At 65.7% G+C, this 57464-nt stretch carries 49 protein-coding genes and 1 other RNA gene (1 of these 50 running past the window's edge); 25 read left to right on the plus strand and 25 right to left on the minus strand.

Annotated features, from left to right (window positions below):
• Positions 1 to 1468, minus strand: a 1468-nt coding sequence (locus ACK4JY_RS00005) for a DNA polymerase III subunit gamma/tau (protein WP_409601927.1), incomplete at its 3' end; no start/stop codon positions are given.
• A 228-nt stretch (positions 1469 to 1696) separates the two neighbouring features.
• Positions 1697 to 1792, minus strand: an RNA gene (gene ffs, locus ACK4JY_RS00010) — signal recognition particle sRNA small type.
• A gap of 54 nt (positions 1793 to 1846) precedes the next feature.
• Between ffs and nudC the strand changes: the two genes are divergently transcribed.
• Positions 1847 to 2776 (plus strand): NAD(+) diphosphatase, encoded by a 930-nt coding sequence (gene nudC, locus ACK4JY_RS00015; RefSeq protein WP_409601929.1) that lies wholly within the window; start codon positions 1847 to 1849, stop codon positions 2774 to 2776.
• Between the two features lie 85 nt (positions 2777 to 2861).
• Positions 2862 to 3248 (plus strand): four helix bundle protein, encoded by a 387-nt coding sequence (locus ACK4JY_RS00020; protein WP_409601931.1) that lies wholly within the window; start codon positions 2862 to 2864, stop codon positions 3246 to 3248.
• Between the two features lie 10 nt (positions 3249 to 3258).
• On the opposite strand, the gene ACK4JY_RS00025 is transcribed toward ACK4JY_RS00020, so the two are convergent.
• Positions 3259 to 3993 carry a 3-deoxy-manno-octulosonate cytidylyltransferase gene (locus ACK4JY_RS00025; RefSeq protein ID WP_409601933.1) on the minus strand — a complete coding sequence of 245 codons (735 nt, stop codon included), beginning with the start codon at positions 3991 to 3993 and terminating at the stop codon, positions 3259 to 3261.
• A 148-nt stretch (positions 3994 to 4141) separates the two neighbouring features.
• Here ACK4JY_RS00025 and ACK4JY_RS00030 point away from each other — a divergent pair, with 148 nt between their 5' ends.
• Positions 4142 to 4891 (plus strand): c-type cytochrome, encoded by a 750-nt coding sequence (locus ACK4JY_RS00030; RefSeq protein ID WP_409601935.1) that lies wholly within the window; start codon positions 4142 to 4144, stop codon positions 4889 to 4891.
• Positions 4892 to 4946: 55 nt separating this feature from the next.
• Here the strand turns inward: ACK4JY_RS00030 and ACK4JY_RS00035 are convergent, their stop codons facing one another.
• The 4 genes from ACK4JY_RS00035 to ACK4JY_RS00050 form a co-directional block, all read right to left on the minus strand.
• Positions 4947 to 6269, minus strand: a complete 1323-nt coding sequence (locus ACK4JY_RS00035; protein ID WP_409601937.1) for an ammonium transporter — start codon at positions 6267 to 6269, stop codon at positions 4947 to 4949.
• A gap of 196 nt (positions 6270 to 6465) precedes the next feature.
• Positions 6466 to 7485, minus strand: coding sequence for an NAD-dependent epimerase/dehydratase family protein (locus ACK4JY_RS00040; RefSeq protein WP_409601939.1), 1020 nt, complete (start codon positions 7483 to 7485; stop codon positions 6466 to 6468).
• Between the two features lie 31 nt (positions 7486 to 7516).
• Positions 7517 to 9616, minus strand: coding sequence for a glycoside hydrolase family 97 protein (locus tag ACK4JY_RS00045; RefSeq protein WP_409601941.1), 2100 nt, complete (start codon positions 9614 to 9616; stop codon positions 7517 to 7519).
• Positions 9617 to 9725: 109 nt separating this feature from the next.
• Positions 9726 to 11351, minus strand: coding sequence for an alpha-glucosidase (locus ACK4JY_RS00050; RefSeq protein ID WP_409601943.1), 1626 nt, complete (start codon positions 11349 to 11351; stop codon positions 9726 to 9728).
• Between the two features lie 165 nt (positions 11352 to 11516).
• On the opposite strand from ACK4JY_RS00050, the gene ACK4JY_RS00055 reads away from it, so the two are divergent.
• The 5 genes from ACK4JY_RS00055 to ACK4JY_RS00075 all read left to right on the plus strand — a co-directional run bounded on the left by ACK4JY_RS00055 (position 11517) and on the right by ACK4JY_RS00075 (position 19055).
• Complete coding sequence (locus ACK4JY_RS00055; RefSeq protein WP_409601945.1) at positions 11517 to 13049, plus strand: glucose/galactose MFS transporter; 1533 nt, start codon at positions 11517 to 11519, stop codon at positions 13047 to 13049.
• A gap of 108 nt (positions 13050 to 13157) precedes the next feature.
• Positions 13158 to 13730, plus strand: coding sequence for a hypothetical protein (locus ACK4JY_RS00060; RefSeq protein ID WP_409601947.1), 573 nt, complete (start codon positions 13158 to 13160; stop codon positions 13728 to 13730).
• A gap of 350 nt (positions 13731 to 14080) precedes the next feature.
• A complete protein-coding gene (locus tag ACK4JY_RS00065; RefSeq protein WP_409602361.1) occupies positions 14081 to 16123 on the plus strand; it encodes a S8 family peptidase in 2043 nt (680 codons plus the stop codon).
• 74 nt (positions 16124 to 16197) lie between these two features.
• Positions 16198 to 18369, plus strand: coding sequence for an AGE family epimerase/isomerase (locus ACK4JY_RS00070; protein WP_409601949.1), 2172 nt, complete (start codon positions 16198 to 16200; stop codon positions 18367 to 18369).
• A 14-nt stretch (positions 18370 to 18383) separates the two neighbouring features.
• Positions 18384 to 19055, plus strand: coding sequence for a cytidylyltransferase domain-containing protein (locus tag ACK4JY_RS00075; RefSeq protein ID WP_409601951.1), 672 nt, complete (start codon positions 18384 to 18386; stop codon positions 19053 to 19055).
• A gap of 4 nt (positions 19056 to 19059) precedes the next feature.
• On the opposite strand, the gene ACK4JY_RS00080 is transcribed toward ACK4JY_RS00075, so the two are convergent.
• Positions 19060 to 19983, minus strand: a complete 924-nt coding sequence (locus ACK4JY_RS00080; protein ID WP_409601953.1) for a M48 family metallopeptidase — start codon at positions 19981 to 19983, stop codon at positions 19060 to 19062.
• Between the two features lie 245 nt (positions 19984 to 20228).
• Positions 20229 to 20456 (minus strand): hypothetical protein, encoded by a 228-nt coding sequence (locus ACK4JY_RS00085; RefSeq protein ID WP_409601955.1) that lies wholly within the window; start codon positions 20454 to 20456, stop codon positions 20229 to 20231.
• 227 nt (positions 20457 to 20683) lie between these two features.
• On the opposite strand from ACK4JY_RS00085, the gene ACK4JY_RS00090 reads away from it, so the two are divergent.
• From ACK4JY_RS00090 to ACK4JY_RS00120, 7 genes are all read left to right on the plus strand, one after another.
• On the plus strand, positions 20684 to 21694 hold the full coding sequence (locus ACK4JY_RS00090; protein ID WP_409601957.1) for an NAD-dependent 4,6-dehydratase LegB: 1011 nt from the start codon (positions 20684 to 20686) through the stop codon (positions 21692 to 21694).
• Positions 21691 to 22857: a LegC family aminotransferase gene (locus ACK4JY_RS00095; RefSeq protein WP_409601959.1), complete on the plus strand. Its 1167-nt coding sequence runs from the start codon at positions 21691 to 21693 to the stop codon at positions 22855 to 22857. The genes ACK4JY_RS00090 and ACK4JY_RS00095 overlap by 4 nt, the downstream gene beginning before the upstream one ends.
• The gene (neuC, locus tag ACK4JY_RS00100) at positions 22854 to 24014 is read left to right on the plus strand and encodes a UDP-N-acetylglucosamine 2-epimerase (RefSeq protein ID WP_409601961.1); all 1161 of its coding nucleotides are present in this window, start codon (positions 22854 to 22856) and stop codon (positions 24012 to 24014) included. Before ACK4JY_RS00095 ends, neuC begins: the two co-directional genes overlap by 4 nt.
• Entirely contained in the window at positions 24011 to 25084 is a 1074-nt protein-coding gene (gene neuB / locus ACK4JY_RS00105) for an N-acetylneuraminate synthase (RefSeq protein WP_409601962.1), read from the plus strand. Before neuC ends, neuB begins: the two co-directional genes overlap by 4 nt.
• A complete protein-coding gene (locus tag ACK4JY_RS00110; RefSeq protein ID WP_409601963.1) occupies positions 25081 to 25725 on the plus strand; it encodes a NeuD/PglB/VioB family sugar acetyltransferase in 645 nt (214 codons plus the stop codon). The genes neuB and ACK4JY_RS00110 overlap by 4 nt, the downstream gene beginning before the upstream one ends.
• Positions 25722 to 26771 (plus strand): nucleotidyltransferase family protein, encoded by a 1050-nt coding sequence (locus ACK4JY_RS00115; RefSeq protein ID WP_409601965.1) that lies wholly within the window; start codon positions 25722 to 25724, stop codon positions 26769 to 26771. Before ACK4JY_RS00110 ends, ACK4JY_RS00115 begins: the two co-directional genes overlap by 4 nt.
• Positions 26772 to 26873: 102 nt before the next feature.
• Positions 26874 to 27722 (plus strand): metallophosphoesterase family protein, encoded by an 849-nt coding sequence (locus ACK4JY_RS00120; protein ID WP_409601967.1) that lies wholly within the window; start codon positions 26874 to 26876, stop codon positions 27720 to 27722.
• On the opposite strand, the gene ACK4JY_RS00125 is transcribed toward ACK4JY_RS00120, so the two are convergent.
• From ACK4JY_RS00125 to ACK4JY_RS00140, 4 genes are all read right to left on the minus strand, one after another.
• On the minus strand, positions 27708 to 29054 hold the full coding sequence (locus ACK4JY_RS00125) for an O-antigen ligase family protein (RefSeq protein ID WP_409601969.1): 1347 nt from the start codon (positions 29052 to 29054) through the stop codon (positions 27708 to 27710). The two genes, ACK4JY_RS00120 and ACK4JY_RS00125, sit on opposite strands and share 15 nt — an antisense overlap.
• 44 nt (positions 29055 to 29098) lie before the next feature.
• On the minus strand, positions 29099 to 30397 hold the full coding sequence (locus tag ACK4JY_RS00130; protein ID WP_409601971.1) for a hypothetical protein: 1299 nt from the start codon (positions 30395 to 30397) through the stop codon (positions 29099 to 29101).
• Positions 30394 to 32640, minus strand: coding sequence for a GumC family protein (locus ACK4JY_RS00135; protein WP_409601973.1), 2247 nt, complete (start codon positions 32638 to 32640; stop codon positions 30394 to 30396). Before ACK4JY_RS00135 ends, ACK4JY_RS00130 begins: the two co-directional genes overlap by 4 nt.
• Before the next feature lie 172 nt (positions 32641 to 32812).
• Positions 32813 to 33505, minus strand: a complete 693-nt coding sequence (locus ACK4JY_RS00140) for a polysaccharide biosynthesis/export family protein (protein WP_409601975.1) — start codon at positions 33503 to 33505, stop codon at positions 32813 to 32815.
• A gap of 414 nt (positions 33506 to 33919) precedes the next feature.
• Between ACK4JY_RS00140 and gmd the strand changes: the two genes are divergently transcribed.
• From gmd to ACK4JY_RS00165, 5 genes are all read left to right on the plus strand, one after another.
• On the plus strand, positions 33920 to 34996 hold the full coding sequence (gene gmd, locus ACK4JY_RS00145; protein ID WP_409601977.1) for a GDP-mannose 4,6-dehydratase: 1077 nt from the start codon (positions 33920 to 33922) through the stop codon (positions 34994 to 34996).
• Entirely contained in the window at positions 34986 to 35942 is a 957-nt protein-coding gene (locus ACK4JY_RS00150; protein WP_409601979.1) for a GDP-L-fucose synthase family protein, read from the plus strand. Before gmd ends, ACK4JY_RS00150 begins: the two co-directional genes overlap by 11 nt.
• Positions 35942 to 37204 carry a WcaI family glycosyltransferase gene (locus ACK4JY_RS00155; protein ID WP_409601981.1) on the plus strand — a complete coding sequence of 421 codons (1263 nt, stop codon included), beginning with the start codon at positions 35942 to 35944 and terminating at the stop codon, positions 37202 to 37204. Before ACK4JY_RS00150 ends, ACK4JY_RS00155 begins: the two co-directional genes overlap by 1 nt.
• Before the next feature lie 111 nt (positions 37205 to 37315).
• Positions 37316 to 37975 carry a class I SAM-dependent methyltransferase gene (locus tag ACK4JY_RS00160; protein WP_409601983.1) on the plus strand — a complete coding sequence of 220 codons (660 nt, stop codon included), beginning with the start codon at positions 37316 to 37318 and terminating at the stop codon, positions 37973 to 37975.
• Between the two features lie 38 nt (positions 37976 to 38013).
• Entirely contained in the window at positions 38014 to 39282 is a 1269-nt protein-coding gene (locus ACK4JY_RS00165) for a hypothetical protein (RefSeq protein WP_409601985.1), read from the plus strand.
• Positions 39283 to 39289: 7 nt separating this feature from the next.
• Here ACK4JY_RS00165 and ACK4JY_RS00170 read toward each other — a convergent pair whose 3' ends face one another.
• Positions 39290 to 40555 carry a glycosyltransferase gene (locus ACK4JY_RS00170; RefSeq protein WP_409601987.1) on the minus strand — a complete coding sequence of 422 codons (1266 nt, stop codon included), beginning with the start codon at positions 40553 to 40555 and terminating at the stop codon, positions 39290 to 39292.
• Positions 40556 to 40775: 220 nt separating this feature from the next.
• Positions 40776 to 42365, minus strand: coding sequence for a right-handed parallel beta-helix repeat-containing protein (locus ACK4JY_RS00175; protein ID WP_409601989.1), 1590 nt, complete (start codon positions 42363 to 42365; stop codon positions 40776 to 40778).
• Between the two features lie 255 nt (positions 42366 to 42620).
• On the opposite strand from ACK4JY_RS00175, the gene ACK4JY_RS00180 reads away from it, so the two are divergent.
• Positions 42621 to 43568 carry a hypothetical protein gene (locus ACK4JY_RS00180; protein WP_409601991.1) on the plus strand — a complete coding sequence of 316 codons (948 nt, stop codon included), beginning with the start codon at positions 42621 to 42623 and terminating at the stop codon, positions 43566 to 43568.
• On the opposite strand, the gene ACK4JY_RS00185 is transcribed toward ACK4JY_RS00180, so the two are convergent.
• The 9 genes from ACK4JY_RS00185 to ACK4JY_RS00225 form a co-directional block, all read right to left on the minus strand.
• The gene (locus tag ACK4JY_RS00185) at positions 43565 to 44284 is read right to left on the minus strand and encodes an FkbM family methyltransferase (protein WP_409601993.1); all 720 of its coding nucleotides are present in this window, start codon (positions 44282 to 44284) and stop codon (positions 43565 to 43567) included. The genes ACK4JY_RS00180 and ACK4JY_RS00185 overlap by 4 nt on opposite strands.
• A complete protein-coding gene (rfbA, locus tag ACK4JY_RS00190) occupies positions 44281 to 45177 on the minus strand; it encodes a glucose-1-phosphate thymidylyltransferase RfbA (protein WP_409601995.1) in 897 nt (298 codons plus the stop codon). Before rfbA ends, ACK4JY_RS00185 begins: the two co-directional genes overlap by 4 nt.
• Positions 45174 to 46244 (minus strand): dTDP-glucose 4,6-dehydratase, encoded by a 1071-nt coding sequence (gene rfbB / locus ACK4JY_RS00195; RefSeq protein ID WP_409601997.1) that lies wholly within the window; start codon positions 46242 to 46244, stop codon positions 45174 to 45176. Before rfbB ends, rfbA begins: the two co-directional genes overlap by 4 nt.
• Entirely contained in the window at positions 46241 to 47626 is a 1386-nt protein-coding gene (locus tag ACK4JY_RS00200; protein WP_409601999.1) for an oligosaccharide repeat unit polymerase, read from the minus strand. Before ACK4JY_RS00200 ends, rfbB begins: the two co-directional genes overlap by 4 nt.
• Positions 47627 to 47769: 143 nt before the next feature.
• A complete protein-coding gene (locus tag ACK4JY_RS00205) occupies positions 47770 to 48567 on the minus strand; it encodes a methyltransferase, TIGR04325 family (protein ID WP_409602001.1) in 798 nt (265 codons plus the stop codon).
• Positions 48568 to 48704: 137 nt separating this feature from the next.
• On the minus strand, positions 48705 to 49466 hold the full coding sequence (locus tag ACK4JY_RS00210; RefSeq protein WP_409602003.1) for a methyltransferase, TIGR04325 family: 762 nt from the start codon (positions 49464 to 49466) through the stop codon (positions 48705 to 48707).
• A 119-nt stretch (positions 49467 to 49585) separates the two neighbouring features.
• Positions 49586 to 50281, minus strand: a complete 696-nt coding sequence (locus tag ACK4JY_RS00215) for an NDP-hexose 2,3-dehydratase family protein (RefSeq protein WP_409602005.1) — start codon at positions 50279 to 50281, stop codon at positions 49586 to 49588.
• Positions 50281 to 51384: a DegT/DnrJ/EryC1/StrS family aminotransferase gene (locus ACK4JY_RS00220; RefSeq protein ID WP_409602006.1), complete on the minus strand. Its 1104-nt coding sequence runs from the start codon at positions 51382 to 51384 to the stop codon at positions 50281 to 50283. Before ACK4JY_RS00220 ends, ACK4JY_RS00215 begins: the two co-directional genes overlap by 1 nt.
• Positions 51377 to 52333 carry a Gfo/Idh/MocA family protein gene (locus ACK4JY_RS00225; protein ID WP_409602008.1) on the minus strand — a complete coding sequence of 319 codons (957 nt, stop codon included), beginning with the start codon at positions 52331 to 52333 and terminating at the stop codon, positions 51377 to 51379. The genes ACK4JY_RS00220 and ACK4JY_RS00225 overlap by 8 nt, the downstream gene beginning before the upstream one ends.
• A 362-nt stretch (positions 52334 to 52695) precedes the next feature.
• Here ACK4JY_RS00225 and ACK4JY_RS00230 point away from each other — a divergent pair, with 362 nt between their 5' ends.
• The 4 genes from ACK4JY_RS00230 to ACK4JY_RS00245 all read left to right on the plus strand — a co-directional run bounded on the left by ACK4JY_RS00230 (position 52696) and on the right by ACK4JY_RS00245 (position 57005).
• Entirely contained in the window at positions 52696 to 54132 is a 1437-nt protein-coding gene (locus ACK4JY_RS00230) for an exopolysaccharide biosynthesis polyprenyl glycosylphosphotransferase (RefSeq protein ID WP_409602010.1), read from the plus strand.
• A gap of 87 nt (positions 54133 to 54219) precedes the next feature.
• Positions 54220 to 55065 (plus strand): NAD-dependent epimerase/dehydratase family protein, encoded by an 846-nt coding sequence (locus tag ACK4JY_RS00235; protein WP_409602013.1) that lies wholly within the window; start codon positions 54220 to 54222, stop codon positions 55063 to 55065.
• Entirely contained in the window at positions 55058 to 56008 is a 951-nt protein-coding gene (locus tag ACK4JY_RS00240) for a dTDP-glucose 4,6-dehydratase (RefSeq protein ID WP_409602015.1), read from the plus strand. The genes ACK4JY_RS00235 and ACK4JY_RS00240 overlap by 8 nt, the downstream gene beginning before the upstream one ends.
• Positions 56001 to 57005 carry an NAD-dependent epimerase/dehydratase family protein gene (locus ACK4JY_RS00245; protein WP_409602017.1) on the plus strand — a complete coding sequence of 335 codons (1005 nt, stop codon included), beginning with the start codon at positions 56001 to 56003 and terminating at the stop codon, positions 57003 to 57005. The genes ACK4JY_RS00240 and ACK4JY_RS00245 overlap by 8 nt, the downstream gene beginning before the upstream one ends.
• Positions 57006 to 57053: 48 nt before the next feature.
• Here ACK4JY_RS00245 and ACK4JY_RS00250 read toward each other — a convergent pair whose 3' ends face one another.
• Positions 57054 to 57464, minus strand: the final stretch of a protein-coding gene (locus ACK4JY_RS00250; RefSeq protein ID WP_409602019.1) for a sugar kinase. The gene runs 699 nt beyond the window's last position; 411 of the gene's 1110 nt are visible here — the last part of the coding sequence; its start codon lies beyond the right edge, outside the window — the gene reads right to left on this strand; it ends in the stop codon at positions 57054 to 57056.

Here is a 57464-nt window from a genome sequence, read left to right on the forward strand (position 1 = left end):
GGGCGGCCAGCTGGGCGGACGCGCCGCCGCCGCCCCCGCCGCCGCCGGACGGGCCGCGCGGGGCGGAGCCGCCGGGCATGGGCTCGCCGTCGCGCAGGGCCTTGAGCGCCTCTTCCGGGCCGGGCAGGTCGGCGGCGTAGGCGAGGCGGACGATGGCCATCTCGACCGCGTCGGCCGGATTGGGGGCGCGGCGGACCTCGTCGAGCGCCTTGAGCAGCATCTGCCAGACGCGGGCGAGGGTGCCGGCCGAGATGACGGCGCCGAGGGCGGCGAGCTTCTGGGCCTGGTCGTTGGGCAGGCGGGTCGCCTGGGGGCCCAGCATCTTGGCCACCGAGGCGGCGTGGCAATGCTCAAGCAGGTCGTTGGTGATCTGCACCGGATCGGCGCCGTAGCCGTAGAGGGTGCGGAACAGCTCCAGCGCCTCGGGGGTGCGGCCGGCCATGACCGATTCGAACAGGGCGATGGTCTGGCTGCGGTCGGCGAGGCCGAGCATGTCGCGCACGACCTCGGTCTTGACCGTCTCGCTCTTGTCGCCCTGGACGAGGGCCTGATCCAGCAGGGACAGGCCGTCGCGGACCGAGCCCTCGGCGGCGCGGGCGATCAGGGCGAGGGCGTCCTGTTCGATCTTCATCCCCTCGCGGTCGGCGATGCGGGCGAGGTGGCCGACGAGGATGTCGGGCTCGACGCGGCGCAGGTCGAAACGCTGGCAGCGCGACAGGATGGTCACCGGCACCTTGCGGATCTCGGTGGTGGCGAAGATGAATTTGGCGTGCGGCGGCGGCTCTTCCAGCGTCTTCAGCAGGGCGTTGAAGGCCTGGTTCGACAGCATGTGGACTTCGTCGAGGACATAGACCTTGTAGCGCGCCTCGACGGGGGCGTAGCGGACGCTCTCGATGATGTCGCGGATGCCGTCGATGCCGGTGTGGGAGGCGGCGTCCATCTCGACCACGTCCATATGCTGGCCGGCCATGATGGCGGCGTCGTGCCGGCCGTGGGCGGTCAGCTCCAGCGACGGGCGGTCGATGACGTCGGTTTCGTTGTTGAGGGCGCGGGCCAGCAGGCGGGCGGTGGTGGTCTTGCCGACGCCGCGGACGCCGGTGAGCATGAAGGCGTGGGCGATGCGGCCGGTCGAGAAGGCGTTGGTCAGGGTGCGGACCATGGCCTCTTGGCCGATCAGGTCCTCGAAGGTGCGTGGGCGGTATTTGCGGGCCAGCACGGTGTAGGCGGCGCCGTCGGCGGCGTGGGCGGCCGGGCCGTCGTCGGCGGGCGGGGCGGGTTTGGCGGCGGGTTTGGGGACAGCCTTCGGCTCGGGGGGTGCGGCTTCCGGCGTCGAGGCGGCCTCGGCCTCGCGCATGCCGGAGGGTTCGGGCGCGCCGAACATGTCCTCGGTATTGGGGTCGCGCTCCTCGACGGCGGGCGCGTCCTCCTCCCATGGAGGGCCTTCGAGACTCGGATCGACGTCGCTCATGGGATCGTCTTAGCGCGGGGGGGCGCGCGGGCGAAGGGGTTGCGGGAAGGGAGTTGTGGGCGGTCGTCGGCCCCCTCCACCATCCTTCGGATGGTCCCCCTCCCCCAATGGGGGAGGAATGCGCTCAAGCAGCGAGGCTCCGCGAGCCGACCCTCCGGTCAAGCCGGAGGGTGACGAAACGCGCTCAAGCAGCGAGCCGCCGCGCGGCGAGCGATAGCGCACTAAAGGGGAAAGTGGAGACCGCGACCCGAAGGGGAATTCGTTGTGGCTGCTGCCTTCCGGCCCTGACCAGGTTGGCGAAGCCTTCGCCCGCGATCTCCACGCGGAGATATGACGGGTCGGGTCGCGTGAATCAAGCCTTGGGGGTAGAGGGAGGCCATGCCCCTTCCCGCCCTGAACACCTTCGCCGGCAATCCGCTCGATCGGGCGGGGGACCGGCGCAACGATCCGGACTGGCTGGCCGGGCAGGCGGCCGATCCGCAGGCGCTGGCGCTGGTGCTGTGGGAGGGGCGGCCGTTGCTGGAGGCGGCCGGCGAGCCGCGGCTGGTCTGGCTGCCGATGGCGCATGCGCGGGCGGTGGTTCCGGACCGCGAGCTGTTCCTCGGCCTGTGGAAGGGGGCGCCGGTGTTCGCGGTCGAGGTCGAGGGGTCGATCGATCCGACGGCCGGGCCGCTGCGGGGCGTGGGTGAGTTCCATGAGATGCGGGCGGCGGCGGCGCTGCTGTCGGGGGCGGACGCGGCCATGGCGGGGGCGGCGAAGTCGCTGTTCGACTGGCGCCGGCGGCATGGGTTCTGCGCCGCCTGCGGGACGATGAGCGAGGACGCCTGCGGCGGGTGGAAGCGGGTCTGCCCGGCCTGTTCGACCGAGCACTTCCCGCGCGTCGACCCGGTGACCATCATGCTGGCGGTGTATCGCGGCGGGGACGAGCCGCGCTGCCTGCTGGGGCGGCAGGCGAGCTGGCCCGAGGGGCGGATGTCGGCGCTGGCCGGGTTCCTCGAGCCGGGCGAGACCATCGAGGAGGGCTGCGCGCGCGAGGTCGAGGAGGAGGCCGGGCTGACGGTGACGGCGGTGCGCTATCACTCGAGCCAGCCGTGGCCGTTCCCGTCCCAGCTGATGATCGGCCTGGTCTGCGAGGTCGATTCCGGCGACGCCCGGCCGGACCAGACCGAGCTGGAGGCGGTGGCGTGGCTGACGCGGGCGGAGGCGGCCGAGGTGCTGGCGGGGACCCATGCAACGATCAAGGCGCCGCCGCCGGTGGCCATCGCGCGGACGCTGCTGCAGGCGTGGGTGGAGGGGTTCGAGGTCTGATGAGGGATTAGGGATTAGGGATGAGGGATTAGGGAGTGGGGATTGGGCTTACCCGCCTACCGTGCGGAACTGATTCGAGTTATGGTTGATCGTCTCGAAAGGGGAGGCGATGCCGCGGTCACATCAAGAGTTGGACGTCTGGCGCAAAGGGCTCGATCTTGCCTGTCGGGTCTACGTACTCACCCGAAAGATGCCAAAGGAAGAGATGTATCGGCTGTCCGGGCAGATCATCCGCTGCTCGGCGTCCATTCCGGCCAACCTCGCCGAGGGCAATGCTCGAGGCACGCGACGCGATTACGCGCATTTTGTCAGCATAGCTCGGGGATCAGCCGCCGAACTGGAGACATTTCTGCTGATCATCAGACACCTCCGCCTTGCCCCCGATGATGACGTTGATGATCTGTTGGCGCGGGCCGAAGAGGTCGGAAGAATGCTGACCGCACTCCGAACCAGGCTGGCGCCTAATCCCTAATCCCTGATCCCTAATCCCCAGCTCCTGCCAAGGCCCTCGCCGCCTCCAGATCCGCCGGGCTGTCCACTGACAGCGGCGCCGCGTCGATGACGGCGGCCCAGATCTGCAGGCCCATTTCGAGGGCGCGGAGCTGTTCCAACTTCTCGCGGCGCTCGAGCGGCGACGGGGGGGCGGCGCAGAAGCGTTCGAGGGCGGCGCGGCGGTAGCCGTACAGGCCGATATGCCGCCAGACGGGGCCGTCGCCGTACAGGGTCGAGCGGGTGAAATAGAGGGCGCGGCCGTGGCGCTCGCCCTCGGTCAGGGCGAGGACGGCCTTGACCACGTCGGGATTGGTCCGGTCGGCGGGGTCGGCCTCGGGCGCGACGAGGGTGGCGATGTCGCAGGCCGGCTCGCCATGCAGCAGGGCGGCGCAGGCGACGGCGAGGCCGGGGTCGGCGAACGGCATGTCGCCCTGCAGGTTGATGACGGCGTCGTAGCGGCCGTCGGGGTCGAGGGCGTCGAGGGCGGCGCGGATGCGGTCGGAGCCCGACGGCAGGTCTGGATCGGTCAGGACGGCTGCGCCGCCGGCGGCCTCGATGGCGGCGACGATCTCCAGATCGCCGGCGGCGACGGCGACGGGCAGGCCGGATTCGGTCGCCTGACGCCAGGCGCGGACGATCATCGGCTGGCCGCCGATGTCGGCGAGGGGCTTGCCGGGCAGGCGGGTGGCGGCCATCCGCGCCGGGATCAGGACGAGCGGGTTCATCGGGGCCTTCCTGCCTGCGACGCCCCGACATCCTTGCGGACGCCGCGCGCCAGTTGCGAAGGTCGCGCTAGCGTGTAAGAGACGCCCACGCAAGAATCCGCCCACCGCCCTCGCGGCCGGGCCTCAAGAACGGGATGCGACCACGCGCATGAGCGGCGACCTGAAGTGGAACAAGATCATGGGCGCCGTGCTGGCGACCGGCTTCGTCATAGTCGGGGTGCAGCAGGTCACGGCGGCCATTTATCACACTGAAGCCCCTGAAAAGATGGGCTATTTCGTCGACGCGCCGGAAGAGGCCGCCGGCGGCGCCGCCGAAGCCGAGCTGGCCCCCGACTGGGGCACCGTCCTGCCGACCGCCGATCTGGGCGCGGGCGAGGCCGCCTTCGCCCGCTGCCAGGCCTGCCACACGGTCACGGCCGGCGGCGCCAACGGCACCGGACCCAACCTTTACGCCGTGGTCGGCGGGCCGGTCATGCATGCGGCGGGCTTCGCCTATTCCGACGCCTTCACCGCGCACAAGGCCGAGGCCCCGACCTGGACCTATGACGAGCTGGACCAGTTCCTGACCGCGCCGGGTCGCCACATCCCGGGCACCAAGATGTCGTTCGCCGGCATCCGCGACACCCAGACGCGCGTCAATCTGATCGCCTGGCTGCGGGCGCAGGGTTCGACTGGCTACGCCATTCCGGCCCCGGACCCGACCCGTCAGCCGGGCGCGGCGGCCGCTCCCGCGGGTGAAGGCGCGGAAACGCCGGCTCCCGGCGCCGAGGAAGCGGCGGCCGACGCCGGCGGCGCCGCCGGCTCGGCTCCGGACACCGGAGCCGCCGCCCAGGCCACGACCCAGACGAGCCCGGCGGCCCCCTCGGCCGCGACCAGCACGCAGAACAGCCCGCGCTGAGCCAATCGATCGTTGAGACGACAGTGACGGGGGCCCGGGAACGGGCCCCCGTTTTCTATGGGTGGATGGTCTCGCCGTGCTGGGTGTAGTCGAGGCCCTCGATCTCGGCCTCCTTCTCGACCCGCAGGCCCGTGGTGAATTTGCACACCATCAGGATCAGCCAGGTGCCGACGCCGCTCCAGGCGATGACGGCGAGCAGGCCGATGGCCTGGTTGAACAGATTGGCGTTCTCGCCGGCCGGATTGATCGCGGCGGTGGCGAACACCCCGGTCAGGAGGGCCCCGACGATGCCGCCGACGCCGTGCACGCCGAAGGCGTCGAGGCTGTCGTCGTATTTGAGCGCCCGCTTCAGCCACACCGCGCCCGCATAGCAGGCGGGGCCGGCGATGATCCCGATCAGGAAGGCGCCCTTGGGATCGACGAGGCCGGCGGCGGGCGTAATGCCGACGAGGCCGGCGACAATGCCCGACAGCAGGCCCAGCAGGGTCGGACGCTTGTGGTCGATCCATTCGACGGCGGTCCAGCCGATGGCGGCGGCGGCGGCGGCGAGGATGGTGTTGAAGGCGGCCACGGCGGCGATGCCGTCGGCGGCCCAGGCCGAGCCGGCGTTGAAGCCCAGCCAGCCGACCAGCAGCAGGCCGGCGCCGATGGCCGTGAGGGTCAGGTTGTGCGGGGCCATGTTGTCGCGACCGAAGCCGTGGCGCGGGCCGAGCACGAGGGCGGCGACCAGGCCGGCGACCCCGGCGTTGACGTGGACCACGGCGCCGCCGGCGAAGTCGAGCACGCCCAGCGAGCCCATCCAGCCGCCGCCCCAGACCTGATGGCAGATCGGCACATAGACCAGCAGGTGCCAGAGGAAGAAGAACAGGACGGAGGCGGAGAATTTGATCCGTTCGGCGAAGGCGCCGGCGATCAGGGCCGGGGTGATGATGGCGAAGGTCAGCTGATAGGCGACCCACAGGAACTCGGGCAGGCCGGGGGCGAGGCTGTGCGCCGTGGACGGGGTCACGCCATTGAGGAAGGCCGCCTGCAGCCCGCCGATGAAGTCGTTGGTGGCCGGGCCGCTGGAGCCGAACGACAGGCTGTAACCGACGGCGAACCAGAGCACGGTGACGATGGCGAAGGCGGCGGTCGAATGGGCGATGGTGGCGATGACGTTCTTGCGCCGGACCATGCCGCCGTAGAACAGGGCCAGACCCGGCAGGGTCATCAGCAGGACCAGCGCCGTCGAGGTCAGGATCCAGGCCGAGGAGGCCTCGTTCAGCTCCAGCGGGGCCTGGTGGGCCAGCAGGGTCGCGGCCTCCGGCGCGGCGGCCAGAACCGGCGTCGCGGCGAGACAGGCGGCGAGGGTGAGAAGCAGGGAGAAAGGTCGAGTCATGCGCGCGCCCAAGCTCTGGAAATCAGAAGGTCCCGGCCCGAACCCGCGTTCGGCGCCGCGGATTGGGATAGGAGACTATTGCGGTGCGGCAGGCAATTCATTTCGTGTGCGGTGCAATACGATGCGGTGACGCTGCGCCATTCCGGGTGCGGGAGCTGCTCACGGCACGGCCTTGCCTCTGGTCTTCGCGCCTGCGTCAGACGCCGTAGAAGTCGCGGTACCAGTCGACGAAGCGTTTGACCCCGACCTCGATCGGCGTCGAGGGGGCGTAGCCGAGGGCAGCGCGGGTCTCGGTCACGTCGGCTTCGGTGCGGACGACGTCGCCGTCCTGCACCGGCATCAGGTTCAGCTCGGCCTTGCGGCCCAGCGCCTCTTCCAGCACGGCGATATAGCGCATCAGCTGTTCGCGGCGGCCGGCGCCGAGGTTGAGGATGCGCCACGGGGCGACGCCGCTGGTCGAGGGGTTGGGTTGCGTCGCGTCCCAGTCGGGATCGACGGCGGCGGGGCGGTCCAGCGCCCCGACCACGCCATCGACGATGTCGTCGACATAGGTGAAGTCGCGCTCCATCTCGCCGTGGCCATAGACGTCGATCGGACGGCCCTCGAGGATGGCCTTGGTGAATTTGAACAGCGCCATGTCGGGGCGGCCCCACGGTCCGTAGACGGTGAAGAAGCGCAGGCCGGTCGAGGGGAAGCTGAACAGGTGGGAATAGGAGTGCGCCATCGCCTCGTTGGCGATCTTGGTGGCGGCGTAGACGGTCAGCGGGTGGGCCACGCCCTGACGCACCGAGAAGGGCAGGGCGCCGTTGGCCCCGAAGGCCGAGCTGGTCGATGCGAAGACCAGATGTTCGGCCCGCACCGCGCGGGCGCCCTCCAGCACCGTCAGGAAGCCGACGACGTTGGAATCGACGTAGCTCTCGGGGTGTTCGAGGCTGTAGCGGACCCCGGCCTGGGCCCCGAGATGGACGATGCGGCGCGGCGCATGGTCGGCGAACAGGGCCGTCATGCCGGGTCGGTCGGCGAGGTCGAGGGTGTGGTGGACGTAGTTGGGATCGGCCTGCAGCCGCGCCAGCCGGGCGTGTTTCAGCGCCGGGTCATAATAGCTGTTCAGATTGTCGACGCCGATCACCGTCTCGCCGCGGGCGAGCAGCCGCTGCGCCGTGTGGAAGCCGATGAAGCCGGCCGAGCCGGTGACGAGGACGGGGCCGTTGCTCATGCGCTCTGGTTAGCGCCCGGCGGCGCGTCCGTCATCCGCCTTCTCCGGCGACGGGCCAGCGGCGCGCCGGTCCCAGCGGGACGAAGCGGATGGCCTGGCCGCCGCCGGGGGCGAGGCGCAGGGTCAGGACGTCGGCCGAGGTGACCTCGCGGCTGGTGATGTCGATCGCCTCGCGGTGGCTCCGGTAGTCGGCGCCGGCGGCGTCGGCGTAGATCTCGGCGCGGTAGCGGCGGCCGGGATCGAGGAAGGCGAGGGGGGCGGTCAGGACGCGCGGCTGCTCGTCGGTGATGGCGCCGAGGAACCATTCGTCCGAGTTACGGTCCTTGCGGGCGATGGTGACGTAATCCCCGACTTCGCCGTTGAGCACCCGGGTGTCGGCCCAGTCGACGGCGACGTCCTTGATGAACTGGAAGGGGCCGGGGTTCTTCTCGTAGTTCTCGAGCAGGTCGGCGGCCATCTGGATCGGGCTGTAGATCGTCACATACAGGGCCAGCTGCTTGGCCCAGGTCGTCTGCACCCCGCCGGGGACGCGGGTCTCCATGCCAAAAATGCCGGGGGTGAAGTCCATCGGCCCGGCCAGCAGGCGGGTGAAGACCAGATTGACCTCATGCTCGGGCGGATTTCCCGGCTGGCCCCAGGCGGCGTATTCCATGCCGCGCGCGCCCTCGCGGGTGATGGTGTTGGGATATGTCCGGCGCAGGCCGGTGTCCTTGACCGGTTCGTGGGCGTTGACGGCGACCTGGTAGCGGGCGGCGGTCTCGACCACGGTCTGGTGGTGGCGGACCATCGACTGGCTCTCGTGCCAGGCCAGATGCGCCTTGCCGTCCGGGCCGGTGACATGGGCCCCGCCGGCGTCGGCGACATAGCCGGTCTTGACCGTATGCCAGCCGTGCCGCTGCATCAGGCCGAAGGCGGCGTCGAGCTGCTGTTCGTAGTGGAAGGCGTTGCCGCCGGTCTCGTGGTGGCCGACGATCTCGACGCCCTTCGCCCGGGCGTGGGCGGCGACGCGTTCGATGTCGAAATCGGGATAGGCCTCGGTGAAGCTGTAGTCCCAGCCGGCGCCGAACCATTCGCCGTCCCAGCCGACATTCCAGCCCTCTACCAGCACGCCGCCGAAGCCGTGCTCGGCGGCGAAGTCGATCTGGCGCAGGGCGTAGTCGGTGGTGGCGCCGTGCTTCGGCCCGGAGTTCCAGCTGCGGGTGTCGAGGTGCATGTCCCACCAGATGCCGATGTATTTCATCGGCTTGAACCAGCTGACGTCGCCCAGTTTGTTGGGCTCGTTGAGGTTCAGGATCAGGCTGGATTCGACGAGGCCGCCGGCCTGGTCGGCGATCTGCAGCGTGCGCCACGGGGTGTGGAAGGGGGTTTGGCGGACGACGGCGGCGCTGGTCAGGCCCGGCGTCAGCATGGCGCGGAATTTGCCGCCCTCGACCCGGCGCAGGTTCATGCCGGAATAGTCGACCAGGGCCGCCTCGTGGATTGACAGGTGCAGGCCATCGTCCAGCCGCATGGTCAGCGGCGTCTGGCACACCCCGACGGCCGAGATCGGCGTGCGGTTGTAGAGATATTCCTCGCGGTTCCACTCGAAGGCCGGGATCCACCAGGCCGTGCCGGGATCGGCGACGCGGAACTCGGTCAGCTCGGCGCCGATGCTGACAGTGGTCAGATTGGGCTGTTCCGGGAACTCGCAGCGGAAGCCGAGGCCGTCGTCATAGAGGCGGAAGACCACGTCCATGCGCCGCATCAGGCCCCAGCGCTCCTGCAGCTCGACGCGCAGCTGGGTGTAGCGATTGCGGACGAAGCGGCGCTCGCCCCACGGCTGCTCCCATGTGTCGTCGTGGCGGGTGACGGTCTGGGTCAGGATGCCGAAGGCGCGCTCCAGCTTGCGGGCGTTGGTGAGCAGGAAGCCGAGGCGGGAGGGGGCGATGACCGGGCGGCCGAGGCGGCTGACCGCATAAGCGACGAAGCCGTCCTTGTCGGCGGTCAGCTCGACGGAGATGACGCCGTCGGGCGAGGCGGCGGTCGCGGCGCCGGGCTGGGGTCCGGTCGGGGCGGCGTCCTGGGCGGCGGCGGCGGCGGGCAGGGCCGAGAGGGCGGCGGTTGCCGAGATCAACGATCGGCGGTTCAGCATCGGGCCACTCCACGCAAACAGGGCCGCGCGGCGCCACGCGACGGCGAGAGGTGTGCCGCAAATCCGGCGGCCGGGCCATGGCGGGAAACCAAACGTGAGCGGCGGCGGCTCAGCCGAGAGCGAGGATCAGTCCGGCCGTGGGCGGCAGGCGGCTGCCGGGTCTCTCGCGGAGATTGACCGCCTCGAGGATCCGCCAGCCGTCCGGGGCGGTCCAGTCGAGGGCCTGTTCGACGGTGTTGAAGACGCACAGCAGCCGCTCGCCCGCCAGCTCGCGCTCGAAGCACAACAGGCCCGGGGGCGCGTCCAGCAGCCGCATCTCGCCGCGAGTCAGGGCCGGATGGGCCTTGCGCAGGGCGACCAGACGCCGGGTGAGGTGCAGCATCGAGTCCGGATCGGGCTCCTGCCGGTCGACGGCGAGGGCGAGGTGGCGCGGATCGACCGGCAGCCACGGCTCGGCGGTCGAAAAGCCGCCATGGGGCTGGTCGGCCGACCACGGCATCGGGGTGCGGGCTCCGTCGCGGCCGAGGGTCTGGGGCCAGTTGGCGATGGCCTCGGGGTCGACCAGCCGGTCGAACGGCACCTCGGCCTGGGGCAGGGCCAGTTCCTCGCCCTGGTAGATGAAGACATTGCCGCGCAGGCACATCAGCAACAGCATGGCCATGCCGGCGAAGGCGCGCGGGTCGCGCCCGCCGGCCCAGCGCGAGACCGCGCGCGGCGCGTCGTGGTTGGAGAAGGCCCATGACGGCCAGCCCTGACCGTCGCGGCCGTGCCAGGTCTCGGCCCCCTGCCGCGCCAGCTGGTCGCTGAAGGTCGGGGCGTAGAGGTAGAGGAAGCCGTAGGCGCTGTTCAGATGCTCTTCGCCGGCGGTGAAGGCCTGCATCTCGGCCTCGGGGTGGTCGCCGGCCACCTCGGCCACGCTGAAGCGGCCGCCGTAACTGTCGGTCAGGGCGCGGACGCGTTTGAGGAAGTCGACGATCTGCGGCTGCGACTGGTTGTGGATCTTGTCCTGGAAGTCGAACGGCCGGGTGCGCTTGCCGCCGGGCGGCAGGGGCGGATTGTCCCGCAGCCGCGGGTCGTGCATGGCGAAATTGATCGCGTCGAAGCGGAAGCCGTCGACGCCGCGGTCCAGCCAGAAGCGGGCGACGTCCAGCAGGGCGTCCTGCACGTCGGGCAGATGCAGGTTCAGTTGCGGCTGCTCGAGGAGGAAATTGTGCATATAGTACTGGCCGCGCCGGGCGTCCCACGTCCAGGCCGGGCCGCCGAACACCGACTGCCAGTTCGAGGGCGGCGTGCCGTCGTCCTTCGCATCGGCCCAGACGTACCAGTCGGCCTTGGCATTGGCGCGCGACTGGCGGCTTTCGTGGAACCAGGCGTGCCGGTCCGAGGTGTGGGCGAAGACCAGATCGATGATGATCTTCAGGCCGAGTGCGTGGGCCCGGGCGATCAGGGCGTCGAAGTCGTTCAGGGCGCCGAAGACCGGATCGACGGCGCGGTAGTCGGAGACGTCGTAGCCGAAATCCTTCATCGGCGAGGTGAAGAAGGGCGACAGCCAGACGGCGTCGACGCCGAGCGAGGCGATGTGGTCGAGGCGGTCGGTGACGCCCTGCAGGTCGCCGACGCCGTCGCCGTTGCTGTCGGCGAAGCTGCGCGGATAGACCTGATAGATGACCGCGCCGCGCCACCATTCGGCGGCGTCGGGCCCGGTCGGCGGAGCGTCGGAATGCTGTTCGGTCAAGCTCAATCCCCGGATTCGGGCCAGACTAGCGCGGGCGGGGCCGGCTGTGGATAGCGGCCACTTTTGGTTACGGATCGGGTAAAACGTCTGGACGCAGCCCAATGACGGTGAAACCGTTTACGCAAGCGTCGTGCGCATCGGATGCGCGACCACCCGGGGAGTGAGATGACCGACCAACAGACGCCGGCGCGCGGAGGGACCACCCTCGCCTTCGCCTATGTGACCACCCTGTTCTTCGCCTGGGGCTTCGCCACGGCGCTAATCGATCCGTTGATCGCGGCGGTGAAGGGCGTCTTCGACCTGAACTTCACCGAGGCTCTGCTGACCCAGTTCGCCTGGTTCACGGCCTATGGCGTGGTCTCCCTGCCGGCGGCGGCGGTGCTGGCGCGGCTGGGTTACGCCCGGTCGATCGTCGGGGCCCTGGCGGTGATGGTGCTCGGGGCGTTGATCGTGCCGCTGTCGACCCTCGCGGACTTCTACCCCGGGGTGCTGGTCGCCCTGTTCGTCATCGCCGCCGGCGTGACCCTGTTGCAGGTTGCGGCCAATCCGCTGGCGGCGTCGCTGGGCTCGCCCAAGGGGTCGCATTTCCGGCTGGTGTTCTCGCAGGCCTTCAACTCGCTGGGCACGGTGGTCGGGCCGCTGCTGGGCGCGACCGTCATGCTGTCGGGCGGCATCTTCGCCGTCGGCGGCGTCAGCGCCCTGGCATCGCCCACCGCCCTGCTGCTGATCCTGCTCGGCGTCGGCTTCGGCCTCGTCGCCGGCCTGCTGGTCGGCGCCCTGCGCAAGGACGTCAAGGGCTGGCTGGTCGTCGGCGCGGCGGCGGGTCTGGTCGTCGGCTGGGTGATCTTCCTGCACAACTACGTCGGCGGCATGGGCGGCTATGCGGCCTCGGCCGCCGCCTCGGCGGCGAGCGTGGCGGCGGAGGCGGCTCCGGTGGTGATGGACGAGACGGCGCGGGCCGCGACCCTGCGCAACATCGACACCATCTTCATCGGCCTGGCGGTGTTCTTCGCCCTGCTGGGTGGCTTCATCTGGACCGTGCGCGGCAAGCTGACCTCGGCGAGCGCGGCCAGCGCGGCGGCGGAAACGCCGGGTTCCCCGCTCAAGGCGCTGAACTCGCGCTGGGCCGTGTTCGGCGCGATCGCCATCTTCATCTACGTGGGCTCGGAAGTGACCATCGGCAGCCTGATGACCAATCTGCTGCATTCGGACCGCACCCTCGGCTTGCCGATCCACGATGCGGGCAGGCTGGTGGCGCTGTACTGGGCCGGCGCCCTGATGGGCCGCTTCGCCGGCAGCGCCTTCCTGACGCGGGTGCCGGCGGGCGTCCTGCTGTCGGTCTGCACCGCCTGCGCCGCCGTCCTGTGCCTGATCGTCACCCAGACCGGCGGCGTCAACGCGGCGTTCGCGGCCCTCGCCGTGGGCCTGTTCAACTCGATCATGTTCCCCGCCATCTTCACCCTGACGCTGGAGCGGTCCACGGCCGGGGCGTCGGCGACCTCCGGCCTCCTGTGCATGGCCATCATCGGCGGGGCGATCCTGCCGCTGATCGGCGGCCGGGTGGCGGACCTGAGCAATCTGAACATGGCCTTCCTGGTGCCGATGATCGGCTATGTGCTGCTGACGGTGTTCGCGGTGGCGGCCGCGCGCACCCGAGCCCGGGGCAGCGACGTGGTGGCGGCGCCGGCCTCGCACTGACCGCAACGGGCGGGCGAAACGAGGGCCGTCGGGGGAGCATCCCCGGCGGCCCTTGCGCGTTCCGGAGGGTCCGCCATCATCGGGCCGGGCGGCACGGAGACTGACGGTATGCGCGCATGGGTGCTGGGCGGCCTGCTGGCCCTGATCGCGGGCCACGCCTGGGCCGAGGTGACGGTGACCTTCTACGCCCACCCCGGCGCCCGGGTGCGGGGCGGCGATCTGCTGTTTCCCCATGCCTATGTGCATGCCGAGGGGACCGAGGAGGTCACGGGCCAGCCGGTCGACTGGTCGGCCGGCTTTACCGCGAAGAGCCCCGGTCCGCATCTGCTGTTCGCGCGCGGCGGCGGCGTGGTGACGGCCCCGGACGCCCGCTATGTCGACGAGGGAAAGCCGTTCCTGACGCTGACGGTCGATGACGCCACCTGGCATGCGCTGAAGGCCCGCGCCGAGTGGTGGAACAGCCCCGAAGGCTCGGTCTATGACCTGCGGCGGCGCAACTGCATCACCTTCATCGCCGATCTGGCGCGGATCGCCGGCCTGCGCACGGCGCCGGAGCCGTCGATGAAGCCCGGCTCCTTCCTCGAGGCGACGGCGGCGCTGAACCCGGCGGCGGCGTGGCGCGAGGCGCGTCCGATCCCGGCCGGGACCGCGCCCTCCACAGAACCCGCAGCCGCCGGATGAGGCGGTTGGCGCGGCGCGGCAGGCCCCGAGGCTTATCTCGATAAAATGATTGCCCTTTTCCTCGCCGCGGCCCTAGCCTCCGATCGGGGCGTGAGTTGGGGTGTGGATCCGTGCGGATTCGTTGGTCGGGATCGATTCCCGGATGGCTGTTGCTGGCGGCGATCGCGGCTCCGCTGACGGCGTGTGGCGGTGGCGGTGGCGGTGGCGGAGGCGGCGGGGGTGGCATCGTTTCGCCGGTTCCCCCAGCCCCGCCGCCGCCCCCGCCGCCTCCGCCACCGGCCGTTGTCACGCCCCCCAGCGCGAACTCGGACGAGTACCGGCGCAACTACGCCGTCGCGAACACGGGCGCGATCAAGGCGTGGGAGGCCGGCGCGACCGGGGCGGGCGTCCGGGTCGCGGTGATCGATTCCGGCATCGACTTCAGCCAGGCCGACCTGCAGGGCCGCATCTCGGCCGCCTCCACGGACGTCATCGCGGGCCGAAACGCGCCGCAGGGCGGCGACGATCACGGAACCCGGGTGTCGGGCGTGATCGCTTCGAACTTCAACGGGTTCGGCACGATCGGCGTCGCCTACCAGTCCACCATCGTCTCGATCCGGGCCGACATCAGCGACTGTGAGGAGCCCGAGGACGATGTCTGTTTCCAGGCCTCGGACCTGACGCGCGCGATCGACTACGCCATCGCCCAGGGCGTCCCGGTCGTCAACATGTCGCTGGGCGGCTCTGAACCCATGGGGGGCGCCTTCGAAGCGGCCCTGGCGCGCGCCATCAACGCCGGAATCGTCTTCACCATCGCGGCGGGCAACGAGGGCGGAGAGAGCCCCGAGTGGCCCGGCCGCTACGCCACCGACCCGCGCTATGCCGGAGGCATCATCGTCGTCGGCGCCCACAATTCCGTCAACGAGATCGCCGGCTTCTCCAACCGCGCCGGCGTGTCCGCGGCCAGCTATCTGAGCGCCGCCGGGGTCGGCGTGGTGGCCGGATGCGATCAGTCCTCGTGCTGGCGCGTGAATGGCACTTCCTTCTCGGCGCCGGCCGTCGCCGGCGCCCTCGCCCTGCTGTTGCAGGCCTTTCCCAACCTTTCCGGAAAGGACGCCGTGGCGATCCTTCTGACGACCGCGCGTGAGGCCGGGGACCCGGGCGTCGATCCGGTCTACGGCCGGGGGCTGCTGGACATCGCCCAGGCGTTTCAGCCCGTCGGGACGACCAGCGTCCCGATGACTTCCGGGGCCACGCTGTCCGTTACGACCCAGCAGTTTTCCTATACGGGCGCGGCCTTTGGCGACGCCCTGCGGACAGGGGCGGCGCTCACCACCGTCGGGCGCGACGCGTTCGACCGCCTGTTCCGGGTCGATCTGGGCGCGGCCTATGGCGCCGCGCCCAGAGCCGACCGCGCCCGCCTGCCTGGCGCCGACAGACGGCAGGCGACCCTCAGCCTGGCCACGCCGCTGGGTGGACGGCTGTCGCTGACCTCGGGCGTTGCGATCGATGACGAGGCTTATGATCCCGCGGCTGCCAGCCACGCCCTGACACCTTGGCTGGACGAGGGCCGGCGCGACGATGTGATGGTGGAATACTCCGCCGGAGCGGGCGCGGTCGCGGTCTGGCGAGGCCGGAACGGCGCCCGGTCCCCCTTCGAACTCGGCGCCGCAGACGGGTTCGCCACGCTCGCCCAGGTGGATCGCGCGTGGCTGGGGGCGGTGCGCCTCGGGGCGCTGACCCTGACCGCCGACGCCGGCGTCGGCGACCGGCCGATGCCGTTCGAGGCGGCCGAACAGGATGTCTCGCGCTACACTCGCTTCGCCCTGGACTGGCAGGCGGCCGACGCGGTGCGGATGACCTTCGCGGGCGGCGACCTGTCGGAGCGAATGGGTCCGCTCGGCGCCTTTGCGCCGGTCGGGTCCGGGTTCGAGATGCCGAGCGAGACGGCCTTCGCCGCGGTCTCGGGGCGGTTTCGCCTGGCGCCCAATCTGTGGCTCGACGCGGAGGCCGGCTGGGCCAGAACCGGTCTGTCGGGTCAGTTCATGGCGCTGTCGGAAGCGGCGATCAGCTCCAACTGGCGGTTCGGCCTGTCAACGGTCTGCAGCGAGCTGGGGCTCGGGTGCCGGTCCCTGACGTGGTCGATCTCCCAGCCGTTGCGGGTCGAGAGCGGCCAGTTCAGCGCTTGGCTGGCCGATGCGCCGCTGGCCTATTTCGATCCGCTGACCTTCTCTGAGAGGCGCTTCTCCGCCAGCCCGACCGGTCGCCAGATCGACCTCGCCTTGGGCAGCCTGCATCAGTTGCCGGACGGATCGCATCTGAGCCTGCGCGCCGTCGTCACGCGGGATGACCGGCATGTGCGGGACGCTGCTCCGGCCGTGGGCGTGACGGGGCAGTGGCGGACGACGTTCTAGACGCCCCGGCCGGGTGCGGCTGGCGCTGGCCGACGCCAGAGTCTAGACGAACGCTTGGACGTTTGGAGCGCGGCATGGTGGTATTTCCGGTCATCCTCTGTGGCGGCGCCGGAACGCGCCTGTGGCCGGCGTCGCGACCGAACAGCCCCAAGCAGTTTCTCGATCTGGTCGGCGACCTGTCCCTGTTCCAGGAGACGGCCCGCCGCGTCGCGCCCCTGACCGAGGGGGGTGGGCGGCTCATCATCGTCGCCGGCGAGGGCCATAGGGACGCTATCGTCCAGCAACTGGCGGCGCTCTCGCTGGAGGCCACCGTCCTGCTGGAGCCCGAGGGCCGCGACTCGGCGGCGGCCATGGCGGCGGCGGCGGTGTGGATCAGCCGGCGGTCGCCCGACGGCATCGCCCTGTTCGTGGCCTCGGATCATCATATTCCGGACTCGGAGGCCTTCCGGCGTTCGGTGATGACCGGCGCGCCCGCCGCGGCCGACGGCGAGATCGTCACTTTCGGCGTGCGGCCGACCGGCCCGTCGTCGGCCTATGGCTATATCGAGCCCGAGTCGCCGGGCCTGTCCCGGGTCCGGCGTTTTGTCGAAAAGCCCGACCGCGAACGGGCCGAGGCCTATGTCCGGGACGGCTTCCTGTGGAACAGCGGCAACTTCATGGTCCGCGCCGACGTCCTGCTGGGCGAGCTGGAGGCGTTCGCCCCTGAGGTCGCTGCGGCGGTGGCGCAGGCGGTTCCGGAGTCGGCAGACGACATCGTGCTCCTGTCCGACGCCTTCCTCCGCTCGCCGCGAATCTCGATCGACTATGCGGTCATGGAGCGGAGCGGGCGGGTCTCGGTCCTGCCCGTGGATTTCCGCTGGTCCGACCTCGGAGCATGGGATGCGGTCGCCGCCGTCGACGCCGGGCAGAAGGGCGTCTGGGTCGGCGCGCCGGGCGACACCTGTCTGGTCCGGGCGGCGGAAGGCATGGTGGTGGCGACGGCGGGCGTCAGGGATCTGGCGATCATCGTCGAATCCGACGCCGTGCTGGTCTGCAGCCTCGACCGGGCGCAGGAGGTCAAGGCGCTTGTGGACCGCATACGCCAGACCTCCCCCGCCCATGCCGAGGGGCGGACGGCGGCGACGCTGGAACAGCAGGCGCAGGCGTTAGATCGCTGGATGCGGCTCGAGGCCCTGCCGTTGTGGGCCACGCTCGGCGTCGACGAGGACGGCGGCTTCCACGAGACCCTCGACCAAGGCGGGGCGAGCGCCAGCCCGTTCCGCCGGGCCCGGGTCCAGGCGCGGCAGGCCTGGGCCTTCAGCGTCGCCGGCCGGGCGGGGTGGACGGGCCCTTGGAGCCGTCTGGTCAGCGAGGGGCTGGACCGGTTCGAGGCCACCCACCGGCGGCCGGACGGCCTGTACCGCACCCTGGTGTCCAACACGGGCGAAGTGATCGACGACACCGCCCTGCTGTACGACCAAGCCTTCGCCCTGCTGGCCTTCGCCGGGGCGGTCGAGGCCGGGGTCGAGCCGGAGCGGCTGACGGCGCGGGCCCATGCGCTGCGCGAGGCCCTCGCCGCTTATGCCCACCCGGCCGGGGGCTGGCGCGAGGCCGGGGCGGATCCGTATCAGGCCAATGCCCACATGCATCTGCTGGAGGCCTGTCTCGCCTGGGAGGCGCTGGAGCCCGCGGGCGCGTGGACGGCGATGGCCGACGAGATCGTCGGTCTGGCGCAGCGCTTCTTCATCGAGCCGCAGGGGGGCGCCCTGCGGGAGTTCTTCGAGGCGGACTGGAGCCCGGCCGGTGACCCGCCGGGCGGCCCGATCGAGCCCGGTCACCAGTTCGAATGGGCCTGGCTGCTGACTCGCTGGGGCCGGGCGCGACGCGATGACCGGGCCGACGGGGCGGCGGTCCGGCTTTATGAAGCGGGGATGCGGGGGGTCGACGCCGCAAGGGGCGTGGCGGTCGACCAGATGGGCGGGGGTCTGGAGGTTCGCGTCTCCCGGGCCCGGCTCTGGCCGCAGACCGAACGGTTGAAGGCCGCGCTGATCCTGGCGCGAGGTGGGCACGACGGACGGGCGGCGGAGGCGCTGACAAGCTTGCGCCGGTATCTGCAGCCCGGCGGTCTGTGGCGCGACAAGCAGGAGGCCGATGGACGCTTCGTCGAGGAACCGGCGCCGGCGAGCTCGCTCTATCATATCACCTCCGCCTGGAGTCAGCTGCGCGAGACCCTCTCCCTGGGGTCGGGTGGTGGAGCGCCCCCGTGATCGCAGGACGGTCAGTGCTGGCGGTCATCACCGCCCGGGGCGGTTCACGGGGGCTGCCGCGCAAGAACGTGCTGCCGTTCCGGGGGAGGCCGCTGATCGGATGGACCATAGCGGCGGCGCAGGCCTCGGGTCGGATCGATCGGTTGGTCCTGTCCTCCGACGACCCGGAAATCATCGCGGTGGCTGAAGGCCTCGGTTGCGAGGCGCCCTTTCGGCGAACACCGGCGCTGTCCGGCGGCGCCGCGACCTCGATCGATGTGGTGCTCGACGCGCTGGACCGGGTCCCCGGATACGACGTGGTGGTCCTGCTGCAGCCGACTTCGCCCCTGCGCACGGCCGCGGATATCGACGGAACGCTCGATCGCATGGCGGCCGCGGGGGCGCCTGGCTGCGTGTCCGTACGGGAAGCGCAAAGTCATCCGTGGCTCGTGTTCGGCCAAGACGGGGAGGGGCGACTGAACCCGTTCGCGCCGCCGCCCGGCGGGGCGAGCTCGAGGCGACAGGACCTGCCGCCGGCCTTCGTGCTGAACGGGGCGGTCTATGCCGCCGAGGTGGCATGGCTGCGGCGCGAAAGGGTCTTCGTCAGACCGGGCGAGACCGTGGCGTGGGAGATGCCGGCGGATCGGTCAGCCGATATCGACACGCTGGAAGACTTTCAGGCGGCCGAGCGATTGGCGGAGGGCTGACCGCTCAGGGCCGGAGTTCGCCGCCGGACCGGCGTTTCGCCTCGATCTCCCGCTCGACCGCTTCCAGCGCCTGGGCCCGCGACCCCGCCGAAGCGTGGCCGATCTGCGGGAAGCGGACCCGCCAGTTGGACTCGCCGAATCGGCGCCAGAATGGGGCGGCGACCGTCGGATCGTAGCCGGCGCGGGCGAGGAGGTAGAGGCCGGCGCGATCGGCCTGCTGTTCAGCTCCGCCGCCGCCGCTTTCGGCCTTCCATGCGCCGTCGTTGGCGCGCCGCGCCGCACCGCCCGCTTCGTTCCACGGGCGGTGACCAAGGACATGGTGGGCCAGCTCGTGACCGAGGATCAACGCCAGCTCGTCGTCGGTCCGGGCGAATTCGGCCAGGGCCGTGCTGATGAAGAGGCGCCGCCCGTCGGCGCGGGCGTTCAACTCGTCGGAGGGGTCGAGCTGGACGTCGTAGCCGCAGGCGCGTTCAGGGGTCAACGCGATGTGGATGCGGTCGTCTCCGCGCTGGACCATGAAGGTCGTTCGCCCGCTCGCCAAGGCGGTGTCGATGACCCGCAGATTCCGCTCCAGCCCGGTCCATGAGGGGGCGGATTCGCCATCGCCCGGATTGAGTTCGGCGCCGGCCGCCTCGACGATCAGATCGCCAGGCGCGAATCCGGCCGCAGCGGCGGGAGAGTCCGGCGGGACGGCGAGCACGCCCGGAAGGTCGCCGATGAGGCCGAACCGGCTTTCGGCGTGAGGCCGCAGGTCGAGGCTGTATTGTCTCGCCGAATGCAGGGCCCAGCCCGCCGACGTCCGGACCACGGGGCAAAGGTCGGCATTGGCTGTCGACAGGCGCCACGCGACCCGGGCGACGCGCTGGTCCAGATCCGTGAGCGCCGTGAGCCGTCCGGCCGCTGCGTCCAGCTCGGCCGTGGACAGCACGGGACGTGTCGACGACGCGCTGCCGCATCCGCTGAGGGCCGCGATACAGACGAGGGCCAGGGCCAAGGATGGTTGACGGTGCGGCTTCATAGCCGACGTTTATCGGTGGGGAAGGCGTGAGCCAAGCGCCGGCTTCCGCCCGTCTGTCACGCGCCAGACATCAAAAAGGCCACCCGGCGAGCCGGATGGCCTTCAAGATTATAGCTGACGATGGCCGGCAAGCCGGACGTCGTCTGAAATCTGTCTTAGTCGCTTTCGCTGTCGTCTTCCGACACCACCACGACGGCGGCGACGAGAACGGCGGCGCCGATCAGCAGGACCGGAAGCGGCACGCCGGCGAATTCCGAAGATTCACCAGCAGCAGCGCCGACGCGGTCGCCAACGCGAGTCACGGCGGAGTTCGAACCGGCAGCGGCCGCTTGGCCGGCAACCAGGAGCAGGCCAGCCGTAACGGCGGCGATGGTCTTACGCATGTAGATCCCCTTGATTAACGTTGTGCCGAAAGCGCAAACGCCCCAGTCACGGGCTTCATACAATCGGAGTGGGCGGATATGCAAGTCAAAATTCGCGATGTGAGCGGTTCCCCGCCGCCCGACTGCCCTTGTCGCGACAGTAAACGAAATCTACCGACAATTCTGCCACGGTCGCTGCCGCGGTCGTCGGTCCGGTGGCCGGCTGCGTCGGAACAGCAGGAAAATCAATGAATCTGGCCGGTCGACGCATTCTGGTTACGGGCGCCGATGGATTCATCGGCTCGCATCTGACCGAGCGGCTAGTGCGTCGAGGCTGCGAGGTCCGGGCCTTCGTCCAGTACAACAGCTTGGGATCCTGGGGCTGGCTGGACGACAGCCCTGTCGACGTTCGTCGCAACCTTGACGTGTTCGCGGGCGATATTCGCGACCCCCACGGGGTGCGCACGGCCATGACCGGATGCGACGTGGTGCTGCATCTCGCCGCCCTGATCGCCATCCCCTACAGCTATCACTCGCCCCAGACCTATGTTGAGACCAATGTCCTCGGCACGCTGAACATCGTCCAGGCGGCGCGCGATCTGGGCGTCGAGCGGGTGGTCCACACCTCGACCAGCGAGGTCTATGGCACCGCCCGGTTCGTGCCGATCACCGAAGCCCATCCGCTGCAGGGCCAGTCGCCCTATTCGGCCAGCAAGATCGGCGCGGACCAGATCGCCCTGAGCTTCCACGCGGCCTTCGGCACGCCGGTGACGGTGATCCGGCCGTTCAACACCTATGGGCCGCGGCAATCCGCGCGGGCGGTGATCCCGACGGTCATTACCCAGGTCGCGGCGGGCGCGGGCGAGATCAAGCTCGGCGCCGTGCATCCGACGCGCGACTTCACCTACGTTTCCGACACCGCGCGCGGCTTCGAGGCCGTGGCGGAATGCGACGCGGCCGTGGGCCAGACGGTCAACGTCGGCAGCGGCTTCGAGGTCTCCATCGGCGACACCGCGCGCCGGATCATCGCCCTGATGGGCCGCGACGTGGCCATCGTCACCGACGACCAGCGCCTGCGCCCCGAGGCCAGCGAGGTCGAGCGGCTGTGGGCCGACAGCAGCCTGATGCAGTCCCTGACCGGCTGGTCGCCCGACTACGGCGGCGGCGAGGGCTTTGATCGCGGGCTGCGGGACACCATCGACTGGTTCAGCGACCCGGCCAATCTGGCCCGCTACAAGGCGGATCGGTACGTGCTGTGAGCCTGCCCGAGAGCGTCCTCGCGGCGGTGCGCGCCGCCCTGCCGGCGTCGGACGGCGGCGTCGCCCTGCATGAGCCCGAGTTCCGGGGGCAGGAGTGGACCTATCTGAAGGACTGCCTTGACACCGGCTGGGTCTCGTCCGTCGGCGCCTATGTGGACCGCATCGAGCGCGACCTCGAAGCCATCACCGGCGTCGCCCACGCGGTTGCGACCTCGAACGGCACGGCGGCGCTGGACATCTGCCTGCGCCTCGCCGGGGTGCGGGCGGGGGACGAGGTGCTGGTCCCGACCCTGACCTTCGTCGCCACGGCCAACGCCGTGGCCTATCAGGGCGCGACGCCGCATTTCGTCGACTCCGAGGCGGAGACCCTCGGGGTCGATGCGGTCCGGCTGGAGGCGTACCTCGGGGAGACCGCGCGGATCGAGGGCGACGTCTGCGTCAACACCCGCACCGGAGCGCCGATCCGGGCGCTGATGGTGATGCACGTCTTCGGCCATCCCTGCGAGCTGGACGGTCTGGCCGAGGTCGCGGCGCGCTGGAAGCTGGCGCTGGTCGAGGACGCCGCCGAGGGCCTCGGCTCGAGCTGGAACGGCCGGCATGTCGGTAATGTCGGTCTCGTCTCGGCCCTCAGTTTCAACGGCAACAAGATCGTCACCACCGGCGGCGGCGGCGCCATACTGACCAACGACCCCGACCTCGCCCGCCGCGCCAAGCACCTGTCCACGACGGCGCGCGTCCCGCACAAATGGTCGTTCGTGCATGATGAGGTCGGCTGGAATTACCGGATGCCCAACCTCAACGCCGCCCTCGGCTGCGCCCAGCTGGAGCGTCTGCCTGATATGCTGGCGCGCAAGGCGGCGCTGGCCCGGCGCTATGCCGGGGCGTTCCGCGACGTGGAGGGCGTGCGTCTGATGGCCGCCCGGCCCGGGGCCGAGGTCAACCACTGGCTCAACGCCCTGATCCTCGACCGGCCTGACATGGCCATGCGCGACGCCCTGCTGGAGACGCTGAACAACGCCGGCATCATGGCCCGGCCGCTGTGGACGTTGATGCACCGGCTGCCGATGTACGCCGCCTGTCCCCGCGACGCCCTGCCGGTGGCCGAGGCGCTGGAGGCCAGCGTCGTCAACATTCCGAGCAGCGCCCGGCTGGCTGACGCATGAGCGGGCCCCGCCGGATCTGCGTCGTCACTGGCGGCCGGGCCGACTACGGCCTGCTGCAGTGGGTGATGCACGACATCCGCGCGGCCGAAGGTCTGGAGCTGCAACTGATCGCCACCGGCTCGCACCTAGAGCCCGCGTTCGGCATGACGGCCGACCAGATCGAGGCCGACGGCTTCCGCATCGACGCCCGCGCGCCGCTGGGTCTTCAGGCGGACGGTCCGGGTGATACGGTGCGGGCCATGGCGCGCGGCCTGACCGGGTTTTCGGAGGCGCTGGAGACGCTGCGGCCCGACATCATGCTGGTGCTGGGTGATCGCTACGAGATCTTCGCGGCGGCGCAGGCCGCCCTGATCCATGGCGTGCCGATCGCCCACATCGCCGGCGGCGACACGACGGAGGGGGCCTTCGACGAAAGCATCCGCCACGCCCTGACCCAGATGGCGCACATCCATCTGACCACCCACGAGACCTCCGCCCGGCGCGTCCGCCAGATGGGGGCCGCGCCCGACCGGGTCCATGTCGTCGGCAGCCCCGGGCTGGACCAGCTACGGCGTCGGCCCCTGGTGGACCGGGTGGCGCTGGAGGCCGCGCTCGGCGCGCCGCTGGGTCCGCGGAACATCCTCGTGACCTTCCATCCCGTGACCCTGACCGCCGACCGCGGGCAGGCGGAGTTCGCGGCCCTGCTGGCGGCGCTGGACGCCCTGCCGGCCGATGTCGTGAAATGGATCACCCGCCCGAACGCGGATCCGGGCCACCGCGCGATAGAGGAGGCGCTCGACGCCTGGGCCCGTGACCGGCCCGACGTGCGGGTCTTCGCTTCCCTCGGCCAATTGCGCTACCTGTCGCTGATGGCCCAGGTCGATGCGGTGGTCGGCAACTCTTCCAGCGGACTGTATGAGGCGCCGTCCTTCGGCGTGCCGACGGTCGACATCGGCGACCGCCAGAAGGGCCGGCTGGCCGCCGCCTCGGTGATCCGCTGCGCGCCCGACGCCGAAGCCATCGCCGCCGCCGTGCGGGAGGCGTTCGCTCTTGACTGCGCCGGTGTCGTCAATCCCTATGGCGACGGCTTCAGCGCCGGACGCATCGTCGGGATCCTGCGCGACGCCCCGCCGCGCGAGGTCTTGCTGGCAAAGGCCTTCCACGAGGTCGGCGCATGACCGGCGTCTTCGTCATCGCGGAGGCGGGGGTCAATCACGACGGCTCGCTGGACGACGCCCGCCGGATGATCGACGTCGCCGCTGAAGCGGGCGCAGATGCGGTGAAATTTCAGACCTTCCAGGCCGAACAGCTGGTCACGCGCCGCGCCGGCAAGGCGGCCTACCAGACCCGCAACACCGGCGAGGACGGCGGCCAGCTGGCCATGCTCAAGGCGCTGGAGCTGGCGCACGCGGACCACAGGGGCCTGGCCGACCACGCCGCCGCGCGCGGCGTCCGGTTCATGTCGACGGCCTTCGATCTGGACAGCCTCGCCTTCCTCGCCGCGCTCGACATGCCGGCGATCAAGATTCCCTCCGGCGACCTGACCTGGGGCGCCATGCTGCTGGCGGCGGCCCGGCTGGACCAGCCGCTGATCGTCTCGACCGGCATGGCCGACCTCGACGAGATCCGCGACGCCCTGTCGGTGATCGCCTTCGGCCTGACGCGGACGGACACGCCGACGGGCCGGGCCGATCTGGCCGAGGCCTTCGCCAGCCCGGCCGGTCAGGCGCGTCTGCGCGAGCGCGTCACCCTGCTGCACTGCACGACGGAATATCCCGCCCCGCTGACGGCGGTGAACCTGCGCGCCATCGATGTGATGGCCGAAACCTTCGGCCTGGCGGTCGGCTATTCTGACCATACGCTCGGGACCAGCGTGGCCATCGCCGCCGTCGCCCGCGGCGCGACGGTGATCGAAAAGCATTTCACCCTCGACCGGACCCGGCCCGGTCCGGATCACGCCGCCTCGCTGGAGCCCGCCGAACTGGCGGCGATGATCGCCGCCATCCGTGACGTCGAGATCGCCCTGGGCCGTCCGGTCAAGGCGCCGGCGCCCGAGGAGCTGGCCAACCGCGCCATCGCCCGGCGCAGCCTCGTGGCCGCCCGCCCGATCGCCGCGGGCGAACCGCTGGGCCTCGACAATCTGACCGCCAAACGGCCCGCCGACGGCGTCTCGCCGATGGAGGTCTGGTCGATGCTCGGTCGCCCGGCCGCGCGCGCCTTCGCCGCCGACGAGGCGGTCGAGGCATGAGCGGACGCCCTGTCATCGTGGTCGGCGCCGGGGGTCATGGCGCGGTCGTGGCCGACGCCCTGCTGGCCGAGGGGCGCGCCGTTCTGGGCTTCGTCGATCCGGATTCCGACGCCGCGAGCGGCCTGCCCGGCCTTGACCTGCTGGGCTCCGACGACAGCCTTGACCCGCAAGCCGGCTATGACCTCGCCAACGGAATCGGCGGGACCGGGACGGGCGGGGGACCCGATCTGAGGCGGCGCGTTCAGGAAAGGCTGGAGGCGCTGGGCTTCCGCTTCACGGGCGTGCGCCATCCCTCGGCCGTGGTTGCCTCGCATGTCGCCGTGGCCGACGACGTCCAGCTCCTGGCCCGCAGCGTGATCCAGACCGGCGCCTGGATCGGGACCGGGGCGATCATCAACACCGGCGTCATCATCGAGCACGGCTGCCGGATCGGCCCCTTCGCCCATTGCGCCAGCGGCGCCATCCTGTGCGGCGACGTCGAGATCGGCGAGGGCTCGCACATCGGCGCGGGCGCGGTGATCAGGCAGGGCGTCCGGCTGGAGGCGGGGGTGGTGGTCGGCGCGGGCGCGGTCGTGCTCGACGCCGGTTCCGGCGCGGGCATGCTGATCGGCGTACCGGCCAGACGCAGGGGACAAGCATGAAGGCGTGGGACAGGGCCCTGATCGGGCCGGAGGCGACCTATCGGGATGCCCTGGTGTCGATCGACACGACCGGCGCCGGCATGGCGCTGATCGTCGACGGGGAGCGGCGCCTGCTGGGCGTGCTGTCCGACGGCGACCTGCGCCGGGCGCTGATCCGCGGCGCCGGGCTGGAGGACACCGCCCTGACCGGGGCCAATCGTGAGCCGTTCTGCATCGACCAGCATCAGGACCGCGCGGCCACCCTGACCATGCTGCGGGCGCACGGCCTGCGCCAGCTGCCGGTGCTGGACGCGGGACGACGGGTGGTCGGCCTGACCACGGTTTCGGACTTCCTCAACATCCCGATCCGCAGCAGCCCGGTGGTGATCATGGCCGGGGGCAAGGGCGAGCGGCTGGCGGAACTGACCCGCGACACGCCCAAGCCGATGCTGAAGGTCGGCCCGCGGCCGATCCTCGACACCATCGTCGGCAATCTGGCCGGGCAGGGGTTCCGGAACTTCTGGCTGGCGGTGAACTACAAGGCCGACCAGATCGAGCGGCATTTCGGCGACGGCTCGGCGCTTGGCCTCGACATCCGCTACCTGCGCGAGGAGAAGCCGCTGGGCACCTGCGGCGCCCTGGCCCTGCTGCCGTCGCAGGCGGAGCCGGTGGTGGTGACCAATGGCGATATTCTCGCCAAGGTCGACTACGGCCATGTGCTGGACTCGCATGTCGAGGCGGAGGCCGACGCGACCGTCGTGGTGCGCGAGTATGAGATGCAGGTGCCGTTTGGCGTGGTCAACGCCGCCGAGGGCCGCATCCTGCGCATCGACGAAAAGCCGACGCAGACCTTCACCATCAGCGCCGGCGCCTATGTGCTGTCGCCCGGTGCGCTGGCGCGGGTGCCGACCGACGCCTATTGCGACATGCCGACGCTGATCGCCGACCTGATCGCCGCCGGGCGACCGGTGCGGCAACAGCGCGCCGAGGGGTACTGGATGGACATCGGCCGCCCGCCCGATTATGCGCAGGCCAATGCGGATTTTGGAGCGGTGTTCGAGGGTTAGGGGAGGCGCACTCGCCCTTTTGCGGACGCAGCTCATGGCTAACAGTCAGCAAATGCACAAGACGATTTGGATGAGCGCGCCCGACGCCCGCGGACGTCACTCATGATCTCGAGATTCTTCCAGCGGAAGCCAAAGGTGGCAGCGCCTCAGGCCCCGGCTGTGTCCGCCGGGACGGTCGTGTGGGCGATCGGCGACATTCATGGTCGCATGGATCTCTTGAAGCCGTTGATGGACGCCATCGAGGTGGACGCCGCGGCGTCATCGGCCGGGCGGAAGGTCGTGATCTTTCTTGGCGACTACATCGATCGAGGTCCGGATTCCCGAGCCGTTTTGCGCCACCTGGCCGAACTTCCGACGGACGGCGATATCGAGTGGCGGTTCCTCAAGGGGAACCATGAGGACGCCATGCTCAACTTCCTGGAGGATGGATCAACCGGTCCCCGGTGGTGCGAGTATGGGGGAGATGCGACGCTCCGGTCATATGGCCTGCGGGTTCCTGACATGAGGCATAAACCCGAAGCTTGGGCTCACGTCGCCGCTGACCTCCGTCACCGCCTGACCGCCCGGGAGCGGACCTTTCTCGAAGACCTCGAAATGTCGGCAGTCGTCGGAGACTACTTCTTTGCTCATGCGGGGGCTCGCCCCGGCCTGCCTCTGACACAACAGGACCCGCAAGACCTTATGTGGATCCGACGCACCTTCCTCGAGAGCGATGTGGATTTCGAGTGTGTTGTCGTGCACGGCCATACGCCGACGGTTGAGGTTTACGCGGATAGGCGTCGCATAGGGATCGACACCAAGGCCTACAGTTCGGGACGACTCAGCGCCCTGCGGATCGAAGGCGCGGAACGGGCGATTATTCAGACCGTTCCGCGCCCGGAGGGCGACCATGATCCAGCTGCAGTTGTGGCGGCCGCAGTGGATCGCCGGGCCCTTTCATCCGTCCCGTAGCGCCCGAATCCGACGTCTGCGCCTCGGTATCTCTTCGAGGGTGTGCGCCGAGAGCTCGAGGATTGCGCAGCACATCGCAAAGACGGTGGCCAAGGCCGCGGTCCGGAGCGGATAATCGACGACCGAATGAAGCAGGACCATCACGATGGCGACCGTGGCGGCGCGCTGGATGTCTCGCTGTGTCCCTACGCCCCCTGTCCAGGCGGACCATGACCGCCGGGCGAACCAGACCAGAAACACCACCACCACGCCGATGCCCAGGATCCCGGCCTCAAGCCATATCTCCAGGTACTCATTGTGCGCCTGGTTGAAGAAGGTCGCGTCCAGACGCTCCAGCGGCTCAACGGAACGATAGACGGCGTCAAACGAGCCAATGCCGCTGCCGAAGGGCAGGTAGGATTCGGCGGCCTCCACAACTACCGGCCAGTTCTCAAATCTGCCTTCCGCCGCCCCGCCGCTTCCAAAGCGGTCAAGGATAGGCCCCAGGGCGAAGAAAGAGACAGCTACCATTGCCACGGCTGCCCCGGCCATGATCCCGAGGATTGACAGTTTGGGTCGATCCCTCCCGGCGGCCAACCATGCAACAGCAAGGCTTGCCAGCAGGCTCGGCCCAACCAACAGCACGCCGACACGCGAGCGAATCACGCCCAACGCAATAACCATCAGGGCGATGAACAGAGCGGAAATCCAAAGCGTCACATTTCCTCTTCCGTCGCCCCGCCGCAGATCACGTGCACCCAAGGCAGCTGCGAAAGGTATGGAGAGCAGGCAAAGCGTGGCGAGGTGGTTCCGGTTGGCGAAGAAGCCCACGACGCTTCCTGCATCCGTGCTGCGCCAAGGATACAGCCGCTCGCTGCCGCTTGCGAGCTGGGCGCTCCCAAGGAGTACGCTGACCACGGCGCCGGCCAGCAATACTGCAATGAGCCGAAGCCTCGTGTTCGATCCGCACGCCAGGACACCCAGAAACATTGCTATCGGCGGGACCAGCGCGAGAAACGAGCGCCAGGTTAGATCCGGCGTGAGGCTCAGGGGCGCCCAGCCGGGCGATATCTCAGCAACATCAAGCGCGAGACTGAGTTGCTCACGGCCGGGGAGGCCGGCCCATATCGCTGGAGGGAGCGGTATGAGCTGTATGAGCGGCAAGGCGCCGATCGCGACAATGATCCCTAGGGCCAGCTTGCTCGCGGGCTGATCGGACGCACGATAAAGGCTGGCCACAGCAGTCACGAGGAGCGGCAAGGCCGCAAGTTCCACGAGAGCAAGCCGCATCTCATGCAGCCGGCTTGCTCCACCGAGAACGAGCGCGACGAAAAGCAGCGCGGCCGCCGCCATGGCGACCGGGTTCCACTGATTGCGCGATAAGAATGCCAAGTTATTCAATCGAAGCCCTGCGCATCCTGTCGATTAGCTGCTGTGGTCGTCTGGCCAGCGACCGGTGTAATCTTGACCCGGTCGAACCACACGACAGTGTTGGACTGGCTGTCCCCGGCGCGAGGCGCGAGGCGAAGCCACTGAGCGGTGCAGCCAGATGTCGGTATGGTGAAGACAGCTGAGGACGCTTCCCACACCTCGCTTTGCTCTTGGCTGACGAGGGTCCGGGCGAACAGACGATCCCCGGTCTCGAAGCAGGTCAATGTCCATGCCAGACGCGGATCACGCGGCCGAACCTCATAGCGCTGCTCCCACGACAGCGAATAGTCGCCCGCTTTCAGCAGGATCAACTGCTGCAGGGGCATTCCTCCGCCATACCCATCGTAGTCGATCCGCACCGCGGGATCGCTCTGACGGATATCATCCTCGACCATCTCGACATTCAGGCCTGGGGCGACGCCCATTCGCCATCCGAACGGCAACACCTGGGCTTCGGCAGCCGTCGAGAAGTCGCCGTTCTGGAGGGCAAGGGAGCCGGACGGACGATTTATCCGCTGGCGTAGAAACTGGATCGCCGGCAGTCGGCTCTCAACGGCCCACGTGCTGTAGAGCCGTTCAAGTTCATAGGGCTGCAACGGGCCATCGGTCTTTTCCAGCGACATAGCCAGCGCCAGAAGGATGGCCGATCCCTCCGGTCTGTCGTACAGCGACGAAAAATACTCGTCCCTCCACGGAGGCCGGAGGGCGAGAAGCTGCGCAAGCGCCGGGAGGGCGCGAGGATCGTTCGCCGCCGCCGTTGTGAAGAGATTGAATATCTGCGGGCGCACGTCGCTGCGCCGACGGACGAGCGTGTCGGCGTGTGCGAACGATGACCCGTAGTTCCCCACCCGCAACCGCTGCTCGACCAGCCAGGCGTGGGCGGGATCGTCGCGCAGACTCCAGTTGCCTGCGAGGGTCAGGAGTTGATCAGCCCGTTCCGGGAACCCCAGAGCGGCGTCGGCAAGGCCCCGGACCCTGAGCGCACGGGCGTCGAACGGGGCTCGCACCAGCGCCTCGTTCGCGAGCGCGGCCGCATTCTCAGATCGTTCGGCCGCTTGCTCAATTTCCGCGGCGCGCCTCAGGACGGAGGGGGATGATGGCGCGAGCCTCAACGCAGCGGACGGTGGCAGCCGATCCACGAACGGCGGCTGAACGATCTGCCACGCCAGGAAAACCGCAGCTGTGATCAGCCCATACTTCAACCAGCCGACGTCTTTGTCAGGAGGGCCGGCTGCGGGGGGCTTGGCTTTCGGCTCGTCAGTCACGTGCGCCTTTTAGCCCTTTTCGCATCGGCCTGGGCGGGGTCTCTGCTCCCATAGTTATAATCGTAGGCATAATCATAACCACCATACTGGGTGGTCTTGGTGTTGAACTTGGTCAGAACCGCGCCGAGAATCCGGCCGTTGCCAACCATCAGCCGCTTCAGCGCCCCTCTGGCCTGTGCGCGACGCGTCCCCTTGGACTCAAGAACAAAGATTGTCCCGTCAACCGCCGCCGCCAGCAACGGAGCGTCCGCAAAGCCGAGAACCGGAGGCCCGTCAATGACGACATGGTCGTAGATTGCGGCCGCTTCTTCAAGCACCCGGCGGAGGCGGTCGCCGCCCCAAAGCTCAGCGGGATTGGGCGGAAGCGGTCCGCAGGGAATAAAGTCCAGACCCTCGTGCGCTGTCGGCTTGGCGAGAGTCCTGAGGTCCGCTCCTCCAGAGAGCAGGTTGCTCATTCCTGCATCGTTCTCGGATCCCAAGACGCGGTGCATTGACGGGTTGCGCAAGTCGCCGTCGGCGAGGAGGACCCGACGCCCCAGTCTCGCGAGGTTCACTGCAGTTGCATATGCCGTAGTCGACTTGCCTTCAGCGGGGCGCGAACTCGTCACCAGAAGGCTGCTTGGCGCCCCGTTGGGGGTCGAAAACTGCAGGCCGGTCCGCAGGGAATAATAGGCCTCGGAGAAGTTCGATCTTACATCGGCCAAGGCACTGGCCGGGGTCACTCCCTTGTCCAGCAGGGGAATGACCCCAAGGACGGACAAGCCGACCTTTGACTCCACATCTTCCGGAGACGCCACAGTCTCGTCGAGGGCTTCCAGCAGGAATGCGATCACCACGCCGAGGCCAATGCCGAAGAGAAGCGACAGGAGCAGGTTTACCGCAAGACGGGGGGCTGAGGGGCGTTGAGGGGCTTGGGCGCGATCGACAATCGAGATGTTGTTGGACGCGAGGTTGCCCGCAACACCGACCTCCTTATAGCGCTGGAGAAGTCCATCATAAAGCGTGCGGCTGGTGTCGAGTTCCCGCTGAAGTATGTTGTATTGAATGCTGCGGCTTCTGAGATCCAGCACGTCATCCTTCAGGCCGTTCACCTGCGCTTGCAGCGCGCGTTCCTGGTTCGCGGCAACTACGTATTCGCCGCGAATAGAACTGCGGATGCCGTTGGCAATGGCGTTGATTTGTTGCGCGAGCTCGTCGATGCGCGCTTTGAGTTGGACGAGTTCCGGCCACTCTGGCTGGTAGATCTGGAGTTTCTGCTGATATTCCGCGTCAAGCTTGGCGCGTTCTTCAGTCAGTCGCTGGATCGCGGGATTTTCGAGCACATCAGGGAGCGTCATCAGGGACGCCCCTTGAGCTTGCCGCCACTTTTGTTCCGCGGCGACGCGTCCAGCCCGGGCCTGAGACAATGACGAGTTCACCACCACCAGATTATTTGTCGTCAGCGACTGAGCTTCACCATTCTCGGCGCTGGCCTCCCGCACGTTGATAATCTGCTCATTGGTTGCATAAGTCACCAGCTGCCGCTCGGCATCCTCAAGTCGAGCCTTGGTCTGTGCGATACGTTCCTCGAGGAACTCGCGAGCGTAGGACGAGGACTGATACTTGCGATCGAGGTTCGCCTGGATGAAGTTTTCGGCGAAGGCATTGACTATCTGGGCAGACAAATCCGGGCTGGGACTGTTGAACGATACAGAGACCAAACGGGAGCCCCGGACCGGAGCGACCGACAGATTATCCTGCACGGCTTTCAGGACAGCCTGACGCCGCTGGGCGGAACGTTCCGAAGCAGTCGCAGCGTCGCGCTCAGAGGCCGAGACCCCCATTTGATCAAGAAAGCGGTCCGAGGCCGCCAGCCCAAGACTGTCGATGACGCGCTCGGCGAGTGTCCGGCTTCGCAGAATTCCATACTGGGTCTGGAAGAACTCCTCGCCCTGGATCATGGATTCCCTAGGTTGGACTTCGTCGACGTTCAGCACTCTCGCGGCTTCGCGATCAATCTGCAACGTCGCGGTCGCCGTGTAGATTGGGGTGGTGAGGACCGTGGCCGCAGTCCCGATAACCAAAGCTGTAAGAATGCTCGCGATGATGACCAGCCGGTATTTGACCGCTAGCCTCCAGTAGTCCGCCACATTAAAAATTGACTCAGCAGCGCCGGTTCCGATCGGGCGGGCCGTCGGGTGCGTGGCATTTCGCTCTCCTGGGGAGATGCGGGGGGCTGCGGGACCTTCGCCGACCATATTCATAAACCTAGGGTAGGTGTTGCGCGCGAGCGCGCTGGATAACCGAGAGTCAGAGATCGGCCCAACAGGCGCATTCGCTTGTCCCTCGACTCGATCTTTTCGAGGTCGGTGCGAACTGCGTCAAGGAGGACCGAGGGTGTTTCGATCGCGCTCCAATCAGCAGCGCCCGCGTGGATCAGAAGTAACCAAATACGGCGAGGCCCGGCAAGGCGGACACGACCTCGCGAAGAGCCGCATTCAGACGGGAGGTGTCCACAACGATTATGTCGTCACCCCGCAGAACGGGGTCCGGCGCTTGGCCATTTCGGATGTCCGCCAGATTAAACACCGCGACCATCCGACCGTCCGGGGCAGTCCGAAACACCGCGACGCTCTCGAGATCAGCCGTTCTGGTTGCCCCTTCGGCCATCGCAACTGCCTGCATCAGGGTTGTCGTCCCACGCATTTCATAGACGCCTGGCTTGGTGACGGCGCCGTCGATGGTGATCTTCTGGCCCGCCGACTCCATTATGGTCACGGCCACTCGCGGATCCCGGAGATACCGGGCGCCAAGGCGCTGTTCGACCTCCCGGGCGAACTCCTCTGGCGTAAGGCCGGCAGCCGGAACGGATCCGACCAGCGGAATCTGGATATCCCCGGCAGCATCGACAACCGCCTCTTCGAGCGAGAGGTCGGGAACCTGGAAGACGACCAACTTCAGTTTGTCGGCAGCGCCCATCCGGTAACCGGAGTCTAGCATCGCGGCGGCCTCACTCTGGAGAAACACCGGATCGACCGTCCGGGCGACGGTTTCAGCCGCGATCTCGCGCTTTCCCGACGCACAGGCGGCAAGGCAGAGCGTCAACATGATAACCAGAGGAAAACGCATTATGTCCGACCTTGAAAATGTCGCTCGATAGCCAGCGCCGCTCATCTGGCGCTCGTCAATAATTGCGCCGGACGCGGCGCGGCCCACTGTCTAGCACTCGTTGCGAGCGTGTCACGCCCTGCCCGTTGTTTTTTGTCCCGCCAGCACCCGTCCGCCAGGAACCCGGCGCTGTCGTGGCGGAGGAAGGTTCTATGCGGCCCGACGATTGCGGAAATCTCGGCGGCCCGGCAGGGGAGTGTTGCGGAAGCCAACCCGATTGGTGCAACTAGGCGCAGGCTATGCCCTGCGACACCGATGCTGCTTGGGCATGCGCAGTCCGGCCCCTTGAGTTCACGGCATCCTCGTGGACCCAGGCATCGCGTTTATCCTCCCAGATGTAGGAGGTGACCCGAAATTCGAAGGAACGAGAAAGACATGACTGGAAACGGGGAGGGCAAGGTCGCCCTCATTACCGGAGTCACCGGGCAGGACGGAGCATACCTTTCCGAGCTGTTGTTAGACAAAGGGTATCTGGTTCACGGCGTCAAACGGAGATCTTCTTCGTTCAATACAGGGCGCATTGAAAATCTGTATCAAGATCGGCATGAAAAGGACCAGCGGTTTGTTCTCCATTACGGAGACATGACTGACAGCACCAACCTGATCCGCATCATCCAGCAAGTCCAGCCGGATGAGATTTACAATTTGGCGGCGCAGAGTCATGTTGCGGTGAGTTTCGAGACGCCCGAGTATACGGCAAATGCCGATGCGACCGGGGCTTTACGTCTGCTTGAGGCTATTCGTATACTGGATATGGAGAAGAAGACGCGCTTCTATCAGGCCTCTACTTCGGAGCTTTACGGCCTGGTGCAAGAAGTCCCCCAAAGCGAACGTACGCCGTTCTATCCTCGTAGCCCATACGCAGTGGCTAAGCTTTATGCTTACTGGATCGTGGTGAACTATCGCGAGGCTTATGGTATCCATGCGAGCAACGGCATCCTGTTCAATCACGAGAGTCCTTTGCGAGGTGAGACGTTCGTGACGCGGAAAATCACCCGTGCCGTGGCCGCGATCAAGCATGGGTTTCAAGAAAAACTGTATCTCGGCAACCTCAATGCACGCCGTGATTGGGGGCATGCCCGCGAATATGTCCGGGGTATGTGGCTGATGCTCCAGCAAGACCAACCGGACGATTACGTTCTGGCCACCGGCGAAACCACCTTGGTACGGGACTTTGTGACCAAGGCCTTTCATGAGGTTGGCATCACGATCGAATGGTCAGGCTCGGGCGTCGACGAGAAGGGGACCTGCGGTCACACGGGCAGGTGTCTGGTAGAGGTGGACCCGCGGTACTTCCGCCCCACTGAAGTTGAACTTCTGATTGGCGACGCCACGAAGGCAAAGGAGAAGCTCGGCTGGGTCCATGAGACAGGCTGGGAAGACCTCTGCGCCGAGATGGTGGCCGCCGACCTGATCGCCGTCCTGAAAGAGCAGCGACACAATGGAGGCTGAGCCCGTCTTTCCCCTTGCCGGCAAGCGGGTCTGGGTGGCCGGGCATCGAGGTATGGTTGGTTCCGCCATCGTGCGAAGGCTCGAATGCGAGGAATGCGAGATCCTGACCGCGACGCGGGATCGCGTCGATCTGCGACGTCAGGATGAGGTGGGCGCATGGATGGAGGCCAGCCGGCCCGATGCCGTGTTTCTGGCCGCCGCGAAAGTTGGGGGCATACTGGCCAACGACTCTTATCCGGCCGATTTTCTGTACGAGAATCTCATGATCGAGGCGAACGTCATCGAGGCGGCTCGCCAGAACGGGGTGAGCAAGCTCCTGTTTCTTGGCTCATCCTGCATCTATCCCAAATTCGCTGACCAACCGATCCGGGAGGAGGCGCTGCTCACGGGGCCGCTCGAGCCGACGAATGAATGGTACGCAATCGCCAAGATCGCCGGCATCAAGCTGGCTCAGGCGTACAGGCGGCAGTACGGGCTGGATTTCATCAGTGCGATGCCGACCAATCTGTTTGGCCCCGGCGACAACTACGACCTCAATTCAAGTCACGTCATTCCTGCCCTGATCCGCAAGGCGCACGAAGCCAAACTCGCGCATGCCGATCACATCGTCGTCTGGGGTTCGGGAACACCACTGCGGGAGTTCCTGCATGCCGACGACTGCGCCGACGCATGCGTATTCCTGATGAAGTTTTACTCGGATTTCGCCCACGTCAACGTGGGGTCTGAGGCCGAGTTGTCCATTCTTGCCTTGGCGGAAATGGTATGTGAGGTGGTTGGCTTTGATGGTGAAATCCAGCTCGACCGCTCAAAGCCGGACGGTACGCCTCGCAAGCTGATGAGTGGAGAAAAGTTGCGGTCGCTGGGCTGGAGCCCGCGGATCGCGCTTCGTGACGGGCTCGCATCGGCCTACGACAGCTTTCTGCTTGCCTCCGGGCGTGGCGACTAGTGGACACCCGAAAGCGGGCGGCCCGCGAAGACCGTGCTCTGAAGGTTCTGTTTTGCGGCATGCACCATGCGCCCGAGCTGATCGGCATTGGAAAATACAGCGGGGAGCTGGCTGAGCACCTCGCGTCGGTCGGGCATCGGGTCACGGTGGTGACCGCACAGCCCCATTACCCGGAATGGTCGGTTCGTCCGCCATACCGGAACCGCTATGCAGACGAGACCTGCAATGGCGTTCGGATTCATCGCGCACCGCTGCTGCTCAAGTCTCCGATGAAGGGCGTCTGGAGGTTGATAGCGCCGCTCAGCTTCGCCGCGTTCGCTTCCCCTGTCGTTCTATGGCGTGCATTGCGCGAGCGCCCGGACGTGGTCGTCTGCGTCGCTCCGACACTGTTTCTGGCCCCGGCCGCGTGGCTCGCGGCCCGGATGACGGGCGCCGGATCTGCGCTACACATCCAGGATCTGGAGATCGACGCGGCATTCGTGGTCGGCCACCTGAAAGCGGGGCTCATGCAACGCCTGGCGTTGGGCTTCGAGAGATGGGTTATGAGACGGTTCGACCGGGTCATCACCATCTCGGGCAGAATGGCAGAGCGCATCGTCGCCAAGGGCGTCGAGACCGGCCGCGTTACGGTGCTGCGGAACTGGGTTGATCTCGAGAAGATCAGACCCCTCGAAGGGCCGAATGGCTATCGTCAGACGCTTGGCGTTCAGGACGACCAGTTCGTGGTCCTCTATGCCGGTGCGATCGGGCGCAAACAGGCGCTGCATATCGTTCTTGAAGCCGCGACCTTGCTCGGTGATCGAGCCGACATTCGCTTCATCATCGCCGGTGATGGGCCAGAGCTTCCGGTACTGAAGGGCCGCTATGAAAGCCAGCCCAACGTCGACTTTCTGCCCCTCCAGCCGGCGGACAAGCTGTGCGACTTGTTGAATGCGGCGGACGTGCATGTCCTGCCGCAGGATCGCGACATGGCCGATCTGGTGCTGCCGTCAAAACTCGGCGGCGTCCTTGCGAGCGGTCGCCGGCTGGTTGTTATGGCCGACCCCGGAACCGAGCTGCACAGCTTCCTGGGGGATGTTGCGACGATCATCGAGCCTGGAAACAGCGGCGCGCTGGCGGACGCGATCGTGCACTTGCGTGGGGCCCCTGGCGGACTGCATGCGGAAGGCGTCGCACTCGCGTCGAAGCTTGACGCCCGACGCAACCTCGGAGATTTTGAAGCCCTTCTCAGAGGGCTCGCGCGAAGGTCGTTCACCGTGTAAGTGGCGTCGGCTCGCGCGCGCAGCAGCCATGGCGGCTGGAGTGTGAAGCGTTCTTCGGGGACGCCCGCCGACTTGGAACCAGCCTTCAGCAAAATGGTAAAGACCCACACAATGTCGATTGATGATCTAAACGTACAGTATGGCGCTGGCTGGGATGCCGCGCCTGGATGGATCAACTTCGACTCTTCACCCTCGCTGTGGTTGGAGCGGCTGCCTCTGATTGGCGGCCTTCTCAAGATGAACGCCGAGCGCTTCCCCGCCGGGATTAGGTTTGGGGATATAACCCGCGGGCTGCCGGTGCCAAATGCATCTGCCAAAGCCGTCTATGCGAGCCATGTTCTGGAGCACCTCAGCTACGCGGATGCCCTGAAGGCCGTTCGGAACACGCGCGACCTGCTGAAGACGGGGGGCGTCTTTCGCGTCATCGTTCCCGATCTCAAGGTCAGGGTCGACCGCTACATGGCGGCGAGTGACTCTGGCGACCCAGAGGCAGCGTCACGATTGATGCGCGAGACTTTGCTCGGGCGCGAATCCAGGGCGACTACCCCAATCGGCTATCTCCGCGCCCTGATAGGCAACTCCGAGCACCTCTGGATGTGGGATGAAGCATCCCTCCGGCGGGTGTTGGAAGAAGCGGGCTTTGTTGAAATTAGACGGTGCGACCTCGGAGACGCCGAGGACCCCGATTTTCGCGTGGTCGAGCGAGCCGACCGCTTTCGCGACGAGGGGCTGGACGTGCGGGAACTGGCGATGGAAGCCCGCCGCCCGTGAGGCCTGCAGGCCGCCTCCTGCCCGGGACGCAGTGAACTGTGTCAAAGCTTCAGGATACGCTGAATATCAGCAGCCAGATGGTGGTGAAGCTGATTTCGATTCCCTTCAGCCTCTTTGCTGTCGGGTTGGCGACGCGCCGCTTGTCGGCATCGGACACTTACCTCCTCCTCGCGGCCCAAAACTCCCTGATTCTTTTTGGCCTTTTGCAACTCGGTCTCGGAGCCTTCATTCTCCGACGGGTGTCGCACGACTGGGCGCGTGATCATGCCATGCGATCCGCCCCTGACGTCCGGGGCGCTTTTGCGCTCATCATCTGTGCCGTCTCGATCAGCCTCGTGGCCGTAGCGATAGCCGTTCAACGGGGAAGCGTTCACCCGTCCATGGGGGCCCTGCTCATTATCTGCGTCGTCTCGCTCGCGGGGCAGGTCGCCGATCAGGTGCGTTTGGCGATCGGCGAGCTGTTCAAGACCAACCTCTTCCTGGGGGCGACTTATGTGATCTGTGCGGTCCTGCTCGCCTTGGCGCTGTGGGAAGAACGGCCGATTCTGTGGTTGCTCTTCGTGGCTGCGTTTGCGCCCCAGTTCATCGCCAGCATCATGTCCTTTGCGGCGATGATCACCCGTGCTGATTTTCGCGAGCTGATCTGGCCGCGAGCACCCTTCGATTTTCCGGGCGCACTGCGGGAGTCGGTCCCTCTGCTTCTTGGCTCGGGCGGAACCGCCCTCTTGTTGAGCCTGCCGCTCGCCGGCCATGTCCTTCCCGGATTTCCGGTGATCGAGACCGCTTCCTTGGCCTGCCTTCGCCTTTTCACCAGTGGGCTGACGCTGTGTTATTTCGCCCTTCAGCCGTTAACGCCGATACTGCTCAGGCACCGGTACCGCGACCCGGCGAAGTTCAGGGCGCGCGCTATCGCGTTTCTCTCTGTTCTTGTTGCGGGCTCTGTCGCCAGTGGCCTCGTGTTCAGTCTCGCTGGTCCCGCGTTCATCGGCTTGTGGCTTGGTTCCGTTGAGGTTTCCTCGTCGCTGGCGATGGTTTGGGGCGTCATTTGCGCCCTCTGGCTGTTGCTGACCACGATGGCCTATTTCGGCCAGGCGACATCTCGGCCGGTGCTCGCTGCGGCTTGTCCCTATCTGGCCTGCGCCGCGACGGTCGGGGCGGCGTTTGTCATGCCTGGCGCTCCCGTGGAAGCCGTGCTCAGCGTCGGCCTTTTGGCGGGTGCAGGCCTGGCCGGCGCCGGGGCGATTTTGGCGATTACCGACACCGTCGGGCCGCCTGCTCCCCCGGAGCGCCGGTCAGGGGTCGGCTGACGCCGCGTTACAGGTCCGAGCCTAAGGCCGGCGTTCGGGCATGGTGCTGGACCGTCTCTTCGGTAAGCTGCGAAAGCAGTGCATCCAGAGCGGTAAGCACCGGCCCGCGCTCGAAATGGACGGATGTCGCCAGCGCTTGTCGGGAGAAGCGTTCATAATCGCCGACGATCTCCTTCAGGGCGGCCTTGGCGGTTTCGAGGTCGAAGTCGATGACGCGCCCGGCGCGCTCTTCCTCGATGTACGGCGCATCCGCTTCCCGGGACAGCAGTAGAGGCGTGCCGCAGCTCAGGGCCTCGAGCGACGCCAGCATGGTTTCCTCGAACATCGTGGGAACGCCGATGAACACATCGGACGCGTAGAAATAGTCGAAGCGCTCGGCATATATGCCCGTGATGATGCGAATACTGTCAGGGAAGGCGCTATTGGCTGCGTGGCGACGTATCTCCTGCTCGAATCCCTCGTCCCTGCCAATGATGAGGAACTGTGCCGTGTCATCTCCGGACTCGGCTTTCCATCCGCAGAACAGGTCGATTGCACGCAGAATCCCCTTCTTGGGATGAAATCGGCCGAGGAAGCAAAAGATCAGAGCCTCCTGCGGAAGCTCCAGCGCGCGCCGCACGGCTCGTCGAGCTGCCGGCGCCTTTGCTCCGTTTTCGAACCAGCCCGTCCGGTCGCTGGTGGGGTGGTCGAAGTGAAGCGGAAGAATGGAAATACGGTCCTGACTGGCCCGCGCCCCAAAGGCGGACATCAGCTGGCGATACTCTCCCGCCTCGTGCTCATTCTGCGCAATGGCCAGATCAAGGGATTTCAGGAACGGACCCATGAGGAGACGGTCGTAGGCGGCCCGCAGTCGCGACGGCTTTTCATGCAGGCCACCGAACGCTGAGTGAATGATCCTCAGGCGACGCCCCACGACAAAGCGCGCGAGAAGAGCGTAGAGGTTCACCGCGCCCCGGAGCTCACCGAGGTGAAGGACCACCAGCCCCTTGTGCCGTTTCGCGAGCCGAACCAGGTCCCACAACATACGCACGCTGGGGGTATGGATATTCCGACGCGCCAGTCGGCGGCTTAGGAAGCCATATCGCTGAACGCTATAGTTCTGGGCGTCGTCGAAGCCGGAGGAAACGACGCGCTGACGTTCGTCAAGATTCCCCGCCAGAACCCAAGTGTCGACCCTGCCCGCCATGTGCCCGGCATACCCATAGAGGATCCGAACGACACCGCCGAAGGCCCAGCTTGGCGCGTAGGTGCTGCACATTTGGATGTAGATCATCGTGGGTTGGATCCGTCAGATGGTAGGCGACACGTGCTTGACATAGCCGTTCAAACCAATGGCCAGACCATGATTGAGGACGGGCGCCTTTTGGCGCCGCCCGGCTGTGTCTCGGGCGCATTAACTGGGGGAGGAACTGCTTCGGCGCATGAACCATTCCTCCTGCATCGGAGCGTCGGACTGATGGCGGGAATCCGGTGCGCTGTCGAGGCGTCGCGGGTCAGGACAGCGGCGTCCCGGGCAGACTCACGTCGCCTGTTCGGTTGTCGTCGAACCTGTTGTCCCGCATTGTCGTCTTCGCCGCAGGCACCCCCGACACGCCCCATGCGCCATTGTTGGCGATCCGGTTGCCAACGAGCTGGAAGCGACCAGCGGATCCCAGGACGACGCCGCCACCATCGTTGTGGCTAATGTCGTTGTTCAGCAGATCTCCGTCTCCCCCGAGAAAGAAGATGCCCTGTCCGGCATTGTCAGCAAAGCGATTGTCACGAAGGTCGTGTCGGGCCGCAGCCGTCCGCGGGGAGTGGCTGCGTGACAAGAAGCCGTGCTCTCCATTGTCGGTGACGGTGTTGCGGGTCACCGTGGCCGCACGAATATCCTTGGTACAGATACCCGTCTTTGCGTTGTTTCGGATCACATTGCCGACGATGCGCGAGACCCCATCGGTTGAACCTTCGCCATTCGGGTCAAAGACGCACACGCCATACCAGCCGCAGTCTTCAACCAGATTGTCTTCGATCCGGACATCGGTGGCATTGGCGACGCCAATCCCGGCTGGCGCCAGCATTTCGATCTCCGTCGTGAGATTTGTTCGCCTGACAGAGTTGCCCGCAACTACCGTCCCATCAACGCCCTGGATGTATATCCCAGCCCCGAAAACGCGACCGTAAGTTGACTGGCGAACCGAGCCGCTAATGTTCGAGACCGTGTTACCCGTCACGCGTATATTTTCAAATTTGTCCAGATTGCTGCGATAGACGAGAATTCCATAGCAGCCTTGCTCATCGACGACATTATTCTCGATGCGGATGTTGTGGAACGTAAAGGGTTCCGATGTCGCAGTGGACTGAACTCCGATCCCGGTGCCGGCTCCATTTACGCACCGATTGTCGGCGATGAGGATGTCGCTGCCGCCGTTGACCACCAGGATGTCGTAGCCCGTGGCGGTATGGTCATCGGCGACGGGGTTCACGCTAGAGGCTCCGACCCCGCAGGATCGAACGACGGCCGTCGAGCAGTTCTGCAGCGTCACGCCGCCGCGGCGATGTCCGCTGACCGTCAGCCGCTCTATCCGTATCCCTGTACAGTCTCGCAGGAGGATGGCGTGACCGTGAAGGAAGTTCGGGCCCGCCGGGCCAGGCGTGACGTGGAGATCCGCGACGGTCAGATCCTGCAGCCTGTCGCCCCAGAGGGCTGCCGCCGATGCGCCTCCTGCCGATTGGATGATCCTCGACCTGTCCCCTTCGCCTCGAACAATCTGGCCAGCGCGGAGCACAAGAGGGGCCGTTATCCTGTAGTGACGGTCTGCGCCAGGCACGATCACGGTCAAGGCGGCGTCGAGGGCTTCCTGGATCGCGGCGGTGTCGTCATGTCGTCCGTCGCCCCTCGCCCCGGTCATCGTCACGTTGACCTCGGACTCGCTGAGCACGAACCAACGGCCGTCGGATATCCGCCGCCTTCGCCGGTTGGCCATTGTCGTTGATTGATCGGAATCTTGCCGGTACAGGGCCGCCCCCACGCCAGGCCGGTCATATCCGGAACTGTACACTGCTGTGACGGAGGTCGGCAGTTGCAGGCTGGAGAAGTCCACAAACGGGCCGCCCGTGGCTACCTGCGCATGTGAGGGCGAACCCTGCGTAACGGTTGTTGAGAGCCCGACGACCCCCGCGACCATCAAGGAACGGCGCGTAAAAGCGTTGGGGTGTAGCTGCACGGCTGCTCGCGAGGTTGTTCCGGTGGAACCTGAACCAAGCTCGTTCCGCCAGCAAGCTTGACGTCTTGGGGTCGGCGCTCTTTACACCCCGGGTCGATCCACAGGGACGGCGTTCGCCGCAGGCCCCCTCACATGCTCGTTTCCGATCCGGCCCCTATCGCGCTTTTCGCCTACCGCCGCGCGGACCACCTCTCCAAGACCCTCGACGCGCTGGAGGCCTGCCCGGAGTTCGAACGGTCGCCGGTATTCGTCTTCTCAGACGGGCCCAAGGATGATGCGAGCGCTGAAGTGATCGCTGAAATCGCGTCGGTCCGCAGTATGCTGAACATGCGCCTGCGATCGAATATGTCGGTCGTTGAGGCTGCAACCAACAGGGGACTGGCGGCATCGGTGATCGCGGGTGTGACGCAACTGTGCGCAGAGTACGGTCGCGTGATCGTTATCGAGGACGACCTGATCGTTTCTCCCGTCACCCTGACCTGGCTGAACGCGGCGCTGGATCGGTTTGAGGCCAACGCCAAGGTCTTCCAGATTTCCGCTTATCAGTGGTGGAATCCGTTACTCCGTAGGCGGCGGGACGGACTGTTCGGTCGAATGGCGGTGTCATGGGGTTGGGCCACCTGGAAACGAGCATGGGATGCCTTTGACCCCGACGCGACGGGATGGGAAGCGCTTGAGTCAGACAAGACCCTCCGGCGTGCCTTCGACATGGATGGCTCTTATCCCCTGTCGGAAATGCTCAGACTGCAGATTGACGGGCGGATCGACAGCTGGGCAATCCGGTGGGCGTGGAGCGTGTTCCGCAGGGACGGCCTGGTGCTGTACCCGCCCCGTTCTCTGGTGCGTAATATCGGCTTCGACGAAACCGGGACCCACAACAGCATCGGCAAGCTGAAAAATCTCATCTCGCCGCCTCCGATGTTGTGGGCCGAGGCTGTCATGCCCGATCTGCCGGCCACTACGGACGGGGTTGTGACGGACGAGAAGATTGTTCAGCGCGGGCTGCGCCATTCCGGAGCCATGCGGAACCGGCGGATCGTCGCCGTGCTTCGCGCCTTGGGCGTGTGGCGCAAGAACTAGGTCCTTAGCTGCCGGGAGAACAGTAGGTCGGCTTGAACGGCTGAGCCATCTGACCGGCTCACCACATTGTGGACGCCGGCGAAGACGAAGCCTGCGGCTGTCAGGAAGGCGGTCAGTTCGTGCGCCAACGCCTGGCCTTCATAGAGCGGAAGGAAGGAAACCTCGGTGTAGACATGATCGGCCCGCGCAAGCAGCTTGGGCATGCCTTGCAGGGCCGCCAGTTCGAACCCCTGTATATCGAGCTTGATCAGCAGGGGGCCTGGCAGTTCCGCGTCAGCCAGAAGGTCGTCGCCGCGCACGACCTCGATCATCCGTTGGGCGACTTCCAGCGTCCCTGGAAAGATCTCTTCCTGCCGATCAGAGATGGGCAGTAGCGAGGAACTGTCCATCCGTTTGGAGACATGGATCGCTGCCTGGCCAGGTTCGGAGCCCACGGCAAAGGCGTGCAGGGTAACGCCCTGCGCGGACGCGAACAGGGCCGTGTATGTTGCTGCCGGCTCCACCAGCGGTTCAACCGCGTGGATTGTGGCGCTCGGCCACCACCGCCGGACCACCAGCGAAAATTGACCCTTGTTGGCCCCCAGATCGATCAGTGTGCCGATTGGCAGCGAACGAATGGCGTCCTCGTGCTCGATCGCCGCGGCCACGCCATGTCGGAGACCAAGCCGGTAAGGTGCGGAACCGAGAAGATGGATCAGTTTGCGAAGCCTGCTCATGTGAGGAGCTTTCCGTCCGCGAGACGGCGAAGGTAGTCGGCGTAAGAGCTCTTGAAGCCGCTGGCGGCGCGCCGAAGCCCGGCTTCGTCAAGCCATCCCAGATGGAAGGCTATCTCCTCCAGACAACCGATCCGTAGCCCCTGCCGTTGCTCAATGGTTCTCACGAACTCTCCGGCTTGGATCAGCGAGTCGTGCGTGCCCGTGTCGAGCCAGGTGAAGCCCCTGCCGAGAAGCTCGACCTGTAGAGCGCCCTGTTCGAGATACAGCCGGTTGAGATCCGTTATTTCAAGTTCGCCTCGGGCCGAGGGCCTAAGACCCCGGGCCAGTTCGCTGGCCTGACCGTCATAGAAATAGAGGCCGGTCACGGCTACGCTGGAACGCGGTTCGCGGGGCTTTTCCTCCAAGCTCAATACCTGGCCCGAGGCGTTGAACTCGACCACGCCGTATCGCTCCGGGTCCGACACCGGATATCCGAACACAGTGGCCCCCTCGCGCCGGGTTGACGCGGCCGTTAGGACATCGGTGAATCCGCTTCCGTAGAAAATGTTGTCCCCCAGAACCAGCGCGCTGGGCTGGCCGTCCACGAACTCCTCGCCCAGGATGTAGGCCTGCGCCAAGCCGTCGGGCGACGGCTGGATGATATAGGTGAGTGCGACGCCAAATCGGCTGCCGTCGCCAAGCAGACGCTGGAAAGCGGCTTGATCCTCGCGTGTGGTGATCAGCAATATTTCCCGGATACCGGCCAGCATGAGCACTGAAAGCGGATAGTAGATCATTGGCTTGTCGTACACGGGCAGCAGTTGCTTCGACGTCGCCAGTGTGAGTGGGTGCAGCCTGGTGCCCGAGCCGCCGGCGAGAACGATGCCGCGGCGACTTTGAACCGGTTGTGTCATATCTTTGCTGTTTCCCGTGCGTCCGCCGTCTGCGCCGGCTGCCCTTGGCGTCTGGCGGAGAACGAGCTGGCCCACTGCCGACCGGCCGTACTGGTCACGTACCACTCAACGGTTTCGGCCAGCCCTACGGCCAGGGAAGTGCGGGGCCGCCAGCCCAGCTCCCGGGTGATCTTTGAGAAATCGATCGCGTACCGGAAATCGTGTCCGGGGCGATCGGCAACATGTGTGATCAGTCTGCTGTGAGGGGCCCCCTGGGGCCGCAAGGCGTCAACGACCTCGCAGATGCGCTGCACGATCTCGATATTGGTGAGTTCGCTCGCCCCGCCGATGCAATAGGTTTCGCCGGGCTGACCCTTTTCAAGGACGAGGAGAAGCGCCTCCGCATGGTCCTCAACGAAAAGCCAGTCCCTGACGTTAAGGCCTTGGCCATAGATCGGGATCGGCAGACCGGCCAGCGCACTGAAAACCACGACCGGGATCAGCTTCTCAGGAAACTGCCATGCGCCGTAGTTGTTCGAACAGTTGGTGATCAACACCGGCAGGCCGAAGGTTTCCCCCCAGGCCCGCACGAGCATGTCCGCCGCAGCCTTGCTGGCGGAATAGGGGGAGTTGGGGTTGTAAGGCGTCGTTTCGTCAAAGCACCCGCTTTCGCCGAGCGTGCCGTACACCTCATCCGTCGAGATGTGGTGGAAGCGAAACGCCTCGCGGCGTGCCACGGACAGGGTCGACAAGTGCGCTCGGGCGGCCTCCAGCACTACGGCCGTGCCTTTGACGTTGGTATCGACGAACGCCATCGGGCCATCGATAGACCGGTCCACGTGGCTCTCTGCGGCCAGATGCATCACCGCGTCCGGATCGTACCGTTCAAACGCCCTGACGACGGCATCGGCGTCACAGATATCGATCTGCTCAAAGACGTAGGCCTGAGGGTCCAGACCGGCCACGCTCGCCGGGTTGGCGGCGTAGGTCAGCTTGTCCAGGTTGACGACGCTGTGGCCTGCGCTGACCGCCCTGCGGACCACGGCGGAGCCGATGAAACCGGCTCCGCCGGTGATGAGGATCTTCATACGCGACCTTCCACGTGATCAGACGCCGGCGCGACCGGCCGTTCTTCCAGCTCGCTGGTCTTCGCCCGGGGCCGCAGCAGCTGGCCGTCGAGCGCCAGGGCCGCCAGCGGGATCAGTGCGGCTCCATAGGTCAGAAAGACCGTTGGTGCGGCGATCATCGAGAAGAAGACGATGTTCAGCATCATGGTTGCGTAAACGGCGACCCGCAGGTGCGCCTGCCGGAGTCGCACGATCACCTCATCCACCCATACCGCGAACAGGGCCACGAGAACCGAGTAGAAGGCGACACCGAAATATCCAGCGGACGCATAGGCGCCGCCGATGAAAATCGTCGGGGTGGTTGTGAAGCCGTAGTACTCTTCACCAGTGAAATAGACTGGGACTTCGGTAATGATGTCCCGCGCGGGTCGGTCAAATATGAACGCCACGATGGAGGAGTCCATAAAGTAGGCGAAGTTCATCCCGTACGGATAAACTGTAAAATACTGCAACATTCCGTCATAAGTCGCGCCAAACAGTCTGTACAAAGCTAGATTGAAAGCGTCTAGCGTCCCGGTAAAGCCTCTGAACTGATCAGGGTACTGGACCATGTAGAGGCCAGACAGGAATATCAGGGTTACAACTCCACCCAATATAACAGCTGGCAACAGCCGTTCTGCACGAAGAAGCGTCGATTTGGTTCTTAGTACAATAAATATAAGAGCGGCGTACATAAAGAAATAGACGAAAGGTAACTTCGATACAGATGAAGAAAGCAAAAAGAATATGACTGTGAGAATTGCCATTGGTATAATGACGTTTTTTATTTTTGAGAACAGGTAGGCGGCCGAAACGGCATACAAGAATGCGAACACCGAATACCTGAGTCTGCTGATAATCTGTGATATCAGGACGTTTTCATTGAAAGCGAAGCGCCGAGAAAACTGGTAATCTGTGCCGTTCAGGCGTCCGGTCATGAATGAGAGGACGTCGGCCCGGAACTGACCGTAATCCGGGTCGACGATCATAAGGACGGCCGACAGCACACAGGCCGCGACGGTTCCGAAAAAGATGAGCTGCGGCAGGTTCTGACTGTCTACCGCGCCCTCCATGAGCGACCGGACGTGGATCCCGCGACGGAGCATCCAGACGACGCCAAAGATCCCGAACATCAGGGCGATGGCGAACAGCGTCCTGGCGATGACGACGTCATCATAGGCGTAGTTCACAGAGTAGGCGTTGGTGGCGCGCAGGTTTATCAGCGGCGCGAGGCCGACGAAGATCAGGCACGAGATGAACAAGGCGTCAGACGGGAATATCCACGCCCGGGGCCGGTGCCGCCGCCACGCCGTGACAGCGAAGATCATGGAGGCGATCAAAATCAGGATTGAGAAGGTAAGCATATTGCCCCGGTTGGCGTAATACGGGCTCGGGCGGCCCGCGCAGCACAGTTGGCTGAGGGCCGGTATGCTTCTCCGGGCAGGGTCGGACGCATATAGGCCGCGCTGGCGAAGGTCAAGTCATGGCTGAGGCGAGGAGAGGCGGGTCAACTGCCTTGTCGAACAAAGAGATAGTTCTGCCCAACGACGAGGTTTTGACCGCCCACCGTCAGTGTGGGGGTTCCGTCTCCATACTCGATGATCAGCCTGTACCGAGGCTGGAAGCGTTGCAGGAAGGCGGCAAGGGGAAGGTAGGTGCGGGGGTAGTGCACCTCAGCATCCTTGAACTGGGCGGGCAGCGGGCCGGGACCATTGTCCGCGAGACGGGAGCTCTGGAGCACCACCACCTCGGATTCCGTTGAGAAGGCGGTGCGAAGCCAGGCGGTACAGGCTGGCCGGACTTCCAGCAGTCGGTCCAATGTTCCCAACGGGTCCGGCAAATACTGGATCGCGCCTGAAGAATACAGGAGGTCAACGTCGCCGAGCCACGCCACGGCGTCATCGATCGAATCAAACAGACGAAGACCCGGATGGTCCTCGGTTACGCCGAGTCTGGCGAAGGTGGGGGTCTCGACCACAGCCCATTGATAGTCCCCGGGCAGCGCGTGACGAACCATATGATAGGCGGTTCCAAACGCTCCTCCGAAGTCGAGCACACGCAGGGGGCGGCCGACGGCTTTGGTCGCGGTCACCGCGGTGGTGACCGCCAGAAGGGTGGCCACCGCCTGATGCTCTCCAACGCCCATCCAGGGGTCGATCGCGCGTATGCGGCGCGTTTTCTCCAGCACGACCGCTGCCAGGTCCGGGTCGTGATAGTCCGCCTTGCGCGCTGCCGCCGCGGCTTTGTAGTCAGCGTAGACGGGCTCCCGCGCCGCCCTCCAACCCACGAGTTTGCGGTAGAGCATCGGGGGCACCAGGTCCGCCAGCGGCATCGTCTTTGTCTCAGGTTGGTAAGTTGCGCCGTGCGACAATGGACCCGCCGCCTGTACTGTTGGGTATAAGCCAGGCTTCGGAAGGTCAAGCTGGTGGCTGCGACCCGGGCCTAGGTCAAGCGGGCGAACAGATAATTGCGGCCCAGCTCCACCCGTTCACCCCCAACGTAACCAGCCGGCGAGCCGTCGCCATACTCGACCACAGGTCGATAGCGGGATTTGAACCGTTCTTTGAGGGCCGCGACCGGAGCATAGGTGCGAGGGTAATAGACTGGCCGATCTTGTACGCCCACCGGGAGAGGTCCGGGGCCATTGTCCTGCAGCCTTGAGCGTTGCAGAACGACGATCTGCTCTCTTTCAGAGAAGGCGGAGCGCAAAAGCGCCACGCACCGGGGGTTTACGGCAAGAAATTGATCAATCGTTTCGAGCGGGTCTGGCATATACTGGACAGCGCTTGATGTATAGAGCAGGTCTATTTCACCAAGCCAAGAAGTCGCATCCTGAATGGATTCAAACATCCTGAGCTCGTTTGTCTCAAATTCGCGACCGGCTTTTACGAACGTCGGAGTTTCCACGACTGCCCATGCGTAATTTCCGGGCAAGCGTTCTTTGACGAGGTGATACGACGTTCCTAACGCTCCGCCAAAATCCAGAACTCTTAATGTTTTGCTGTTCTTTGAAACTGCGGAAGCCGTCGTTACAGCCAATAACGTCGCAATGGCATGATGATCTGCAATATGCTCGAACGAAGATTCCTTCACCAGCTTCCGCGTCTTGTTCAGGACGACGTCGGCCAGCTCTTGATCATGATAATCCTGGCCGCGTGACCGGACAGCGTCGTCGTAGCTCGCGAAGATGGGTTCGCGGGACATACGCCACCGAGCCAGCATGCCTTGAGCGACTGGCGGAAGGTACCGTGCGAGAGCCATTTTTCTATCCTGCTACAAAGCCGCCCGAACAGGGTAGCTGTCCAGATGCCAGAACTCACCCGTCAAAGCGGCGCGAGGATTGTTTTGACGAACGGACTGAGCAGGTTGTCCATCAGTCCAAGCGCCTTGATCTGACTCAGGCTGGCCCAGCAGAACATGTCGAGGTCGGACTCGATCAGAGTTTCGTCCTCCAGGAACAGCACGGCATTCTCATTGGACTTCCGCCAGAAACGTCCGCCTTCCTCGTTGTGCTGGGCGCGATAGACCCAGCGGACGCCTGTCTCGGCTTGCAGCAGTTCGGTCAGGGGAGGATTGGCGCCCTGATGAACTCGCCGGATGTTCGACCACGTGCACTGCAGACTCGGCACCAGTTGCAAGGTTCCGATATTGCCTGGTTCGGCCTTGGCTTGGATAAGAAATTCCACGCCCTTGTTGGTCTCACGCGCAACCATTGCCAGGACGCCGCCCTCACGCTGAGTGTAGATTGGCTGGTCCCAGCCACGCACTTCACGAAGCTTGCCAGCTTCGACGCGCACGCCCTCCACACCAAAGAATTGGCCACTGTCATGCCGGATATTGCCGCCATCGTCTGCTCGCCATCCCCGGACCTCGTTCAAGGGAATGAGGTGAGCCTCGAACACAATCTCACCGCGTTTGATCTCCCGCCAGTCGATGATCGGCTGGGGATCGGAGGCCTCGATGGCCTTCGACAGCGCGAGCCGCTCCCTGAACCAGCTCAGATGTTCCTGTTCAGCCATTACATCACGTCCCGGACGGCGGCGATCACGCGGGTGACCTCGGCATTCGTGAGGTACGGATGCATGGGGAGGGAGAATATCCGGTTGGCCTTGGCTTCTGCCATCGGGAAATCACCCGGCCCGTAGTCCAAATGCGCATACCCGCGCATCGAATGAATTGGCCAACGGTAAGAGACGTTGCACATGATATTCCTGGCCGCCAACCGCTCGATCATGCCGTCGCGATCTTCATGCTCAACCACGTAAATGTAGAAGCAGTGCTGACCGTAGTCGCACTCGCGGGGCGGGGTCACGGCCGTGCCTGCAAAGGCCTCGGTATAGCGCTTTGCGATTTCTCGACGCCGCGCGATCCAGCTCGGCACTTGGGGCAGCTTCAGTGACAGGATGGCGGCCTGCACCTCGTCGAGTCGAGAATTATATCCGTGGCGTTCGGAATAATAGACCGTCTCCATGCCGTAGAATCGCAGGCTTTTCGCCATGTCCAGCACGGCCTGGTCATTGCTCAGGATCATCCCGCCATCGCCATAGCCGCCAAGAATCTTGGTTGGATAGAAGGAGAATGACGCCGCGTCTCCCAGGGATCCGGCCGGTTTGCCTTTGTAGAGCGCGCCCTGGGCCTGGGCCACGTCCTCCATCACCTTGAGGCCATGTTTGCGGGCCAGTTCCAGCAGCGGGTCCATGTCCACGCACTGTCCATACAGGTGGACAGGGACGATGGCCCGGGTTCTGTCGGTGATCGCCGCCTCGACCTTTGAGACGTCCATCAGGAAGTCGGCGTTGACATCGACGAACCGCGGCCGTGCGCCCAGGGTCCCAATCGCCGAGCAGGTCGGCACGGCCGTGTTGGGCACGGTGATGACCTCATCGCCCGCCTTCACGCCCAATGCGGCAAGCGCAATCAGGATGGCGTCCGTGCCGCTGTTGACGCCGACAGCGCCGGTGACGCCGGCGGCCCGGGCCATTGCGGCTTCGAACGCCTCGCCCTCCTGTCCAAGGACCAGCCGGTTCGATTTGAAGACCCGGTCGCAGGCCGCGAGGATCTGATCCCTCAGCTCCGCGTACTCCGCTTCGTAGCTCCAGACGGGGATCGGAGTGTCAGTCATAGGTATGTCCATAGTGAAGCTCGCGCTCGACCCGATCGCGGAAGGCTGCGTCCTTGAGCAGCGTCGAAGCGAACTCGTCAAGATTACGATCCCGGATTGCCCCCAGCGCCGCCTCCAGGAAGACGCGGAACATGTCGCCGGCGGGCTGAACGATTTCGACGGCCTGGTTCTGGCGCCGGACCTGCCACAGAAGCGGGCTTTCCGCGGGTGGGCTGAACACGCGGTCAACGACGACGCTGCCGTGGCGGCCGACAAGCGTCAGACGATTCTGATATTCGCTTTCGAAGCTGAAATGCCCTGTGTAGCGCAGGCCGCTTCGAAACCGGGCCGCGAGTGAGAAGCCCACGTCGACCTGCTCTTGGGAACTCGGAGCGGGGAACGCACAAAGCGTTGCAAGCTCGTCGCCGAACAGGCGAGCTACGGCAGCCGCATAGGGACCCATGTCCAGTAGACAGCCGCCGCCCGACGACGCGCTGTTGCGGAAATTGTCCAGCGGCAAAGGAGGGATGATGAAGAGAGCATCCAGGTGCGTGAGCGGGCCGATATCCCGAAGCAGGATCTTGAGCGCCTGGATTTGCGGATGAAAGCCGAAGACCGTCGCTTCAGCCAGCAGCGCCGACCGCGACCTGGCCAGTTCGACGCAGCGACGGGCGCCGCTCAGAGAGGTCACGGCGGGCTTGTCGACGATGACGTGCCGACCGCTGCCCAAGGCCTCCAGAACCCACCGCTCATGATAAGCATTGGGCAGGGAGACATAGACGAGGTCCGCCCGACTGGCCGACAGGGCATGGGCATAGTCGCCAAACCACTCCCCCCGTTTCGGCCATGTCTGAGGTGACGCCTTACTGACGCTGGCGATATCGATAGAGGTTATGCCGTCCATATCAGCAAGTGCAGGGATGACCCGTCGCGCGCCGATCGACGAGAATCCGATCAGAAGGACGTGCACGTCGCCGCCGGGTCGATTTCGTGCGCGTCCTTCGCCCACACAAGGATACTGTCCATCACCCAACCTGACCCCATTTGCGGGGTGTCATAACGCGCGCGCTTCTGAATTTCCAATCCCGACCGCCGTTTCCAATCCCGACCGCCGAGTTTCCATCTTGTGGGGGTGCACGGAGACGGCGTCCCGGCGCCCCTTGATGAATCTCGTCCTAACGTATGGCGCCGAAGGACGGCGGCAGAAGCGTTGCTGGCGCACTCAACAGGAGAATTGGCAACAGAGTCACAATCATAGCATTCGGTTCTCCGAGACTGCGAGTTGGGGTCGACAGTTCGAGGCCTGCCGTGTAGGCCGAGCCGTTCCGCTAGGTGAAGGTGGTCTACTCAGTGCATTCGATGCTCTCGCCATCCGTCGAATCCTCTGAAGAGGAGATCGATAGCGCCACGCCGGCGGCGGGGACCGGCTTCGTTGTGGGACCCCGTCCCCGGCGCCTCATCAGCCTACGCCTCGCCCGGTCGATCCTGGCGGTGGTCGCCTTTGTCGCCTGGTTCGCGCTGCTGAGCTTTGCTCGTTATGTGGATGTGGGGCCCCTCCACACGCTGTTTGTTCACTTTATCGCCCTGAGTGGCCTGCTCGCCTACACAGAGCGGGTGATCGGTCTCCATGACATGGAGCAGGCGGTCAGTCTCAAGGTCGCCGTTGCCCTCGCGCTCATCGCGGGCATGGTGGAAATCCTGCTCCTTCTGGGTTCGACGGGCTGGCGAGGGGCTCACTCTCTGGTCGTTGTCGGGTTGACGGCGGCTGGAATGTTCGCGATTCGCGCGGGCTCCGCCCTTATCGTCAGACGCCTGCTTCGACGGGGAGTAGTGGCCAAGACTGTTGTCGTGGTCGGGCCGGCCTCAGCGCTGAGGCAGGAGGTGCTCGATGACCTGGACAAAAGGGTCGGCGTTCGTGCCGTGGCGATCCTTTCCGGCGGGTCTCTCGATGAGCTTCACGCCGAACTCCTTGAGGGCCCGGTTGACGAGGTCATTCTTGTGGCTGGTTTGCCCGGACAACTACAGCCTCTCGTCGACGCGCTCGAGATTCATGCCGTCGACGTGTTGCTTGTCACCCTCGCCCCGGCCGGTCCGGTCGAGCGACGCCTGCGATTTCGCTCGTCCGTCGACCATGGCCGGATACTCCAGCATCAGCGTCAGAGCAGCGGGTCGTTCCTTATAAAGCGGCTCATAGATATTGTGGGCTCCGGTATCGCTCTTTTGTTTTTGTCCCCATTCCTGCTGCTGATCGCAATAGCAATCCGGATCGACTCGCCGGGGCCAGCGCTATTCAAACAGGTGCGGTGGGGTTACGGCGGCCGTGAGTTTCTGATGTGGAAGTTTCGATCGATGCGGACCGATGCATCAGATCATTCGGGGAGCCGGCTGACGACCCGAAATGATGCGCGCGTAACACGGGTCGGAGCCCTGCTTCGGTCGACCAGCCTCGATGAGTTGCCCCAGCTGTTCAACATATTGAAGGGCGAGCTATCGATCGTTGGGCCCAGGCCGCACCCCTCCGGGGCCACGGCGGGTGGCGTGCTCTACGACGACCTCATTCGCAATTTCAAAGCGAGATACCGCGTTCGGCCCGGCCTTACGGGGCTTGCCCAATGCAGCGGGCTTCGCGGCAACACCGATACAGAGGAAAAGCTCTTTGACCGTTTTGAAAAGGACATGGAATACGTCGAGACTTGGACTATTCTCGGGGATATAAAGATCATGATCAGAACTGTTGTTCATCTCGCGCGAGGCGAGAACGCATACTGAAAATGCGGCCCATCGACGGTATTTGATTTTGGCCTGATCGTCTTGGCGTCAATGCATCGGCGTCCTCCGAGCCCAGAAGGCAACCCTATGGATGATCCCCCACTTCCTTTCCCAAGCGGAAGGCTGATCGTTGTCGGAGCCCGAGGCTTGATCGGGTCCGCCTTGGTCGAGGCTGCGACGACATCAGGCATGCAGGTCGTGGGTGTTGATCGGGGCATGGCTGTCGAGGATGTCGTAGAGGAAGGCGATGTCGTCACAAACTGCGCTTTGACACCCGCCTATCGGATCGGCCCCTACGATCCAGCGGTCGATCTGGAGCGTCAGACCGCCGAGATCGCCCGTCGACGGGGCGCGCGTGTGCTCATGCTGAGCACCCGAAAGGTCTACAGGGATAATGTGCAGTGGGGCGCGCGTGAGGACGATCCCTTGCAGTTCGACGGTGCGGGCTATGGGCCCAACAAGGCGAGGACGGAGGCGTGGATCCGGGCGGCCCTGGGCGACAGCGCGCTTATTGTACGCCTCAGCAATATATTTGGGTTCGAGTACGAGGCGGGCGGCGGAGGGCGTCGATCCTTCTTTGGCCAGATGCTGTTTCGTCTGAAACATGAAGGTGAGATCGTGTTCGATATGTCTCCCGCGACACGACGCGACTTCATCTCAGTCGATGAAACAGCGCGAGCGCTGATCGGCGCGGTTGCGGCCGGGGCGGGCGGCGTTTTCAATCTCGGAAGTGGGCGCGCGGTTGGTTGTGGGGAGATTGCCGACGCCGTGATTAGCGGCTATGGCGAGGGTCGCCTCCGCAGCGTCGGTAACGTGCGGGACGAGTTCTTTTTGGACATATCAAAGTGGTCGTCTACATTTGGCTGTGCGGTAAAACCGGCAGATTCAGTGGATGTCGCATGGGAATTCGGGAGACGACTGCGGTATGCGTAAGATTTTGATTACAGGCGGAGCCGGTTTTATCGGGTCACATATTGTCGAGCAATTTGCAGGCAGTATGCCAGACTGTAAGATTATAGTTCTGGACAAGATGACCTATGCTGCAGATTTTCGCAATCTTCATGATCTGCTTATTAGCGACCGCATCGAATTAGTCGTGGGCGACATCTGTGACTACGAACTAAGTGAACGATTGGTTGATGGTTGCGATCTGGTGATCCACGCGGCAGCCGAGAGTCATGTTGACAACTCTTTCCACAGTTCACTGCTGTTCACTAACACCAACGTCCTCGGAACCCATACGATCCTGGAAGCATGTCGCACGAAGAACGTGCCCAAGGTGATCCATATAAGCACCGACGAGGTATATGGAGAGGTGCTGGAGGGAGCGGTTGATGAGACTGCACAGCTCAACCCCACCAACCCCTACTCGGCCTCCAAGGCTGCTGCCGAAATGATCGTTAAGGGCTACATTCACTCCTTCAAGGTCCCGATCATCATGGTCAGGGCGAATAACGTGTTTGGCACCCGGCAATATCCCGAAAAGCTGATCCCAAGGTGCTGTCTGTCGCTAATTAGGGGGGAGAGAATCCCGCTGCACGGTAACGGGCAGAATGTTCGACACTATCTGGCCGCCCGGGATTTGGCGGCGGCGATTGAACTGGTTTCGCATCGAGGGCAGATTCACGAAACCTATAACGTCGGATCGCCGGACGAATTCACCAATCTCGAGGTGGCGGCAACAATCTGCGAAGCCTTCGGTGTGGCGTTCGAGGATAGTGTGGAGTTCGTCAGGGACCGTCCGTTCAATGATCGCCGATACGCCGTGGTGTGGGACAAGATAACCGCTCTGGGATGGCGCCCTACCCACTTCTTCAAGGGGGAAATCGACAAGATCGCCGGCTGGTACCGGCTCAACCACCAACGCTATGTCTGAGTCCGGGTTGGTCGACGGTGAGGGGCCCCGGGGAGGGGCCCTCCTGCTGGGGGGAAGCGGCTTCGTCGGGTCTCGGATCGCGTCCCGACTGCTTGCATCGGGGCGGCATAGTTTTGTCCGCATCGTTGACCTCGAGAGGCCCGCATCAGTTGCCGGAGGGGTGGAATTTCGACAACACGACGTCCGGGCACCGATCCCTACTGACATGGGAAGCGGGGTGTCGATCATCTATAATCTGGCGGCTGTACATCGTACGCCGGGCCACCCGCCACATGCATATTACGACACCAACGTTAATGGCGCTCTGAACTGCACAGCGCTTGCAGACGCCTGTTCGATCGGGACCGTGGTATTTACCAGCTCGATCTCCATCTATGGCCCAAACGAGACCGTTCTCACCGAATCCTCAACGCCGGCGCCGATGTCCGACTACGGGCGGTCCAAGTTGATGGCGGAGCAAATCCACCGTCGATGGTTTGAGGCGACACCCGGCCGCAAGTTGGTGATCGTGCGCCCGGGCGTGATCTTCGGTCCGGGAGAGGATGGCAACTTCACCCAACTGGCTAAAGCGTTGCGGCAAGGGTATTTCTTCTATCCTGGGCGCCAGAACACAGTGAAGAGCAGCGTGTATGTCGGCGAGGTCGCCAGGGCGTTGGATTTTGCTCTGGATCACAAGGACCGGTTCGTCCTCTTCAATGCCGCCTACCCCCGGAATACGTCGATCGGCGAAATCGTCGAAGCCTTCGGCCGGACGATGGGTCGGCCACTAAACCCGCCAACGGTGCCACTATGGATGCTATTGGCGGCGGCAAAGCCGTTTGAGCTCTTGGGCAGCCTCGGAATCCACACCCGCATCCACGGCGAACGGGTCATGAAATTGGTCCTATCCACGAAGGTAAGCCCCGAATGGCTATCGGAAAACGGATATCGGTTCGAGACCGATCTGGAGCAAGGTCTGGCCTTGTGGCAGGCAGAAACAGACGGCGCTTTTCGGTGATGTTTGCCCCCGGGATAAAGGTGCTCGGCGCTCAAATATTGGGCCTCCTTAGCGCACCGCCGCCGCCCCGCCGCCCCTGACCTGGGCCTCGACCTCCACCAGCGAGGTCATGGCGTTGTCGCCCGGCGTGGTCATCGCCAGCGCCCCATGGGCGGTTCCGTAGTCGACGGCCGCCTGAGGGTCGCGCCCGGCCAGCACGGCCCACGCCAACCCCGCCACGAAACCGTCGCCGCCGCCGACGCGGTCCAGCACGGCGATCTCGCGCGTCGGCGTTTCGTACCGTTGTCCGCCCGCCCACAGCACCGCGCCCCAGCGATTGACCGAGGCCGAGACCGGATCGCGCAGGGTGGCGGCGAAGATCTTCACATTGGGGAAGTCGCCGGCGACGCGCTGGACCAGCCGGTCGAACGGGCGGCTGTCGCACGGGTCGGCGCGGGCCTCGTCCGTCTCGACGCCCAG

This window comes from Brevundimonas sp. (assembly GCF_046295595.1).
Classification (GTDB): domain Bacteria; phylum Pseudomonadota; class Alphaproteobacteria; order Caulobacterales; family Caulobacteraceae; genus Brevundimonas.

Excerpts from the sequence above, each read along its gene's own strand:
- nudC (WP_409601929.1), top strand. The coding sequence starts at position 1,847 with ATGCCCCTTCCCGCCCTGAACACCTTCGCCGGCAATCCGCTCGATCGG.
- ACK4JY_RS00025 (WP_409601933.1), bottom strand. The coding sequence starts at position 3,993 with ATGAACCCGCTCGTCCTGATCCCGGCGCGGATGGCCGCCACCCGCCTG.
- ACK4JY_RS00030 (WP_409601935.1), top strand. The coding sequence starts at position 4,142 with ATGAGCGGCGACCTGAAGTGGAACAAGATCATGGGCGCCGTGCTGGCG.
- ACK4JY_RS00035 (WP_409601937.1), bottom strand. The coding sequence starts at position 6,269 with ATGACTCGACCTTTCTCCCTGCTTCTCACCCTCGCCGCCTGTCTCGCC.
- ACK4JY_RS00040 (WP_409601939.1), bottom strand. The coding sequence starts at position 7,485 with ATGAGCAACGGCCCCGTCCTCGTCACCGGCTCGGCCGGCTTCATCGGC.
- ACK4JY_RS00045 (WP_409601941.1), bottom strand. The coding sequence starts at position 9,616 with ATGCTGAACCGCCGATCGTTGATCTCGGCAACCGCCGCCCTCTCGGCC.
- ACK4JY_RS00055 (WP_409601945.1), top strand. The coding sequence starts at position 11,517 with ATGACCGACCAACAGACGCCGGCGCGCGGAGGGACCACCCTCGCCTTC.
- ACK4JY_RS00060 (WP_409601947.1), top strand. The coding sequence starts at position 13,158 with ATGCGCGCATGGGTGCTGGGCGGCCTGCTGGCCCTGATCGCGGGCCAC.
- ACK4JY_RS00070 (WP_409601949.1), top strand. The coding sequence starts at position 16,198 with ATGGTGGTATTTCCGGTCATCCTCTGTGGCGGCGCCGGAACGCGCCTG.
- ACK4JY_RS00085 (WP_409601955.1), bottom strand. The coding sequence starts at position 20,456 with ATGCGTAAGACCATCGCCGCCGTTACGGCTGGCCTGCTCCTGGTTGCC.
- ACK4JY_RS00090 (WP_409601957.1), top strand. The coding sequence starts at position 20,684 with ATGAATCTGGCCGGTCGACGCATTCTGGTTACGGGCGCCGATGGATTC.
- neuC (WP_409601961.1), top strand. The coding sequence starts at position 22,854 with ATGAGCGGGCCCCGCCGGATCTGCGTCGTCACTGGCGGCCGGGCCGAC.
- neuB (WP_409601962.1), top strand. The coding sequence starts at position 24,011 with ATGACCGGCGTCTTCGTCATCGCGGAGGCGGGGGTCAATCACGACGGC.
- ACK4JY_RS00110 (WP_409601963.1), top strand. The coding sequence starts at position 25,081 with ATGAGCGGACGCCCTGTCATCGTGGTCGGCGCCGGGGGTCATGGCGCG.
- ACK4JY_RS00115 (WP_409601965.1), top strand. The coding sequence starts at position 25,722 with ATGAAGGCGTGGGACAGGGCCCTGATCGGGCCGGAGGCGACCTATCGG.
- ACK4JY_RS00120 (WP_409601967.1), top strand. The coding sequence starts at position 26,874 with ATGATCTCGAGATTCTTCCAGCGGAAGCCAAAGGTGGCAGCGCCTCAG.
- ACK4JY_RS00125 (WP_409601969.1), bottom strand. The coding sequence starts at position 29,054 with ATGGCGGCGGCCGCGCTGCTTTTCGTCGCGCTCGTTCTCGGTGGAGCA.
- ACK4JY_RS00135 (WP_409601973.1), bottom strand. The coding sequence starts at position 32,640 with ATGAATATGGTCGGCGAAGGTCCCGCAGCCCCCCGCATCTCCCCAGGA.
- ACK4JY_RS00140 (WP_409601975.1), bottom strand. The coding sequence starts at position 33,505 with ATGCGTTTTCCTCTGGTTATCATGTTGACGCTCTGCCTTGCCGCCTGT.
- gmd (WP_409601977.1), top strand. The coding sequence starts at position 33,920 with ATGACTGGAAACGGGGAGGGCAAGGTCGCCCTCATTACCGGAGTCACC.
- ACK4JY_RS00150 (WP_409601979.1), top strand. The coding sequence starts at position 34,986 with ATGGAGGCTGAGCCCGTCTTTCCCCTTGCCGGCAAGCGGGTCTGGGTG.
- ACK4JY_RS00160 (WP_409601983.1), top strand. The coding sequence starts at position 37,316 with ATGTCGATTGATGATCTAAACGTACAGTATGGCGCTGGCTGGGATGCC.
- ACK4JY_RS00170 (WP_409601987.1), bottom strand. The coding sequence starts at position 40,555 with ATGATCTACATCCAAATGTGCAGCACCTACGCGCCAAGCTGGGCCTTC.
- ACK4JY_RS00180 (WP_409601991.1), top strand. The coding sequence starts at position 42,621 with ATGCTCGTTTCCGATCCGGCCCCTATCGCGCTTTTCGCCTACCGCCGC.
- ACK4JY_RS00185 (WP_409601993.1), bottom strand. The coding sequence starts at position 44,284 with ATGAGCAGGCTTCGCAAACTGATCCATCTTCTCGGTTCCGCACCTTAC.
- rfbA (WP_409601995.1), bottom strand. The coding sequence starts at position 45,177 with ATGACACAACCGGTTCAAAGTCGCCGCGGCATCGTTCTCGCCGGCGGC.
- rfbB (WP_409601997.1), bottom strand. The coding sequence starts at position 46,244 with ATGAAGATCCTCATCACCGGCGGAGCCGGTTTCATCGGCTCCGCCGTG.
- ACK4JY_RS00200 (WP_409601999.1), bottom strand. The coding sequence starts at position 47,626 with ATGCTTACCTTCTCAATCCTGATTTTGATCGCCTCCATGATCTTCGCT.
- ACK4JY_RS00205 (WP_409602001.1), bottom strand. The coding sequence starts at position 48,567 with ATGCTCTACCGCAAACTCGTGGGTTGGAGGGCGGCGCGGGAGCCCGTC.
- ACK4JY_RS00210 (WP_409602003.1), bottom strand. The coding sequence starts at position 49,466 with ATGTCCCGCGAACCCATCTTCGCGAGCTACGACGACGCTGTCCGGTCA.
- ACK4JY_RS00215 (WP_409602005.1), bottom strand. The coding sequence starts at position 50,281 with ATGGCTGAACAGGAACATCTGAGCTGGTTCAGGGAGCGGCTCGCGCTG.
- ACK4JY_RS00220 (WP_409602006.1), bottom strand. The coding sequence starts at position 51,384 with ATGACTGACACTCCGATCCCCGTCTGGAGCTACGAAGCGGAGTACGCG.
- ACK4JY_RS00235 (WP_409602013.1), top strand. The coding sequence starts at position 54,220 with ATGGATGATCCCCCACTTCCTTTCCCAAGCGGAAGGCTGATCGTTGTC.
- ACK4JY_RS00240 (WP_409602015.1), top strand. The coding sequence starts at position 55,058 with ATGCGTAAGATTTTGATTACAGGCGGAGCCGGTTTTATCGGGTCACAT.
- ACK4JY_RS00245 (WP_409602017.1), top strand. The coding sequence starts at position 56,001 with ATGTCTGAGTCCGGGTTGGTCGACGGTGAGGGGCCCCGGGGAGGGGCC.